This is a genomic window from Paramicrobacterium humi (genome assembly GCF_900105715.1).
Taxonomy (GTDB): domain Bacteria; phylum Actinomycetota; class Actinomycetes; order Actinomycetales; family Microbacteriaceae; genus Paramicrobacterium; species Paramicrobacterium humi.
The window spans coordinates 2746500-2803921 of sequence record NZ_FNRY01000001.1 but is presented as its reverse complement, the minus strand read 5'-3'; the positions used below and the strand labels follow the sequence as shown (position 1 = coordinate 2803921).

The 57422-nt window shown below is 67.8% G+C and carries 55 protein-coding genes and 2 tRNA genes (2 of these 57 cut by a window edge); 12 read left to right on the top strand and 45 right to left on the bottom strand.

Annotation, left to right across the window (positions count from 1 at the left end):
- Positions 1-93 carry the 5' portion of a DMT family transporter gene (locus BLV49_RS13900; protein WP_091185732.1) on the bottom strand. The gene continues 831 nt to the left of window position 1, outside the view, so 93 of the gene's 924 nt are visible here — the first part of the coding sequence; the start codon lies at positions 91-93; its stop codon lies beyond the left edge, outside the window.
- 45 nt (positions 94-138) lie between these two features.
- On the opposite strand from BLV49_RS13900, the gene def reads away from it, so the two are divergent.
- A complete protein-coding gene (def, locus tag BLV49_RS13895) occupies positions 139-705 on the top strand; it encodes a peptide deformylase (RefSeq protein WP_091185729.1) in 567 nt (188 codons plus the stop codon).
- Positions 706-752: 47 nt separating this feature from the next.
- Here def and BLV49_RS13890 read toward each other — a convergent pair.
- From BLV49_RS13890 to dusB, 5 genes are all read right to left on the bottom strand, one after another.
- Positions 753-825, bottom strand: a tRNA-Asn gene (locus tag BLV49_RS13890).
- A gap of 81 nt (positions 826-906) precedes the next feature.
- Positions 907-1737: an ATP-binding cassette domain-containing protein gene (locus BLV49_RS13885; protein WP_176980851.1), complete on the bottom strand. Its 831-nt coding sequence runs from the start codon at positions 1735-1737 to the stop codon at positions 907-909.
- A 35-nt stretch (positions 1738-1772) separates the two neighbouring features.
- Complete coding sequence (gene dnaG / locus BLV49_RS13880; RefSeq protein ID WP_091185722.1) at positions 1773-3617, bottom strand: DNA primase; 1845 nt, start codon at positions 3615-3617, stop codon at positions 1773-1775.
- A 72-nt stretch (positions 3618-3689) separates the two neighbouring features.
- The gene (locus tag BLV49_RS13875) at positions 3690-4940 is read right to left on the bottom strand and encodes a deoxyguanosinetriphosphate triphosphohydrolase (RefSeq protein ID WP_091185718.1); all 1251 of its coding nucleotides are present in this window, start codon (positions 4938-4940) and stop codon (positions 3690-3692) included.
- A complete protein-coding gene (gene dusB, locus BLV49_RS13870; protein ID WP_091185714.1) occupies positions 4930-6084 on the bottom strand; it encodes a tRNA dihydrouridine synthase DusB in 1155 nt (384 codons plus the stop codon). The genes BLV49_RS13875 and dusB overlap by 11 nt, the downstream gene beginning before the upstream one ends.
- 41 nt (positions 6085-6125) lie before the next feature.
- On the opposite strand from dusB, the gene BLV49_RS13865 reads away from it, so the two are divergent.
- Positions 6126-6593: an aminoacyl-tRNA deacylase gene (locus tag BLV49_RS13865; RefSeq protein ID WP_091185710.1), complete on the top strand. Its 468-nt coding sequence runs from the start codon at positions 6126-6128 to the stop codon at positions 6591-6593.
- Positions 6594-6679: 86 nt separating this feature from the next.
- On the opposite strand, the gene BLV49_RS13860 is transcribed toward BLV49_RS13865, so the two are convergent.
- The 14 genes from BLV49_RS13860 to hrcA all read right to left on the bottom strand — a co-directional run bounded on the left by BLV49_RS13860 (position 6680) and on the right by hrcA (position 19963).
- Positions 6680-7357 carry a DsbA family oxidoreductase gene (locus BLV49_RS13860; protein ID WP_091185707.1) on the bottom strand — a complete coding sequence of 226 codons (678 nt, stop codon included), beginning with the start codon at positions 7355-7357 and terminating at the stop codon, positions 6680-6682.
- Between the two features lie 37 nt (positions 7358-7394).
- A complete protein-coding gene (locus tag BLV49_RS13855; protein WP_091185704.1) occupies positions 7395-8201 on the bottom strand; it encodes an isoprenyl transferase in 807 nt (268 codons plus the stop codon).
- Complete coding sequence (gene recO, locus BLV49_RS13850; RefSeq protein WP_091185699.1) at positions 8198-8938, bottom strand: DNA repair protein RecO; 741 nt, start codon at positions 8936-8938, stop codon at positions 8198-8200. The genes BLV49_RS13855 and recO overlap by 4 nt, the downstream gene beginning before the upstream one ends.
- Before the next feature lie 89 nt (positions 8939-9027).
- A complete protein-coding gene (gene leuA / locus BLV49_RS13845) occupies positions 9028-10794 on the bottom strand; it encodes a 2-isopropylmalate synthase (protein WP_091185695.1) in 1767 nt (588 codons plus the stop codon).
- Positions 10795-10934: 140 nt separating this feature from the next.
- On the bottom strand, positions 10935-11603 hold the full coding sequence (locus BLV49_RS13840) for a response regulator (RefSeq protein ID WP_091185693.1): 669 nt from the start codon (positions 11601-11603) through the stop codon (positions 10935-10937).
- A 14-nt stretch (positions 11604-11617) separates the two neighbouring features.
- Positions 11618-12796, bottom strand: coding sequence for a sensor histidine kinase (locus BLV49_RS13835; RefSeq protein WP_091185688.1), 1179 nt, complete (start codon positions 12794-12796; stop codon positions 11618-11620).
- Between the two features lie 95 nt (positions 12797-12891).
- A complete protein-coding gene (era, locus tag BLV49_RS13830; RefSeq protein ID WP_091185682.1) occupies positions 12892-13791 on the bottom strand; it encodes a GTPase Era in 900 nt (299 codons plus the stop codon).
- On the bottom strand, positions 13788-15080 hold the full coding sequence (locus tag BLV49_RS13825; RefSeq protein ID WP_091185678.1) for a hemolysin family protein: 1293 nt from the start codon (positions 15078-15080) through the stop codon (positions 13788-13790). The genes era and BLV49_RS13825 overlap by 4 nt, the downstream gene beginning before the upstream one ends.
- The gene (ybeY, locus tag BLV49_RS13820) at positions 15081-15545 is read right to left on the bottom strand and encodes an rRNA maturation RNase YbeY (protein ID WP_091185674.1); all 465 of its coding nucleotides are present in this window, start codon (positions 15543-15545) and stop codon (positions 15081-15083) included.
- Complete coding sequence (locus tag BLV49_RS13815) at positions 15542-16561, bottom strand: PhoH family protein (RefSeq protein WP_091187376.1); 1020 nt, start codon at positions 16559-16561, stop codon at positions 15542-15544. The genes ybeY and BLV49_RS13815 overlap by 4 nt, the downstream gene beginning before the upstream one ends.
- A gap of 52 nt (positions 16562-16613) precedes the next feature.
- Positions 16614-16970, bottom strand: coding sequence for a histidine triad nucleotide-binding protein (locus tag BLV49_RS13810; RefSeq protein WP_091185671.1), 357 nt, complete (start codon positions 16968-16970; stop codon positions 16614-16616).
- A 40-nt stretch (positions 16971-17010) separates the two neighbouring features.
- The gene (locus BLV49_RS13805) at positions 17011-17739 is read right to left on the bottom strand and encodes a 16S rRNA (uracil(1498)-N(3))-methyltransferase (protein WP_091185668.1); all 729 of its coding nucleotides are present in this window, start codon (positions 17737-17739) and stop codon (positions 17011-17013) included.
- The gene (dnaJ, locus tag BLV49_RS13800) at positions 17739-18836 is read right to left on the bottom strand and encodes a molecular chaperone DnaJ (protein WP_091185665.1); all 1098 of its coding nucleotides are present in this window, start codon (positions 18834-18836) and stop codon (positions 17739-17741) included. The genes BLV49_RS13805 and dnaJ overlap by 1 nt, the downstream gene beginning before the upstream one ends.
- 92 nt (positions 18837-18928) lie before the next feature.
- Positions 18929-19963 (bottom strand): heat-inducible transcriptional repressor HrcA, encoded by a 1035-nt coding sequence (hrcA, locus tag BLV49_RS13795; protein WP_091185662.1) that lies wholly within the window; start codon positions 19961-19963, stop codon positions 18929-18931.
- A 179-nt stretch (positions 19964-20142) separates the two neighbouring features.
- On the opposite strand from hrcA, the gene BLV49_RS13790 reads away from it, so the two are divergent.
- Positions 20143-20769, top strand: coding sequence for a DUF4870 domain-containing protein (locus BLV49_RS13790; protein ID WP_091185660.1), 627 nt, complete (start codon positions 20143-20145; stop codon positions 20767-20769).
- A gap of 3 nt (positions 20770-20772) precedes the next feature.
- Here the strand turns inward: BLV49_RS13790 and hemW are convergent, their stop codons facing one another.
- The 4 genes from hemW to BLV49_RS13770 form a co-directional block, all read right to left on the bottom strand.
- Positions 20773-21999, bottom strand: coding sequence for a radical SAM family heme chaperone HemW (hemW, locus tag BLV49_RS13785; RefSeq protein ID WP_091185658.1), 1227 nt, complete (start codon positions 21997-21999; stop codon positions 20773-20775).
- A 2-nt stretch (positions 22000-22001) separates the two neighbouring features.
- Complete coding sequence (locus tag BLV49_RS13780; protein ID WP_091185655.1) at positions 22002-22658, bottom strand: DUF1990 domain-containing protein; 657 nt, start codon at positions 22656-22658, stop codon at positions 22002-22004.
- A 6-nt stretch (positions 22659-22664) separates the two neighbouring features.
- Complete coding sequence (gene lepA, locus BLV49_RS13775; protein ID WP_091185652.1) at positions 22665-24518, bottom strand: translation elongation factor 4; 1854 nt, start codon at positions 24516-24518, stop codon at positions 22665-22667.
- An 87-nt stretch (positions 24519-24605) separates the two neighbouring features.
- Entirely contained in the window at positions 24606-25829 is a 1224-nt protein-coding gene (locus tag BLV49_RS13770; RefSeq protein ID WP_218132633.1) for an amidohydrolase, read from the bottom strand.
- A gap of 164 nt (positions 25830-25993) precedes the next feature.
- Between BLV49_RS13770 and fdhA the strand changes: the two genes are divergently transcribed.
- Positions 25994-27208 (top strand): formaldehyde dehydrogenase, glutathione-independent, encoded by a 1215-nt coding sequence (gene fdhA, locus BLV49_RS13765; RefSeq protein WP_091185648.1) that lies wholly within the window; start codon positions 25994-25996, stop codon positions 27206-27208.
- Between the two features lie 215 nt (positions 27209-27423).
- The gene (gene rpsT, locus BLV49_RS13760; protein ID WP_091185643.1) at positions 27424-27684 is read left to right on the top strand and encodes a 30S ribosomal protein S20; all 261 of its coding nucleotides are present in this window, start codon (positions 27424-27426) and stop codon (positions 27682-27684) included.
- A 54-nt stretch (positions 27685-27738) separates the two neighbouring features.
- Here rpsT and holA read toward each other — a convergent pair whose 3' ends face one another.
- From holA to BLV49_RS13720, 8 genes are all read right to left on the bottom strand, one after another.
- On the bottom strand, positions 27739-28770 hold the full coding sequence (gene holA / locus BLV49_RS13755) for a DNA polymerase III subunit delta (protein WP_091185639.1): 1032 nt from the start codon (positions 28768-28770) through the stop codon (positions 27739-27741).
- Between the two features lie 29 nt (positions 28771-28799).
- Positions 28800-31097, bottom strand: coding sequence for a ComEC/Rec2 family competence protein (locus tag BLV49_RS13750; RefSeq protein WP_091185635.1), 2298 nt, complete (start codon positions 31095-31097; stop codon positions 28800-28802).
- 1 nt (position 31098) lies between these two features.
- A complete protein-coding gene (locus BLV49_RS13745) occupies positions 31099-31695 on the bottom strand; it encodes a helix-hairpin-helix domain-containing protein (protein ID WP_091185632.1) in 597 nt (198 codons plus the stop codon).
- Between the two features lie 94 nt (positions 31696-31789).
- Positions 31790-34309: a leucine--tRNA ligase gene (leuS, locus tag BLV49_RS13740; RefSeq protein ID WP_091185628.1), complete on the bottom strand. Its 2520-nt coding sequence runs from the start codon at positions 34307-34309 to the stop codon at positions 31790-31792.
- A 70-nt stretch (positions 34310-34379) separates the two neighbouring features.
- Entirely contained in the window at positions 34380-36071 is a 1692-nt protein-coding gene (cydC, locus tag BLV49_RS13735) for a thiol reductant ABC exporter subunit CydC (RefSeq protein WP_091187370.1), read from the bottom strand.
- The gene (gene cydD / locus BLV49_RS13730; protein ID WP_091185623.1) at positions 36068-37705 is read right to left on the bottom strand and encodes a thiol reductant ABC exporter subunit CydD; all 1638 of its coding nucleotides are present in this window, start codon (positions 37703-37705) and stop codon (positions 36068-36070) included. Before cydD ends, cydC begins: the two co-directional genes overlap by 4 nt.
- A gap of 1 nt (position 37706) precedes the next feature.
- Positions 37707-38711 (bottom strand): cytochrome d ubiquinol oxidase subunit II, encoded by a 1005-nt coding sequence (gene cydB, locus BLV49_RS13725; RefSeq protein WP_091185621.1) that lies wholly within the window; start codon positions 38709-38711, stop codon positions 37707-37709.
- 8 nt (positions 38712-38719) lie between these two features.
- Entirely contained in the window at positions 38720-40132 is a 1413-nt protein-coding gene (locus BLV49_RS13720; RefSeq protein ID WP_091185615.1) for a cytochrome ubiquinol oxidase subunit I, read from the bottom strand.
- 134 nt (positions 40133-40266) lie between these two features.
- Here BLV49_RS13720 and BLV49_RS13715 point away from each other — a divergent pair, with 134 nt between their 5' ends.
- Genes BLV49_RS13715 through BLV49_RS13685 form a run of 7 tightly spaced genes read left to right on the top strand, consistent with a single transcriptional unit; the run spans position 40267 to position 46423 of the window.
- Positions 40267-40653, top strand: a complete 387-nt coding sequence (locus BLV49_RS13715; protein WP_091185612.1) for a BlaI/MecI/CopY family transcriptional regulator — start codon at positions 40267-40269, stop codon at positions 40651-40653.
- A gap of 16 nt (positions 40654-40669) precedes the next feature.
- Positions 40670-41596 carry a M56 family metallopeptidase gene (locus BLV49_RS13710; protein ID WP_091185607.1) on the top strand — a complete coding sequence of 309 codons (927 nt, stop codon included), beginning with the start codon at positions 40670-40672 and terminating at the stop codon, positions 41594-41596.
- Between the two features lie 29 nt (positions 41597-41625).
- A complete protein-coding gene (locus BLV49_RS13705) occupies positions 41626-42288 on the top strand; it encodes a DedA family protein (protein WP_091185603.1) in 663 nt (220 codons plus the stop codon).
- 34 nt (positions 42289-42322) lie between these two features.
- A complete protein-coding gene (locus tag BLV49_RS13700; RefSeq protein WP_245723664.1) occupies positions 42323-43354 on the top strand; it encodes an App1 family protein phosphatidate phosphatase in 1032 nt (343 codons plus the stop codon).
- 28 nt (positions 43355-43382) lie between these two features.
- Positions 43383-44504 carry a winged helix DNA-binding domain-containing protein gene (locus BLV49_RS13695; RefSeq protein WP_091185601.1) on the top strand — a complete coding sequence of 374 codons (1122 nt, stop codon included), beginning with the start codon at positions 43383-43385 and terminating at the stop codon, positions 44502-44504.
- Positions 44501-45538 (top strand): FUSC family protein, encoded by a 1038-nt coding sequence (locus BLV49_RS13690; protein ID WP_091185598.1) that lies wholly within the window; start codon positions 44501-44503, stop codon positions 45536-45538. Before BLV49_RS13695 ends, BLV49_RS13690 begins: the two co-directional genes overlap by 4 nt.
- 57 nt (positions 45539-45595) lie before the next feature.
- Positions 45596-46423 carry an SDR family NAD(P)-dependent oxidoreductase gene (locus BLV49_RS13685; protein ID WP_091185595.1) on the top strand — a complete coding sequence of 276 codons (828 nt, stop codon included), beginning with the start codon at positions 45596-45598 and terminating at the stop codon, positions 46421-46423.
- Position 46424: 1 nt separating this feature from the next.
- Here BLV49_RS13685 and BLV49_RS13680 read toward each other — a convergent pair whose 3' ends face one another.
- From BLV49_RS13680 to rpmA, 13 genes are all read right to left on the bottom strand, one after another.
- A complete protein-coding gene (locus tag BLV49_RS13680) occupies positions 46425-46817 on the bottom strand; it encodes a YchJ family protein (RefSeq protein ID WP_091187366.1) in 393 nt (130 codons plus the stop codon).
- Between the two features lie 21 nt (positions 46818-46838).
- Complete coding sequence (locus tag BLV49_RS13675) at positions 46839-47249, bottom strand: VOC family protein (RefSeq protein ID WP_091185592.1); 411 nt, start codon at positions 47247-47249, stop codon at positions 46839-46841.
- Between the two features lie 46 nt (positions 47250-47295).
- A complete protein-coding gene (locus BLV49_RS13670; protein ID WP_091185590.1) occupies positions 47296-48630 on the bottom strand; it encodes an anthranilate synthase component I family protein in 1335 nt (444 codons plus the stop codon).
- A gap of 28 nt (positions 48631-48658) precedes the next feature.
- Positions 48659-50917, bottom strand: coding sequence for a choline BCCT transporter BetT (betT, locus tag BLV49_RS13665; protein ID WP_091185587.1), 2259 nt, complete (start codon positions 50915-50917; stop codon positions 48659-48661).
- A 246-nt stretch (positions 50918-51163) separates the two neighbouring features.
- Positions 51164-51239: transfer RNA gene (locus BLV49_RS13660), tRNA-Ala, on the bottom strand.
- Positions 51240-51317: 78 nt separating this feature from the next.
- On the bottom strand, positions 51318-51692 hold the full coding sequence (gene rsfS / locus BLV49_RS13655) for a ribosome silencing factor (protein ID WP_091185583.1): 375 nt from the start codon (positions 51690-51692) through the stop codon (positions 51318-51320).
- Between the two features lie 29 nt (positions 51693-51721).
- Positions 51722-52711, bottom strand: coding sequence for a hypothetical protein (locus tag BLV49_RS13650; protein ID WP_091185579.1), 990 nt, complete (start codon positions 52709-52711; stop codon positions 51722-51724).
- On the bottom strand, positions 52708-53310 hold the full coding sequence (nadD, locus tag BLV49_RS13645; protein ID WP_281245337.1) for a nicotinate-nucleotide adenylyltransferase: 603 nt from the start codon (positions 53308-53310) through the stop codon (positions 52708-52710). The genes BLV49_RS13650 and nadD overlap by 4 nt, the downstream gene beginning before the upstream one ends.
- 14 nt (positions 53311-53324) lie before the next feature.
- Positions 53325-53537, bottom strand: coding sequence for a hypothetical protein (locus BLV49_RS13640; RefSeq protein ID WP_143034063.1), 213 nt, complete (start codon positions 53535-53537; stop codon positions 53325-53327).
- A gap of 48 nt (positions 53538-53585) precedes the next feature.
- Complete coding sequence (locus tag BLV49_RS13635) at positions 53586-54851, bottom strand: glutamate-5-semialdehyde dehydrogenase (RefSeq protein WP_091185570.1); 1266 nt, start codon at positions 54849-54851, stop codon at positions 53586-53588.
- A complete protein-coding gene (gene proB, locus BLV49_RS13630) occupies positions 54848-55666 on the bottom strand; it encodes a glutamate 5-kinase (protein ID WP_091185566.1) in 819 nt (272 codons plus the stop codon). The genes BLV49_RS13635 and proB overlap by 4 nt, the downstream gene beginning before the upstream one ends.
- Positions 55663-57174: a GTPase ObgE gene (obgE, locus tag BLV49_RS13625; RefSeq protein WP_091185563.1), complete on the bottom strand. Its 1512-nt coding sequence runs from the start codon at positions 57172-57174 to the stop codon at positions 55663-55665. The genes proB and obgE overlap by 4 nt, the downstream gene beginning before the upstream one ends.
- Before the next feature lie 103 nt (positions 57175-57277).
- Positions 57278-57422, bottom strand: partial view of a 50S ribosomal protein L27 gene (gene rpmA / locus BLV49_RS13620; RefSeq protein WP_091185559.1) — the 3' portion only. Its footprint extends 113 nt past the window's final position; 145 of the gene's 258 nt are visible here — the last part of the coding sequence; its start codon lies off the right edge, out of view — the gene reads right to left on this strand; it ends in the stop codon at positions 57278-57280.

Sequence of the window (57422 nt, the reverse complement as noted above, 5' to 3'; positions counted from 1 at the left end):
GGCACCGACGAGCGCGAACGGAATGCCGATCAGCCGCGCCGGATCCTGCGTGAACTGATCGGTCAGGCCAGACAGGTCGTCGAGCGGGAACATCACGATCCGAGACTACAGGCGAGCACCCCTGGATAGGGTTAACGCATGGCCATACTTCCGATTCGCATTCAAGGCGACCCGGTCCTGCACGAACCCGCCCAGCCCGTCACAGAGTTCGATGACGCTCTTCGAACGCTTGTCGAGGACATGTTCGAGACGATGGATCACGCGCCCGGAGTGGGACTCGCCGCCCCGCAGGTCGGCGTGGGAAAGCGCGTCTTCGTCTACAGCTACAGAGACGATGATGGCTCGCCGTGGCGCGGAGTCATCATCAATCCCGAGCTGTTCATCACTCCCCCGCCCGCCGGGGTGCCGGACGAGAACGAGGAATCCGAAGGCTGCCTGTCCTTCCCGGGTGAGCGTTTCCCGCTGCGGCGTGGTGAGCGGGCGGTCGCGCGCGGCGTCGATCTCGACGGCAAGCCCGTCGAGATCCGCGCCGAAGGCTGGCGCGCGCGGATTCTTCAGCACGAGTTCGACCACCTGGACGGCACGCTCTACATCGACAGAGTCGATTCGGCTTACGACCGCGTGCTTCTGCGCATCATCCGGAAGCGCGGCTGGGGCGTGCCGGGCAACAGCTGGCTGCCCGGCGAGGAGCACCTCGAAGGCTGATCCCCGCACGGACGAAAAAGGCCCGGATCGGAATCCGGGCCTTCGCGCTCCTCGAGTTGGACTCGAACCAACAACCTGCCGGTTAACAGCCGGCTGCTCTGCCAATTGAGCTATCGAGGATCACTGTGGAACAGCGTAGTTACTTTATCAGACGAGGCCGCGGCTACTGCAAATCGGGGCGTTCGCTCGGGCGTTTCGCCGTCAGGCGGTGCCGCCGGGTTCGTTCTCACGGAGCGCGGCGAGGTAGGGATGATCCCGATTGCTCAACAGCGTGTCGATGTCATCGAAACCGACAAGCGCTCCACGGTGCAGCGCCGCCACGCGGGAGGTGACGTGGCGGAGCATCGCAAAGTCATGGCTGATGAGCACCGCGGCGAGTCCGCGCTCATCGCGGAGGTTGCGCAGCAGCTCGTGCAGCGCGACCCGGGTCGGCACGTCGATGCCCGTCGTTGGCTCGTCGGCGATGAGCACCGTCGGGCCGAGCACGAGGGCGCGCGCGATCGCGACGCGCTGCCGCTGTCCGCTCGAGAGTTCGAACGGGTACGCGCCCATGACGGTGAAAGGCAGGTGAACGGCATCGAGCAGCGACGCAACATGCTGTTCAAGCGTGCGGCGGTCGAACTTGGGGTCGCGTTCGAGGATCGGCATGGCCACGCTCTCGGCGACTGTCAGCTCGGCGGGCAGTTGCATGGCGGCATCCTGAGGCAGGTAGGCGATGCGGAACTGTAGCTCGGCGAGGCGGCGCTTTCCGACGCGCCCGCGCAGGCGCGTGCCGAGGGCGATGGCGTTTCCCCCGGTGATCTCCGGACGCAGCTGCAGGACGCGGCCGGACTTGAACTCGGTGGACAGCACGCGGGCGAGCGTGGACTTGCCGGACCCCGCTTCGCCAATGACGCCGATGATCTCACCGCGCCCGACAGTGAGCGTGACGCCGTCGAGCGCGCGATGTGCCGGGCTCGCGCCGTGAGCGGGGTAGGTCACGCTGAGGTCCAATGCCGACAGCACCGGCGCATCGTCAGGCTCAGACTTCATGGATTCCATCTTGCCCCATGACGGGGGCCAGGGCGTCAGCCCGCGCGAAGTCGACGTCGCTCGGACTCGAGCTGCACGAGCTGGCGCTGGATGCTGCGCGAGCCCTCGACGTCGGAGGGATCGTGCCGCTGAAGCGCGCCGAGGAGCTCCGCTTTGCGGCGCAGCATGTCCCGGCCGATGAGGGACACGGTGATGTCGGTGACATACAGTGCGAGCTCCGCCTCGCCGCGCTCCGGCAATGGCGCGACAGCGAGCTGGTGCAGCAGGTCGCGATAGGGCTCCGGAGTGTCCTCACCGAGTCGTGCGAACCACTCGGGCGAGCCGAGAGCGTCCATTTGCGAAGCGATCGCGTCGCGGACGACCGAGAGGGAGTGGTTGGTGAACGCGGCATGCACGGCGGCGCCGATGAGCTCCGCGCCGATCGTCCCCGGGTGCTGCAGTATCGCCATGAGCGCGTCCTTTTCGAGCCGCGTCGACGGGTCGCGCGGCAGGTCCGCGATGCCGACCGGACGTTCGGGGACCGGCGCTGCGGATGCCGCCTGATGCGGCTGCTCCGGACGACCGCCAACGGCGTGGCGAACAGCGCGCTGCACGTCGGCGAGGTCGACACCGAGCTGCCGCGCGAGAACGCGCGTGTAGCCGGGACGGAGCGACGCGTCCCTGATGTCGGCGACGATGGGAGCCGCAGCCCTGAGGGCGCCGACGCGCCCCTCGACGGTGTCGAGGTTGAAGTTCGAGAGCGTCTGCTTGATCACGAACTCGAACATCGGCTCCTTCGTCTCGAGCAGGCGCCGGACGGCGGCATCCCCTCGCTTGAGCCTCAGATCGCACGGGTCGAGCCCGGCGGGAGCGACGGCCACGTACGTCTGCGCGGCGAAGCGCTTCTCCTCGGTGAACGCCCGCAGCGCCGCCTTCTGGCCGGCCGCGTCGGGGTCGAACGTGAAGACGACCTCGCCGTTGCGTGAATCATCGCCCATGATGCGCCGGATGACCTTGATGTGGTCGACGCCGAAGGACGTTCCGCACGTGGCGACGGCCGTGGTGATGCCGGCGAGGTGACAGGCCATGACGTCGGTGTAGCCCTCGACGACGACGACCTGGTGGCCGCGCGAGATGTCCCGCTTCGCCAGATCGAGGCCGTACAGCACTTGCGCCTTGTGGTAGACGGGCGTCTCCGGGGTGTTGAGGTACTTGGGGCCCTTGTCGTCGTCGAGCAGGCGCCGCGCACCGAACCCGACGGTTTGCCCCGTGACGTCGCGGATGGGCCAGATCAGGCGTCCGCGAAAACGGTCGTACACGCCGCGATCGCCTTGCGAGAGCAGTCCGGCGGTCACGAGCTCATCGCGGCTGTAGCCGAGGCCACTGAGGTGCTTGAAGAGGCCGTCCCAGCTCTTCGGGGCGAAGCCGACGCCGAAGCGCTGCGCGGCCTGCGGGTCGAAACCGCGTTCGCCGAGGAACCGGCGACCGATGTCGGCGCCCGGGGACAGCAGCTGCTTCTGGAAGTACTCCTCCGCCGCCTTGTTGGCCGCGAGCAGCCGTGCTCGCCGACCGTGATCAACGCCGGGGCCCGAGCCGTCTTCGTAGTGCAGCTCGAAGCCGATGCGCTGCGCGAGCCGCTCGATCGCTTCGGCGAAGCTGACGTGATCCATCTTCTGCAGGAAGGAGATGACGTCTCCGGACTCGCCGCAGCCGAAGCAGTGGTAGAACCCCACCTGCGGCCGCACATGGAAGCTCGGGGTGCGCTCGTCGTGGAAAGGGCACAGCCCCTTCATCGAGCCGATCCCCGCGGACTTCAGAGTCACGTATTCGCCGACGATGTCGGCGATGTTCGTGCGCGACTTGACCTCTTCGATGTCTCCCTGTCGAATGCGGCCGGCCATGGCCCTATCCTAGTCGGGCGCGGCGCCGGGAGGCCTTTGCTGTGGATGATGCGAGGCTTGTGGATAACCTGCTCAGACGGCGACGGAGCGATTCTCGTAGAGCGCGACGGCTCCCTGGTCGGTCAGGCTCGCGATCTGGTCGACGACGACGCGTTGACGGGCCGCGTCGTCGGGAGCGCTGCGCCAGTCCGCCGCGAAGCCGACGTCGAGCAGCTCGCCGTCGGAGGCGTAGAGCCGGTCGGCGAGGGAAGTGAGGATCTCACGCTGCTGCCGGTAGATCGGCTGTCGGGCGTCGCTCGACATCACGAAGGCCGCGACGATTCCCTTGAGCACGGCGATCTCGGACGCGATCGCATGCGGGACCTCGACGTGAGCGCCGAATCGGATGAGGCTGCGCTGCGGGTACGCCTCTTGCGTCGCGGCCGTCGCGGTGCGCGCGAAATGGCCGATCATCGAGCTCGTGAAGTTCTTGAGCTGAGCGAGGTCGCGCCGGGACGCCGTCCAGACGCGCGGCCAGGCGCGGTGACGCGCGAGGCGCTCGAACGCTTGGCCGAGATCGTCGACGGTGAACTCGCCGCCCGCCCACACCTGAACGGCTCTGAGCAGCGAGTCGTGACCGGCGCGAGCGTTGAGGAACGCGGGGTCGATGTATTCGCTCACTATCGCGTCTTCGAAGTCGTGCACGGAGTACGCGATGTCGTCGGAGAGGTCCATGACTTCGGCTTCGATGCAGCGCTGTCCCTCCGGCGCCCCCGCACGGAGCCATCTGAACGCCGCCGTGTCATCGTCGAAGAAGCCGTACTTGGCGCGGCCACTCGGATCCGCGACCGCATGGCTTGCCGGCCACGGGTACTTGCAGCTCGCGTCGAGACTCGCGCGCGTGAGGTTCAGCCCGTACGGGGTGCCATCGTCGGCGAAAACTTTCGGCTCGAGCCGCGTGAGCACGCGAAGGGTCTGCGCGTTCCCTTCGAAGCCGCCGATCTCGAGCGCCCAGTCGTTGAGCGCCTTCTCCCCGTTGTGCCCGAACGGCGGGTGCCCGATGTCGTGCGCGAGGCAGGCGGTGTCGACGACGTCGGGGGCGAGGCCGAGGCTCGCCGCGAGCTCACGGCCGACCTGCGCGACCTCGAGCGAGTGCGTGAGCCGGTTGCGCGCGAAGTCCACGCCGGAGGTGGGGCTCAGAACCTGCGTCTTGGCGGCGAGCCGGCGAAGCGCGCTCGAGTGCAGGAGTCGCGCCCGGTCCCGCGCGAAGTCGCTGCGCCGTGAGGCGTGGGTCTCGGGAAGCCAGCGCTCCTGGTCGTGCGCGTTGTAGACGTCAACCGCCACTGGTGTTCAGCTCCGCCTCGTGCAAGTCCTTCGCGTGGCTGCCCGCAATCGTGTGGGAATCGAGCCAGCCGTCTGGCAGCACGGTGCGCTTCGGATGTCCGGCGCGGCCCCGCGGCCCCTCCGCGTCTGCGCCCGGGTACGGCTCCGAGGGGTCGAGGGTCGCCAGCAGCTCGTCGAGCTGCTCGAGGGATTCCACCGTCGCAAGACGCACGCGCAGATCGCTGCCGACGGGGTAGCCCTTGAAGTACCACGCGACGTGCTTGCGGATGTCGCGGCAGCCGCGCTCCTCGGACTCGAAGAACTCGGCCAGCAGCTCGGCGTGTCGGCGGAAGGTCTGCATGACCTGTCCGAGCGTCGGGCGGAAGCGCGTGGACTCTCCGCGGAATGCGGCGGCGAGATCGCCGAACAGCCAGGGCCGGCCGAGGCAGCCGCGCCCGACGACGACGCCGTCGCAGCCGGTCTGCCGCATCATCTCGAGACCGTCCTCGGCCGACCAGATGTCGCCGTTGCCCAGCACGGGCACGTCGGAGACAGCATCCTTCAACGTTGCGATCGCGTCCCAGTCGGAGTGGCCGGAGTAGTACTCCGAAGCGGTTCGGGCGTGCAGCGCGATGCTTGCGACGCCCGCGCCCTGTGCGGCCCTCGCGGACTCGAGGTAGGTGAGATGGCTCGGATCGATGCCCTTGCGCATCTTGACGGTGACCGGAATCGGGCCGGCCGCGCCGACAGCCGATTCGACGATGTCGCGGAACAGGTCGCGCTTCCAGGGCAGAGCCGCGCCCCCGCCCTTGCGCGTGACCTTGGGCACGGGGCAGCCGAAGTTGAGGTCGATGTGATCGGCGAGGTTCTCTGCCGCGATCATCGTCACAGCCTCCCTCACTGTCGCGGGATCGACGCCGTACAGCTGCACGCTGCGCGGCGTCTCCGTCTCGTGGTGCGAGATGAGCCGCATCGTCTCGGGGGTGCGCTCGACGAGCGCGCGCGAGGTGATCATCTCGCACACGTAAAGGCCGGCGCCGAACTCGCGGCACAGTCGGCGGAACGCGGTGTTGGTGATTCCGGCCATGGGCGCGAGAACGACGGGCACGTCAAGCACCATGGGACCGATCGTGAGCGGCCGGGATATCGTTGAGGTTGAGTTCATTTCACCTTCGATTCTCCCAGATTGCGGAAGGTTCAGCAGACATGTCCACAGGCATCGAGAGATTCCGCGCGGATGCCGCCGACCGCGGCATCCGGGTTGAGATTGTCTCGCGCGGGCGGGCTCGCAGTCTCGAGGAAGCCGCCGAGCTGCTCGGCATCACGCCCGCGCGGATCGTGAAGACGCTCGTCGTGAAGCGGCACGACGGCTCGTTCGTGTTCGCGCTCATCCCCGGCGGCCGCAAGATCTCCTGGGCGAAGCTGCGCAGGCTGCTCGCCGTGAACAAGCTCTCCCTCCCTGACGCCGACACGGCGAAGGCGGTGACGGGGTACGAACGCGGCACGATCACCGTGCTCGGCAGCGAAACCGCCCTGCCGGTCGTCGCCGACGCGACGATCTCCGGCAGCGTGGCCATCGGCGCGGGCGACCACGAGCACAGCGCACGCGTCGACGCCGCGCCCTACCTGTCGGCGGTCGATGCGACGATCGCGGACATCAGCGATCCGGAGTAGCGGGCGGCGGCATCTCGCACGAGTCGCCGTCGCAGACGATCGCGTCGCTGCTGCCGAGCATCGTGAACGGCGCGGGTGCGCCGGACTCAGGCGTCGACACTGCTGGCCTCCCTGTTCTCGGCGACCTGGCGCAGCACGTCGGCGAACGTCGCGGCCTCTTGCGCTCCGGAGACGCCATAGGCGCCGTCGATGACGAAGAAGGGCACGCCGTTGATGCCGTAGGCCGCAGCCTGCTGCTGGTCGGCACGCACCGCGTCGAGGTAGCGCTCCTCGCGCAGCGCCTGAGCAGCCTCGTCACGGTCGAGGCCCGCCTCCGCGGCGAGTTCGGCGAGGTCGTCGATCCGGCCGACGTGCCGCCCTTCCGTGAAGTAGGCGCTCATGAGCCTCTCGAGCATCTCGAGCTGACGGCCCTTGTCGGCGGCGAAGTGCAGCAGCTCGTGCGCCTTCACCGTGTTCGTGTGCTGAAGCCGGTCGTAGTCGTACGTCAGGCCGACGGTCGCGGCGATGTCTGTCACCTGCGCGAGCATCTGTTTCACACGGTCGGCCGGAAGCTGCTTGTGAGCGACGAGGAAGTCCTCCTCGCTGCCGTCGAAGTCCACGGGAGTGTCGGGAGCGAGCTCGAAGCTGTGGTAGCGGACAGTGACCTCGGGTGCGCTCGGGTCCTCCGCGAAGGCGGCACGACCGGCTTCGAAGCGGCGCTTGCCGATGTAGCACCAAGGGCACGCGATGTCCGACCAGATGTCGACGGTGATGGGTTCAGTCATATTTGCGACAACGACATCGGATGCCGCGACATTCCCGTCAGCGGGCAGACGGCTTGTCGATCGCCCCGCCGAAACGGCGGTCCCGCGACGCGTAGCTCTGCACGGCCTGCCACAGCTGCTCCCTCGTGAAGTCGGGCCACAGCGTGTCGAGGAAGACCATCTCGGCGTAGGCCGCCTGCCAGAGCATGAAGTTGCTCGTGCGCTGCTCACCGGAGCTGCGTACGAAGAGGTCGACGGCCGGCACCTCGGGCACGTACAGCCGGGAGGCTATCGTGCGCTCGGTGATGCCGCTCGGCTTGAGCCTGCCCGCGGCGACGTCGGCGGCGATCGAACGCACGGCGTCGGCGATCTCGGTGCGGCCGCCGTAGTTCACGCACATCGTGAGGGTCAGCGCGGAGTTGCCGGCGGTGAGCCGCTCCGCGAACTGGAGCTCTTTGATGACCGACGACCAGAGGCGAGGGCGGCGGCCGGCCCAGCGGATGCGCACTCCCCACTCGTTGAGCTGGTCCCGGCGGCGATGCAGCACGTCGCGGTTGAAGCCCATGAGGAAGCGGACCTCCTCGGGCGAGCGTGCCCAGTTCTCGGTCGAGAACGCGTACACGCTCAAGTGCCGGATGCCCATCTGCAGGGCTCCCGCGACGACGTCGAGAAGCGCGGCCTCGCCGGCCTTGTGGCCTTCGATGCGCGGGAGTCCGCGCTGGTTCGCCCAGCGCCCGTTGCCGTCCATGACGAGGGCGACGTGCTGGGGAACGGCCTTCGCGGGAATCCGCGGCGGGTAGATCCCCGTCCAATCCACGGGACGGAAGGGCTCGGCATCCTTGTGCGTGAACGGCTTCGGACTCACGAAATCCTCTCGGTCGTCGAACTGACGTGCATGAGCGAGCGCAGCCCGCGCTCCAAATGCCATTGCGCGTACGCGGAGACGACGCCGCTCGCGCGGTGACGCACGGCGGCCGGCGCAGCATCCACCACGTCCCATTCCCCCGCGAGCAGGGAGCCGAGCAGGCCGATCGTCTCGGCATCCAGCTTCGCGCTGCCCGGCGGCGCGCACTCGGCGCACACGACGCCGCCGAGCTGCACGACGAGCGAGCCGTGCGGCCCCGGCGCCTGACAGCGGGCGCAGTCGTGGAAGCTCGGCGCCCAGCCCGCGAGCGACAGAGCGCGCAGCAGGTACGAGTCGAGGGTCGCGGCGGGACTATGCTCTCCCCGTGACAGGGAACGGAGCGCCCCGAGCAGCAGCAAGTACTGCTGCAGGCTCGCCTCGGCGTCGGTGAGCTTGTCGGCGGTCTCGACCATCACATTCGCGGCGGTGTAGCTGTCGTAGTCGGCGACAATGCGCGACCCATACGCGCCGAGCGTCTCGGCCTGGGTGATCGTGTCGAGGCTGCGGCCCTCGTACAGCTGAAGATCGGCGACCATGAACGGCTCAAGCCGGGAGCCGAAGCGCGAGCTCGTGCGCCGGATTCCCTTCGCAACCGCGCGGACCTTGCCGTGCCTGCGTGTGAGCAGCGTCACGATGCGGTCCGCCTCCCCCAACTTATGGGTTCGGAGGACGACGCCCTCATCTCGATAAACCGGCACACCTGATTATCGCGCGTGAGGCTGAATGCTCGGCGCGCGACACTGCGCGAGCGCCGCCCGGCTTCCCGGACGGCGCTCGCGCAGAAGGCTCAGGCGGATGCCGCGGCGAGCGTCGGCTGCGCGGCCCGCGAGCGCAGCCCGCGGTTCACGGCCGAGACGATGGCCTTGAGGGATGCCGCCGAGATGTCGCTGTCGACTCCGACGCCCCAGAGGCGGGTGCCCTGAACCTGCAGCTCGACATACGCGGCCGCAGCGGCGTCTCCGCCGGCGCTGAGCGCGTGCTCGACGTAGTCGAACAGCGTCACGTCGACGCCGTGCTCGTTCATGATGCCCAGGAACGCCGCGATCGGACCGTTGCCCGTCGCGTTCTCGGTCGCGATCTCGTCGCCGTCACGCAAGGTCACTTCGAGGGCGAGTCCGCCGTCGAAATCGCTCGTCGTGCGCATGCTGCGCAGCTCGAACCGGCCCCACTTGTCCGTCGCATCGTCGGCGGGCAGGTACTCGTCGCGGAAGATCGACCAGATCTGGTCGCTCGTGACCTCGCCGCCTTCGCTGTCGGTCTTGTTCTGCACGACACCGGAGAACTCGATCTGCAGCCGACGCGGCAGGTCCATGCCGTGGTCGGCCTTGAGCAGGTACGAGACCCCGCCCTTGCCCGACTGGGAGTTGACGCGGATGACGGCCTCGTAGCTGCGGCCGAGGTCCTTCGGGTCGATGGGCAGGTACGGCACCGCCCACTCCATCTGCTCCGTGGACATGCCCTTGTCGGCGGCTTCGGCGGCCATGGCCTCGAAGCCCTTCTTGATCGCGTCCTGGTGGGAGCCGCTGAACGCCGTGAAGACCAGGTCTCCCGACCATGGGCTGCGCTCGTGGACCTTGAGCTGCGTGCAGTACTCGGCCGTGCGCTTGATCTCATCGATGTCGCTGAAGTCGATCTGCGGGTCGACGCCTTGCGTGAGCAGGTTGATGCCGAGCGCGACGAGGTCGACGTTCCCGGTCCGCTCGCCGTTTCCGAACAGGCACCCCTCGATGCGGTCGGCGCCCGCCATGTAGCCGAGCTCCGCGGCCGCGACGCCGGTTCCCCTGTCGTTGTGCGGGTGCAGCGACAGGATGACGTTCTCGCGGTGGTTGAGGTGCCGGCTCATCCACTCGATCGAGTCGGCGTACACGTTCGGCGTGGCCATCTCGACGGTGGACGGCAGGTTGATGATGACGTTCCGCTCGGGCGTCGGCTCGAATACCTCGAGCACCTGGTTGCAGATCTCCGCGGCGAACTCGAGCTCGGTGCCCGTGTAGCTCTCGGGAGAGTACTCGTAGTACACGGTCGTGCCGGGCACGAGCGACTCCATCTGCTTGCACAGCCGGGCGCCGGTCAGTGCGATGTCGATGATGCCCTGCTTGTCGGTGCGGAACACGACGTCGCGCTGCAGCACGCTCGTCGAGTTGTAGAGGTGCACGATCGCCTGCTTCGCGCCCTTGATCGACTCGTACGTGCGGCGGATCAGGTGCTCGCGGGACTGCGTCAGCACCTGGATGGTGACGTCGTCCGGGATGGCGTCCTCGTCGATGAGGGAGCGGACGAAGTCGAAGTCGGTCTGGCTCGCGCTCGGGAAGCCGACCTCGATCTCCTTGTAGCCCATGCGCACGAGCATGTCGAACATGACGCGCTTGCGCTCGGGGCTCATGGGGTCGATGAGCGCCTGGTTTCCGTCACGCAGGTCGACGGCGCACCAGCGCGGCGCGGCGGTGATGCGGGCTTCCGGCCAGGTGCGGTCGGGCAGCGAGACCGTGAACTGGTCGTGGTAGGAACGGTACTTGTGCGTCGGCATCCCCGACGGCTTCTGCAGATTCTTCATTGCTTCTATTCTCCTCGCGTTTCAGAAAAGCCAGCGGCAAACTCCGCGACGAGAAAGGCTGAGACTAAGCCTCGTCGCGGCAGCTAAGGAGAAGCGCACCGAATAGCACGAATCCAGATTAGCACGCGGTGAGGGAAGGGTCAGCGGACGATGCCGTGCTCGTAGGCGTAGATCACGAGCTGCACGCGGTCGCGCACGCCGAGTTTCGACAGCACCCGGCTGACGTGCGTCTTGACCGTCGCTTCGCTGAGGTACTCCTTGCCCGCGATCTCGGAATTGCTCAGGCCGGATGCCGCAAGGGCGAAGATCTGCTTCTCGCGATCCGTGAGCGAGCCGAACTCCTCGGGCACGCGCGGAGCCGGCGCGGGCGCCGTCATGTGGGCGATGAGGGACTTCGTCGCGCCGGGCGCGATGACGGCGCTGCCCGCGTGCACGCTGCGGATGGCCGCGAGCAGGAACTCGGGCTGCGAGTCCTTGAGCAGGAAGCCGCTCGCACCGATGCGCAGGGCGCGCGCGGCTCCCTCGTCGAGCTCGAAGGTCGTGAGCACGATGATGCGCGGCGGCGTCCGCCCCGCGGCATCCGATTCCCCCAGGATCCGGGCCGTCGCCTCGATCCCGTCGAGCTCGGGCATGCGCACGTCCATGAGGATTACGTCGGGGCGCGCGCGGCGGGCGAGCTCGATCGCCGCATGGCCGTTCTCGGCCTCACCCGCGAAGCTCAAGTCGGCTTGCGAGTCGATGAGCATGCGGATGCCGGCGCGGAACAGCGACTGATCGTCGACGAGCGCGACGGCGATGGGCTCGGCCATGCGGTGTTCTCCTCTCACCCGGCGACGGGCACGGTCGCGTGGATGCGGAACCGGCCGGGACGCGGGGCGTCGATCGCGAGTGTACCGCCGGCCAGGGTGGCTCGTTCGCGCATGCCGGGGAGGCCGTGTCCTCTCGAGACGCCGACGGCGGGCGGCCCCTCGACCTGCTCGGGCACGGCGTTCTCGACGACGAGCTCGACCGACGGGTCGCTCCAGCGCAGCACGACATCGACGGGAGCGCTGCGGTCGCCGTGGTGGAGGGCGTTCGTGAGCGCCTCCTGCAGAATCCGGTACACGGCGATCTGCCGTCCGGCCGGAACCGGGCGGGCCGTGCCGATCTCGGTGTAGGCGACAGTGAGTCCCGCCGAGCGCATGCGGGAGACGAGGTCGGGAACGTCGCCGAGTGTCGGCTGGGGGCCGCTGTCCTGCTCGTGGCGAAGCTCGCTCAGCAGCAGGCGCACGTCGCCGAGGGCCTGCCGGGCGGTCTCCGAGACCGTCTCGAGGGTGCCGCCGAGGGCGTCCGCGTCGCCCTTGTGCACGTAGCGCGCCCCGTCGGCCTGCGCGATCACAACGGCGAGGGAGTGCGCGACGACGTCGTGCATGTCGCGCGCGATGCGATTGCGTTCCTGCTCGACGATTGTCGCGCTCTCCGCACGACGCTGCTGCAGTTGCGCCTGATAGCGCTCGTACCCGGCGATGCGGGCGGCAGCGGCGGTGCGCATGAGCTGTCCGAGCGTCCAGGACAGACCGAGAACGACGATGCCCGCGACGGAACCCGCGACCGTGGAGAACGTCAGGATCGTGATGTCCGCGACGCTCACGGGCGGTCCGGCCAGCATCACGAACACCATGTACGCCGACGCGACGATTCCGCCGGCGATCGCAGAGCCGAGCCCGTACCAGCGCACCCAGCGTTCGCCGTACCGGGCGGTCGTGTAGACCACGGCGAGAATGGCCACGTTGTACAGGTTCGGCGGCAGGCCGAATCCCATCTGCACGAGCGAGAACACCCACGCCATCGTGAGCGCGAGCGCCGGGGACACGCGGCGGAGCACGATTATCGACCCCATGCCGGCGAGAATCCACGGCTGGATCCACGCGCCGTTCGCGGTGAACGGCAGGCACAGCACCACGAGCAGAGTGCCGAGCACGCCGTCGACGGCGTGCTGCCGAGGCGTGAGGTTGCGGATCATGGCATCCACGCTAGCGCCGGCGCGCCGCCGAACCGCCGTGAGCGGCGCAGGATCATCCTCGCGCGGCCCGGAATCATCCTCGGGTCGCACGCGGCTCAGAAGCCGAGGCGGCCGAGCTGCTTGGGGTCGCGCTGCCAGTCCTTCGCCACCTTCACGCGCAGCGAGAGGAAGACCTTCGAGCCGACGAGCGGTTCGATCTGCTCGCGCGCCCGCGCTCCGACGTCGCGCAGCCTCGACCCCTGCTTGCCGATGATGATGGCCTTCTGGCTGTCCCGCTCGACGAAGAGGTTGGCGTAGATGTCGACGATGTCCTTGTCTTCACGCGTGCTCATATCGTCGATCGTCACGGCGAGCGAGTGCGGCAGCTCGTCTCGAACGCCCTCGAGCGCAGCCTCCCGGATGTATTCCGCGACGCGGTCCTCGATGCTCTCGTCCGTGACCGTCTCGTCGGGATACAGCTGCGGTGACTCGGGCATGAGGGCGATGAGCTCGCGCGTGAGAACATCGAGCTGGATCGATTCGACGGACGAGATCGGGATCACGGCATCCCACTCCCGCAGCGTCGAGATCGCGAACAGCTGGTCGCCGACGGCGGCCTTCGGCACCGTGTCGATCTTCGTCACGATCGCCACCTTCTTCGCCCGCGGGTAGTCATCGAGCTGGTCGTTGATGAAGCGGTCGCCGGGGCCGATCTTCTCGTTTGCGGGAATGCACAGTCCGATCACGTCGACGTCGCTGAGAACGGACTGGACGAGATCGTTGAGGCGCTCCCCAAGCAGTGTGCGCGGCCGGTGGATGCCCGGCGTGTCGACGACGATGAGCTGGCCGTCCTCCGTCGTCACGATCCCCCGAATCGCGCGCCGCGTGGTCTGCGGCTTCGCGCTCGTTATCGCCACCTTCTCGCCGACCAGGGCGTTCATGAGGGTCGACTTGCCCACGTTGGGTCGGCCGACGAACGAGACGAATCCGGCGTGGAACTGCGCTGGCGTGGTCATGAGTGCTCCTCTGTGCCGGGCTCGTCCGTGTCGTGCTCGGGGTCGCGTTCGACGATGATTGTGCTGATCTCGCCCCGGCGGCCGCGAGTGCGCTCGGCCGTCATGACGAGACCGTGCGTTGCGATCCGGTCCCCCAGGACGGGAAGCCGGTCGAGAGCCTTCGACAGCAGGCCGCCCGCGGAATCGACGTCGTCGTCCTCGATCTCGAGGTCGAACAGCTCGCCGAGCTCGTCGATCGGCATCCGCGCGCTCACGCGGAAGCGATCCTCGTCGAGACGCTCGTGGTCGAGCAGGTCCTGGTCGTACTCGTCGGAGATGTCGCCGATCAGCTCTTCGATGAGGTCCTCGAGCGTCACGAGGCCCGCGATCCCGCCGTATTCGTCGACGACCATCGCCAAGTGGTTGGACTCGAGCTGCATCTGCTGCAGCAGGTCGTCCGCCTTCTTCGACTCGGGAACGAACATCGCCGGCTTCACGAGCTGCTCCGCCGGCATCCGCTGCGCCTGGGCGTCGCCCTCGTACACGACGCGCGCGAGATCCTTGAGGTACAGGATGCCGATCACCTCGTCGACGTCGTCGGCGATCACGGGCGCGCGGGAGATGCCGGTGCCGAGGAAGACGCCGAGGGCCGCGACGGCGCTCGTGTCCTGCTCGATGCTCACCATGTCGGTGCGCGGGATCATGACCTCGCGCACGTAGGTCTCGTTGAACTCGAAGATCGAGTGGATGAGTTCCCGGTCGTCCTCCTCGAGGACGCTCAGCTCTGTCGCCTCGTCGACCATGCTGAGCAGCTGCTCCTCCGACGAGAACGACGCCTCACGCGGAACTCCGGGGGTCACGCGGCTGCCGAGAGCCATGAGCGCGCTCGCGAGCGGGCCGAGAAGCACGCGCACGAAGTGGATGAACGGCGCCGTCGCCCGCAGAATCGAGAGCGCGTGGGTACGGCCGAAGCTGCGCGGGCTCGCCCCGACGAGCACGAACGAGACGGCGGTCATGACGATGGCCGAGACGAGCAGGGCGAGCCACAGCTGCTCGAAGAGCCGCGCGAACACGAGCGTGACGAGAACCGCGGCTGTCGTCTCCGCGAAGATGCGCATGAAGTTGATGGCGTTGAGGTGGGCGCCGGGGCCCGTCGCGATGGCCGAGAGCGACGCCTCAGCGCGGCTCGTGCGCGCGAGCTCGTGCAGGTCGGCGCGGGACTTGACGCCGATCGCCGCGTCGGCGGCGGCCATGAGCCCGGCGAGACCGACGAGCGCGACGGCGATGCAGACGAAGACGACTTCGAGCATTTAGGCGCCGTGTCGTTCGGCGGACGCGAACGACAGCAGGATGTCCCGCTGGATGCCGAACATCTCGCGCTCCTCGTCCGGCTCGGCGTGGTCGAAGCCGAGCAAGTGGAGAATGCCGTGCGTCGTGAGCAGGAGCAGCTCGTCGAGCATCGAGTGTCCCGCCGACTCGGCCTGAACCTCAGCGACCTGCGGGCACAGCACGATGTCGCCGAGCAGGCCGGGAGGAGTCGGCGCGTCTTCCGTTCCCGGGCGCAGCTCATCCATCGGGAAGCTCAGCACGTCGGTGGGGCCGGGCTCGTCCATCCACTGCACGTGCAGCTGCTCCATGGCGCCCTCGTCGACGAGCACGATGTTGAGCTCGGCCTCAGGACTCACGTGCATGGCGCCGAGAGCGTGGTTCGCGAGCCGCAGGATGGCCGCTTCGTCGACCGAGATTGCCGATTCGTTGTTGATCTCGATGCTCACGAGCTGTGGCCTCCCTGTTTGCGTTGATGATCGCGCGGAGCTCGTCCTCGGCGTTCGGCGCGGTTCGCGAACTCGTGCGCCTGCTCGCGTTCGAAGCGCAGCGCCTGCTGCTTCTGGTCGTACTCGCTGTACGCGTCGACGATCTGCCCCACGAGCGAATGCCGTACGACGTCCTCGCTTGTGAGCCGACTGAAGTGGATGTCGTCGACGTTCGAGAGCACTTTCGTCACCAGGCGAAGACCGGATGCCGCCGTCGGAAGGTCGATCTGGGTGATGTCGCCCGTCACCACCATCTTCGAGCCGAAGCCGAGTCGCGTGAGGAACATCTTCATCTGCTCGGGTGTCGTGTTCTGAGCCTCGTCGAGGACGACGAACGAGTCGTTGAGCGTGCGGCCGCGCATGTACGCGAGCGGCGCGACCTCGATCGTGCCGGCAGCGAGCAGCTTGGGCACGAGCTCGGGGTCCATCATCTCGTTGAGCGCGTCATACAGCGGCCGCAGGTATGGGTCGATCTTGTCGGTGAGCGTGCCGGGAAGGAATCCCAGCCGCTCCCCCGCCTCTATCGCCGGGCGGGAGAGGATGATGCGGCTCACTTCCTTGCGCTGCAGCGCCTGCACGGCCTTCGCCATGGCGAGGTACGTCTTGCCCGTGCCGGCGGGGCCGATGCCGAACACGATCGTGAAGTCGTCGATCGCGTCGACGTACTCCTTCTGCCCCGCCGTCTTCGGTCGGATGCTCTTGCCGCGCGAGCTGAGGATCACCTGGCCGAACACGGCGGAGGGGCTCAACCGTCCCTCGTCGACGATGCGGGACGAGGAGCGCACCTCGACGGCGTCGAGATCGTGGCCCTCGCGGATGAGACGCAGCAGCTCTTCGATGAGCGTCCGGGTGCTCTCGACGCTCTTCGCGGGTCCGGAGAGCGAGATCTCGTTGCCGCGCACGTGCACCTCGACGTCGGGGTGCTCGCGTTCGATGGTTGTCAGCAGGCGGTCCTGGGGGCCAAGGAGCCGCACCATGGCGACCCCGTCGACGTGAAGCTTCGCGGTCGTCGCAGGTTCGGGAGCGTGGTCAGCGTCCGACAAGTGTCGCCTCTCCGAGGTCTCCCGCGAGGACGTGGGCGTGCACGTGGAAGACGGTCTGCCCGGCGGATGCGCCGGAGTTGAATATCAAGCGGTACTGCCCGCCAGCCCGGTCGTCGGCGATGCTCTGCGCGAGAGCGACGAGCCGCGACAGCAGGGCGGGATCGCCGGCGGCGAGCTCAGAGACGTTCGCGTACGTCTCGGTCTTCGGGATGACGAGCACGTGCACGTCGGCCTGCGGGTTGATGTCCTCGATCGCGATCAGGTCGTCGGTCTCGGCGACGATCGTCGCCGGGATCTCGCGAGCGACGATGCGGCTGAAGATGCTCGGACCGGATTCTGTCATGTCTCCATCCTAGGTAAGAGAACGCAGTGTCGTCCGTGTTTCACCATCGCCCGGTGACGACGTTAAGCACCGCGAGGGCGGCGGGTCCCGCGGTGGAGGTGCGGAGCACGGTGTCGCCGAGCACGACGCGTTCGGCGCCCGCGGCCTCGAACGCAGCGAGCTCGTCGTCGCTCAGCCCGCCTTCGGGACCGATCACGAGCACGATGGGACGATCGTCAACGCGGATGCCGGACAGCGGCGTCGCCGCTCGCGGGTCGAGCACGAGAACCCGCTCGACGCCGGCGCGGGCGCAGAGCCCGGCGGCATCCGTCACCGGCTCGACCTCGGGCACGAACGGGCGGATCGACTGCTTCGCCGCCTCGCGTGCGATCGTCTGCCAGCGCGCGATCCCCTTCGCCTGCTTCGCGGCGTCCCAGCGTGAGACGCTGCGCGCCGCCTGCCACGGGATGACGCTCGAGATGCCCATCTCCGTCGCCATCTGCACGGCGCGCTCGTCGCGGTCGCCTTTCGCAAGCGCCTGGGCGAGTCGGATGCCGGGAGCCGCAGCCGCGTGCCGCTCGCTGCGCTCCACCCGCAGCTCGAGCTCGCGCGGCTGCGCAGCGGTGACCGTGCACTCGGCGACGAGACCGCGTCCGTTCCCGACGAGGACGAGATCCCCGACGCGCACGCGGTTGACGGCGACGGCGTGCTTCGCCTCGTCGCCGCGCAGCGTGACGACGGCGCCGATCGCTGCGTCGCCGAGGTCCTCGCGCAGGAACAGACTGCTCATCAGCTCACGAAGCGGTCGCGGAGCTTCGCGAACAGGCCCTGCTGGAAGTGCGCGAGTGCCGGGCCGCCGTCTTTGCGCCGAGCGGCGAAGCTGCGGATGAGCTCGCGCTCCTTGTGGTCGAGACGCGTCGGCGTCACCACTTGCACGCCCACGCGCAGGTCGCCGCGCAGGTTGCTGCGCAGAGCGGTGATGCCGCGGCCCTTGATCACGAGCACGTCGCCGCTCTGCACACCCGGGCGGATCTCGAGCTCGACGTCGCCGTCGAGAGCGTCGATCGTCGTCGTGGTGCCGAGGATCGCGTCGGCCATGGGCACCTCGAGAGTGCAGAGAACGTCATCGCCGTTGCGGCTGAAGTCGTCGTTGTGTCGCACCTTGATCTCGAGATACAGGTCGCCCGCCGGGCCACCGCCCGGGCCGACCTCACCGCTGCCCGGCATCTGCAGGCGCAGCCCGGTGTCGACGCCGGAGGGGATGTCGACGTGGATTGTGCGGCGGGCGCGCACACGGCCCTGCCCCTGACAGGTGACGCACGGGTTGGTGATGATCGTGCCGTAGCCGCGGCAGGAGCCGCACGGGCTCGCCGTGACGACGTTGCCGAGAAGGGAGCGCACGGTGCGCTGCACCTGGCCGGTGCCATGGCAGATGTCACACGTGACGGGCGAGGTTCCCGGCTGGCAGCACGTGCCGTGGCACGTCTCGCACTCGATCGCCGTGTCGACGTCGATCTCCTTCGTCGTGCCGAACATGACGTCGAGAAGGTCGACCTCCACCCGCAGAAGCGCGTCTTCTCCGCGCTCCCGGCGTGACCGGGGACCTCGGGTCTGGGCGCCGCCGAAGAAGGTGTCGAAGATGTCGCCGAAGCCGCCGAAACCGCCTCCGCCGCCGAAGGCGCCTCGTCCTCCGGCGTCGTACTCGGCGCGTTGGCGCTCGTCGCTCAGCACGTCGTAGGCGTGCGTGACGTCTTTGAAGCGCTCGGACGCCTCCGCGCTCGGGTTCACATCGGGGTGGAGTTCGCGCGCGAGCCTGCGATACGCCTTCTTGATCTCGTCGGCCGAGGCGTCGCGTGAGACTCCAAGTGTTTCGTAATGGTCAGCCACTCGTGGTCTTTCGTCGTGCTGTCACACCGGTCGGGCTCGTCCGGTGCGGCTGTTCAGGAGGTGCGCCGAGCCGCGCAGTCGTAGGGGGCAGGTCAGTCCTCGCCGAGGAGTCGCGTCAAGTACCGGGCGACGGCACGGACTGCGGCCATGTTGCCCGCATAGTCCATTCTCGTCGGGCCGAGCACGGCGAGGCGCGCGATTTCGCCAGCAGAGGAACGGTATCCGCTCGCGACGACGCTCGTCTCGCCGAGGCCGAAGGCGGCATTCTCGCTGCCGATGCTCGCGGCGACGCCGAACTGATCCGCTTGCATCTCCCCGAAGAGCCGGAGCAGTACGACCTGCTGCTCGAGCGCCTCGAGCACGGGAAAGATGCTTCCGGTGAAGTCGTCTTCCGTGCGGGCCAGGTTCGCGGCGCCCGCCATCACCAGCTTGTCCTGCCGGTAGGTGCCGAGCACCTCGATGACGACGGCGGCGAGCCGGGCGAACATGCCGTCGTGCCGTTCGTCGCGCCCTTCGGCATCCGATTCCAGCTCGGCGATGAGGCGCGCGGCGGCGCCTTCGACGGTCTGTGCGGCGACGACGCTGTTGAGACGGTGCTTGAGCCGGTCGATGTCGGCCTCGTCGAAGCGCTGCTCGACGTCGACGAGGCGCTGATCGACGCGACCGTTGTCGGTGATCACGACGACGAGAAGCACGCCGTCGGAGATGTGCACGAGTTCGACGTGCCGCACGGCAGCGTGCGCGAACGAGGGGTACTGCACGAGCGCGACCTGGTTGGTCAGCTGCGACAGAAGCCTCACCGTTCGCTTGAGGACGTCATCGAGATCGGCAGACGGCTCGAGGAACATCTCGATCGCGCGCTTCTGTGCGGACGAGAGCGGACGACGGTCGGCGAGCTGGTCGACGAAGAGCCGGTAGCCCTTGTCGGTCGGCACACGGCCCGACGAGGTATGCGGTGCGGTGATCAGCTCTTCTTCTTCGAGCTGCGCCATGTCGTTGCGGATCGTGGCCGCGGACACGCCGAACTGGTGACGCTCGACGATGCGTTTGGAGCCGACGGGTTCGCGCGACTCGACGTAGTCCGTGACGATCGCCCGAAGCACTTCAAGGCTGCGATCCGAGACCATCTCGCCCTCCTTGACTGGCACTCACTTCCCTCGAGTGCCAATAGTAGTCGTGAATACCTGTGCTGAGGTAATTGCAGGCGAGGCTCGAACCCCGCTAAGTTTGCTGCAGGTCCGCCAAGGGCATGCGCCGTTCCGCGCTGGGGAACGGCATCCGACGGCACCGAGCGAAAGGCGCAACCATGAGCGATCCGAACACGACCCCTCCGGCTGATCCGAACCAGCCCCAGCAGCCTCCGCAGGGCCAGCCGCTGCATGGGCAGCAGCCACCTCAGCCGCCCTACGGTCAGCAGCCGCCCCAACAGCCCTACGGTCAGCAGCCGCCGCCATACGGCCAGCAGCAGTACGGCCAGCAGCAGTACGGCCAGCAGCCGCCCCAGTACGGGCAGCCGCCCCAGTACGGGCAGCAGCCTCAGTACGGGCAGCACCCGGGCGCGCAGCCGCTGAGCCCGCAGGAAGACAAGATGTGGGCGATGTGGTCCCATTTCGGCGGAGTGCTGAGCTTCATCCCCTCCCTCATCATCTTCCTCATCTTCAAGGACCGCGGCCCGTTCGTGCGTCAGGAGTCGAAGGAAGCGCTGAACTGGCAGATCACCTGGATCATCATCAGCATCATCTGGTCGATCGTGCTGAGCGTGCTCACGGCTGTCGTGGTGTTCGGCGCCGGCGGATTCGGCGTCGCCTCCCTTCTGTCGTTCCTCGGCTGGCTGCCGTACCTCGCGAACCTCGTGTTCTCGATCATCGGCGGCGTCAAGGTGAACAGCGGACAGCCCTACCGGTACCCGGTCAACTTCCGCTTCATCAAGTAGCGCTCAGTCGGTCAGTCGCCGCACGACGGCGTCGGCCAGAAGCCGCCCCCGCACGGTCAGCACCAGCCGCCGGCCGCGGAGGGCGGCTTCGGCGTCGACGAGTCCCTCGGCGATGAGTTCGGCGACGCGCGTGCGCGCCTGAGCGGGCAGGATCTCCAGCGGCATTCGGTCGGCCAGCCGGGACTCGAGCAGGATCCGTTCCGTGAGGCGCACGTCGTGGTCGAGCGTCTCGCGTCCCGCCGCCGGCGAGACGCGTTGAGCGAGCTTTCCCGCGTACGCCGCCGGATGCTTGACGTTCCACCAGCGCACACCGCCGATGTGGCTGTGGGCGCCGGGGCCGAACCCCCACCAGTCCTGCCCTGTCCAATACGAGAGGTTGTGCCGGGAACGGTGCTCCGAGTCGCGTGCCCAGTTGCTCAGTTCGTACCACGAGTAGCCGGCGCCGGCGAGGGCGGCATCCGCCCACTCGTACATCTCGGCCTCGAGATCGTCATCGGGCTCCGGCACCTGGCCCTTGCGGATCTGGCGGGCGAGTTTCGTGCCGTCTTCGACGATGAGCGCGTAGGCGGAGAGATGGTCGGGATGCTGCGCGAGAGCGTGCTCGACAGATCGCTTCCAATCGTCGAGGCTCTCCCCCGGCGTGCCGTAAATGAGGTCGAGGCTCACTTGCAGTCCCGCATCGCGTGCCGCATCGACAACGAGCGGGATCCGCTCCGGATCGTGCGTGCGCTCGAGCACCGCGAGCACGTGCGGCACCGCCGACTGCATGCCGAAGGACACCCGCGTGAACCCGCCGTCGGCGAGGCGCTGCAGGTACTCCGCATCGACGCTGTCCGGATTCGCCTCCGTTGTGACTTCCGCGCCGTCGACGAGGCCGAAGGAGTCGCGCAGAACGTCGAGCATGCGGACCAGATCGTCGGCAGGAAGCAAGGTCGGTGTTCCGCCCCCGAAGAACACGGTCGAGAGCTCGCGAGCGGGAAGCCCGGAGCGCTCGAGCACGGTGCGCGCGGCACGCATCTCCTCGGCAGCCTCATCCGCGTAGTCGACCTGCCGCACACCGCGCAGTTCGGTCGCCGTATAGGTGTTGAAGTCGCAGTATCCGCAGCGCACCCGGCAGAACGGAACGTGAACGTACGCTCCGAAGTCGCGCTCGGTCGCCCCCTCGGCGGCGCTCTCGGGGAGCAGGCCGTCGGCGGGTGCAGGATCTGCGAGGGGAAGGGCGGAGGGCACGGTCAGTCGCGCACGTCTCGCGCCCACGCCGGTGACAGGGCGCGCAAATACTGGGTGGAGAGGCGCCGGCGTCGGCGCAGCAGCAGGAAAGGCAGCAGCTTGTAGAACCAGCCGGTGGGACGCACGAACGCCCGCACGGTGAACCAGACGCTGTCGTCGCTGCGGTGCTCGATCGCGAACGACTCCTCCCCGCTGATGACGTGGCCGCTCACCGTGCCGAACGCGAAGGCGACGCGGCGCGGGTCTTCGTCCACGTAGACGACGCGCACGCGGCCGCGCACACGGTACGGGCCGACGCGCCCCGACAAGTGCGCCGACGTGCCCGACGTCACGAACGGCGTGCCGTCGGCGGCGAAGCGCTCTTCGGCGTGGTCGGCGGCTCGGGCGATCGGCGTCCCGTCCTCCGCGAACTTGACGCCCTTGTACTGGTCGCCGGAGCCGCGTTCGATCGCCGTGACTTCGAAGCCGGCGAGTCGCTGGACCTGCCACGACAGCAGCGAGGCGGATGCCGCGTGGAACCGCTCCTCGCCGCTGCCGATCTTTATCGAGTCCTCGTACGGCTTGAAGCCGTGCGGCGGGTACTGCAGCAGGTCGGGCGCCTGCGTGGCGCCGACGGCCGCGTAGTCAGTGGGCTGGTCTTCGAAATTGGACCGGCGCATGGGCCTCTACTTCTTGTCCTTCTTCGTCTCGGTATCACCGCTCAGGGCGGCGATGAACGCCTCCTGGGGCACTTCGACGCGTCCGACCATCTTCATGCGCTTCTTGCCCTCCTTCTGCTTCTCGAGGAGCTTGCGCTTGCGGCTGATGTCACCGCCGTAGCACTTGGCGAGAACGTCCTTGCGCATGGCGCGAATCGACTCACGAGCGATGATACGTGACCCGATGGCCGCCTGCACAGGCACTTCGAACTGCTGTCGCGGGATGAGAGCCTTCAGCCGTTCGGTCATCATGACGCCGTACGCGTAGGCCTTGTCGCGGTGCACGATCGCGCTGAACGCGTCGACCTGCTCGCCCTGGAGGAGGATGTCCACCTTCACCAGATCGGCGTCCTGCTCACCACTCGGTTCATAGTCGAGCGAGGCGTAGCCTTGCGTGCGGCTCTTCAAGTGGTCGAAGAAGTCGAAGACGATCTCACCGAGGGGCATGGTGTAACGCAGCTCCACGCGCTCTTCGCCGAGGTACTCCATCCCGAGCAGGCTTCCTCGGCGACTCTGGCACAGCTCCATGATCGTGCCGACGTAGTCCTTCGGGGCGAGGATGCCGACCTTCACCATGGGCTCCGAGACCGACTGGATCTTTCCGCTCGGGAACTCGCTCGGGTTCGTCACCGTCGTGACCTTCTTGTCCTCCGTCGTCACGTGGTACGTCACGCTGGGCGCCGTCGCGATCAGGTCGAGACCGAACTCGCGCTGCAAGCGCTCCGTGACGATCTCCAGGTGCAGCAGGCCGAGGAAGCCGCAGCGGAAACCGAAACCGAGGGCGACGGAGGTCTCCGGCTCGTAGTTGAGAGCGGCATCCGACAGTTTGAGCTTGTCGAGGGCGTCGCGCAGATCCGGATAGTCGGCGCCGTCGATCGGATAGAGACCCGAGAACACCATGGGCTTGGGGTCCGTGTAGCCCGGAAGTGGCTCCTCGGCCGCCTTGCGCGCCGTCGTGACCGTGTCGCCGACCTTCGACTGCCTGACGTCCTTCACACCGGTGATGAGGTAGCCGACCTCACCGACTCCGAGGCCCTTGCTCGGCACCGGCTCCGGCGACGACACGCCGATCTCGAGCAGCTCGTGGACGGCGCCCGTCGACATCATCTGGATACGCTCACGGGGCGCGAGTGCGCCGTCGACCATGCGGACGTACGTGACGACGCCGCGATAGCTGTCATACACGGAGTCGAAGATCATGCCGCGCGCGGGAGCCTCCGGATCACCGACAGGATTCGGCACGCGCTCCACGACCCGGTCGAGGAGGTCCTCGACACCCATGCCGGTCTTGCCGGAGACCCGCAGAACGTCGTCGGGCGATCCCCCGATGAGATTCGCGAGCTCGGTGGCATACTTCTGCGGATCAGCGGCGGGAAGGTCGATCTTGTTGAGCACGGGGATGATCTCAAGGTCGTTCTCAAGCGCGAGGTACAGGTTCGCGAGCGTCTGCGCCTCGATGCCCTGTGCCGCATCCACGAGCAGGATCGCTCCTTCGCACGCGGCAAGGGAGCGCGACACCTCGTAGGTGAAGTCGACGTGGCCCGGAGTGTCGATCATGTTGAGCGCGAAGGTGTTGCCGTCCTTCTGCCACGGCATCCGCACCGCCTGGCTCTTGATCGTGATGCCGCGCTCGCGCTCGATGTCCATGCGGTCGAGATACTGAGCGCGCATGTCGCGGTCGGCGACGACGCCCGTCACCTGCAGCATGCGGTCGGCGAGCGTCGACTTGCCGTGGTCGATGTGGGCGATGATGCAGAAGTTGCGGATGAACGCCGGGTCGGTGGAGGCGGGCTCAAGGGCCGTGACTGCTCGGGGGCTCAACGCTGTCCTCACTGTGCTCGACAAAGGGGAAGAGTCCATTCTCCCATGGGACGCGGCGCCTTCAGCACCCGGCATCCGGGCCTGTCGCTAGTCGGCGAATCGCTCCGAGCGTTCGACGACGATGCCGTGCCCGTCCTCGAATCGGTAGACCTCGCGACCGTCGATGAACACGCGCTCGGCGCGGCTGTTCACGTCGAGCGGGTCGCCCGACCACACGACGAGGTCCGCGTCGAGTCCCGGTGCGAGCGAGCCCACTCGATCGTCAAGACCGAGGAAAGAGGCCGGGTTCACCGTGAGCGCTTCGAGGGCGGCAGTCGGGTCGAGTCCTTCCTTGACGGCGAGTGAGGCCTGGTGCACGAGGAAGTTGATCGGAACGACGGGGTGGTCGGTGGTGATCGCCACGCGGACGCCTGCGGCGACCAGGCGGGCGAGGTTGCCGATGGCTCGGTCCCGCAGCTCGACCTTCGAGCGGGACGTGAACATCGGCCCGAAGATGACCGGGATGTCGCGTTCGGCGAGGACGTCGGCGATCTTGTGCGCTTCCGTGCCGTGGTTCACGACGAGGCGGTAGCCGAATTCGTCGGCGAGCCGGAGTGCCGTTGCGATGTCGTCGTGCCGGTGCGTGTGCTGATCCCACGCGAGCTCGCCGGACAGCACGCGGGCGAGAGTCTCCTTGGTCAGGTCGCGAGCGAACGGCGTGCCGGCCTCGGCGGCGGCATCGCGCGCGGCGACGTAGTTCTGCGCTTCGACGAACGCCTCGCGGATTACCTTCGCCACGCCGAGCCGCGTGCTCGGGGTCTGCTTCTTGTCGCCGTAGATGCGCTTGGGGTTCTCACCGAGCGCGGACTTGACGCTCACCGCGTCGGTGATGACCTGCTCGTCAATGGTCCGTCCGCCCCAGGCCTTGATGGCGACGGTCTGTCCGCCGATCGGATTTCCGGAACCCGGCTTGACGACGATGGACGTGACACCGCCCGCGAGAGCGTCACGGAACCCCTCATCGTCGATGTTGATCGCGTCTATCGCCCGCACGGCGGCCATGTTGGGATTGGTCATCTCGTTCGTGTCGTCGCCCGCCCAGCCTCCGGCCTCCTCGTGGATGCCGACATGGCCGTGTGATTCGACGAAACCGGGAAGCACCCACTTCCCCGAGACGTCGATGACGTGCGCGTCGGCAGGGATATCGACGGTGTCGCCGACGGCCTGGATGCGGCCGTCCACGATCAGAACTGTGCCGTCTTCGATCGGAGCGGCGGCGATGGGAAGCACGCGGGCTCCCGTGAGCGCGAAGGTTTTGCGGGTGTCAGTCACGATTCCACTGTAGGCGCTCGAACTCGAGGTCACGCAGCGGGGATTCAGTCGACGCCTATACCACGAATCGTAAGGATCATTCCCTTTAAGACGTGAGCACCGTATGGTGCGTTATACAGACGTTACTTGTCTGGGAAGAATCATTGCCAAGGGAAGGTATGAGAATGCCAGGGAACAGAGCAGTTGCCTACAAGGGTCCGCGGCACGTGGAAGTCATCGACATCGATTACCCCACTTTCGAGTTGAAGGACGGACCCGGTGTGGATCCGGCCAACGTCGGCCGGAAAGTGCCGCACGGTGCGATAGTCAAGACCGTCGCGACGAATATCTGCGGGTCGGACCAGCACATGGTGCGAGGACGCACCACCGCCCCAGTCGATCTCGTTCTCGGTCACGAGATCACCGGCGAGGTCGTCGAAGTCGGACCGGGTGTCGAGTTCATCAAGGTGGGCGACATGGTCTCCGTGCCGTTCAACATCGCGTGCGGGCGATGCCGGAACTGCAAGGAAGGCAAGACGGGTGTGTGCCTCAACGTCAACCCGTCGGGCTACGGAAGCGCCTACGGCTACGTCGACATGGGCGGCTGGGTCGGCGGCCAGGCCAACTATGTGCTCGTGCCGTATGCGGACTGGAACCTGCTGAAGTTCCCAGACCGCGATCAGGCGCTTGAGAAGATCATGGACCTCACGATGCTCTCGGACATCTTCCCGACCGGGTTCCACGGGTGCGTCTCGGCGGGAGTGAAGCCGGGATCGACCGTGTATATCGCCGGCGCGGGACCCGTCGGCCTCGCCGCGGCGACAGGCGCGCAGCTCCTCGGCGCCTCGGTCGTCATCGTCGGCGACATGAACGAGCAGCGTCTCGCGCAAGCCCGGAGCTTCGGCTGTGAGACCGTCGACCTGACAAAGGGCGGGCCGGCAGAGCAGATCGAGCAGATCGTCGGCGAGCCGTTCGTGGACTGCGCGGTCGATGCCGTCGGATTCGAGGCGCGCGGCCATGGCGCGGACGCTGGGGAAGCGCCGGCGACTGTGCTGAACTCGCTCATGGAGATCGAGCGCTCGGGCGGGCAGCTCGGCATCATCGGGCTGTACGTGACTGGTGACCCCGGTGCTGTCGATGACGCCGCTAAGAAGGGGTCCCTGTCACTGAGTCTCGGGACGGGCTGGGCGAAGTCGCTCTCGTTCACGACCGGGCAGTGTCCGGTCATGCGCTATCACCGGGGACTGATGAACGCGATACTGCACGACAAGGTGTCGATCGCGAAGAACGTGAACGCGAAGGCGATTTCCCTCGAGGATGCGCCGCAGGGCTACGCGGACTTCGACTCAGGCACGTCGGTGAAGTACGTTCTCAACCCGAACGGTTACATCGACGCCTGACGAGACGCCAGAATACCGGCCCGATGCCGCGGCGGCACGTCTCGTGCTGCCGCGGCATCGTTCTGCCGGACGCGCCGTTCGGATTACGCGAAGCGATGAGCTGCTGATAGCATGTGGTGTTGGCTTGCGTGTGGCGGAAACCGCACGAATCGCCGGGAGCGCCCTCTCTCGCCCCACCGGCACCACCGAACACACCAAACGAAAGCATATAAAACGTGGCAAACATCAAGTCGCAGATCAAGCGAATCGGCACCAACCTCAAGGCTCAGGAGCGCAACCGCGCGGTGAAGAGCGAGCTCAAGACGCTCGTGCGCTCCACGCGCGAGGCCGTCGCCGCGGGCGACAAGGACAAGGCGACAAAGGCGCTTGCTGTCGCTTCGAAGAAGCTCGACAAGGCCGTGAGCAAGGGTGTCATCCACAAGAACCAGGCCGCGAACCGCAAGTCGGGTCTCGCGAAGCAGGTCAACGCTCTCTAAGCAGAACGTGCGCTGAAACCCCGCTTCGGCGGGGTTTTTCGCGTTTGAGGAGGTCTAGCTGCGGCCCCGCCGTGCGATGACGCCGATGAGCTTCTCGACCGCGAACACGGGGTCGCGGCCTGCTCCCTTGACGGCGGCATCCGTCTCCGCGAGGGCGAGAATGGCGCGCCCGAGACCCTCGTCGGTCCAGCCCTGGAGGTCTCGTTTGGCGCGGTCGACTTGCCACGGCGCCATGCCGAGCTGTCCTGCGATCTGGCCCGACGGTCCGTGGGCGCCGCTCACTTTCGCCATTGTGCGCACCTTCATCGCGAATGCCGCGACGATCGGCACCGGGTCGGCGCCGGAGGCGAGCGCATGTCGCAGTCCCATGAGCGCTTCTCCGTGACGCCCGGCGATCGCCGAGTCCGCGACGGCGAAGGCGGTCGTCTCTACGCGACCGCCATAGTAGCGGTCGATCGTCTCCTCGGTGATCTGGGCGGCGGAATCCGAGATCAGCTGTTGGCAGGCCGCCGCAAGCTCGGCGACATCGTCCGTGAAGGCGGACACGAGCTGCCGGAGCGCCCCCGGGGTGATCCGCTTGTCGGAGCGCTGGAACTCCGCCTTGGCGAAGTCGTACTTCTCGGAATCCTTCTTGAGATCGGCGCAAACGACCTCGATCGCGCTGCCGCTCGCGGAGCGGATCGCCTCGAGCAGCTTCTTGCCGCGGACGCCGCCGGAATGGCGGAGCACAAGGTACGCCGCTTCCGCGGGCTCCGCGAGATACTCGAGCGCTTCGGCCAGGAAGGCGTCCGTGCACTTCTCGACGTTCGACACGCGGATGAGCCGAGGCTCCGCGAACAGGGAGGGACTCGCGACCGTGAGCAGCTCCCCCGGCTGGTAGGCGCCGGCGTCGATGTCGCTGACCTCGAGGCTCGGATCCTCGGCGCGCAGGTAATCGCGCAGTCCCTTGATGGCGCGCTCCGCGAAGAGCTCCTGAGGCCCCGAGACGAGCACGACGGGCGAAGGCCTGACCTCGTGCCACTCAAGCTGCGGAATCGCAGAGGCGGCCTTCGCCGTGCGTGGTGTGCCGCGCCGACCTGCCGCCATGAGGCTCCTTCCGATCCGTTGCCTCAAGCCTAGCCGGAGGGGCTGACGGCCGGCTCCGGCTGTGCGCTCTTCGCCGTCCACGCGCCGATGCCGGTCGGCTCGCTCCAGAGCATGATCATTCCCTGCTCATCAGTTCTGAAGACGCGCGATCCGGCCCGCTTGAGCATCTCGAGAGCCGCGCCGGTGGGATGCCCGTAGTCGTTGTCCGCGCCAACGGAGACGAGAGCGATCGAAGCCGCCACCGTCTCGTAGAGGGCGGGCTCCTGATCAGCGCTGCCGTGATGGGAGACCTTCACGATGTCATATCTGCCGTCGAGTGTGTGGCGCCGCAGCAGTCGGCCTTGTGCGTCCTGCCCGAGGTCGCCGAGCAGGAGCACGCTCAAGCCGTCCACGTGCACGCTCAGGGTCACGCTCCCCGCGTTGCCGTCGAGGTGAGGGTCGGCGGGCCAGAGCACGTCGTATCGGATGCCGCCGACGGCGCCGCTCATCCCGGCACGGGCGATCGTCACGCGGGCGCCCGCCTGCTCCAGATCGCTGACGATCTCGGCGCCCGCGTCGTCGTGCGGGGTCTGCACGAAAGCCTCGGCCGTGCGGCCGTACACGGCGGCGACTCCTCCCCGGTGGTCGAGGTCATAGTGAGTGAGCACGAGCAGGTCGATGCGCTGGATGCCAAGCTCCGCAAGGCAGTCTCCGAGAGGCTTCGGGTCGGGGCCTGTGTCGACGAGAAGCACCGCCCCTCCTCCCCGCACGAGCACAGCGTCCCCCTGGCCGACATCGCATGCGGCGACCGTCCACGTCGCCGGACGACGCAGCGCATCGGCGATCGCGGCGCCGCCGAGGATTCCGCCGTATCCGCCGGTGCCGAGCAAGAGCGCGACCGCGAGCAGGGCGCCCACTCGATGACGGCGGAGCCGATTCGACATCGTAAGCGCCGCGAGGGCGGCGGCCGCCGCTCCGATGAGCAGCGCGCCGGGCACGCCCGGAAGCCACGGGAGATTCGCGGCGGGCAGTCCCGACGTGACGTTCGCGACGCCCGCGATCCACGCGGCGGGCACGAAGCCGATCCAGGCGAGAACGAAAGCAGCACCGGGATGCGCCGTGCCGACGATGCAGGCGATGAGCCCAGCCACCGTGCCGAGCGGGGCTGCCGGTGCCGCGAGGATGTTCGCGGCGACCCCGTAGACCGGGAGGGTGCTGCTCAACAGGATCAGCACCGGCTGACACGCGAGCTGCGCCGCGAGCGGCAGAGACACGAGGTTCGCGACGAGGCGAGGAAGCACGCGTGCGATCGCGTTCGCGAGCGGACGTGCGAGCACGAGCAGCCCGGCTGTCGCGAGCACCGAGAGGGCGAAGCCGGCATCGAGCGCGAGCCAGGGGTCGGCGATGAGCAGCCCGATCACGGTGACGGACAGCACGGACAGTCCGCCGGCGGGGCGCCCTCGCGCGTGCACGATGAGCGCTATCGACGCCATCACCGCCGCGCGAACCACGCTCGCCTGGGGCGTCACGAGAACGACGAACGCACCGAGGAGCGCGAGAGCGCCGACCGTGCGCATCCAACGTGCGACGCCGAGCCGAGCGAGCACGGCCATCGCCGCCGCCACGACGATTGCGCAATTCGCGCCGGAGACCGCTGTGAGATGGCTCAGCGACGATTGCTTCATAGCACCGTCCAGGTCGCTCGACACGGCTGTCGTGTCGCCGACCGCGAGTCCCGGCAGCAGCCGGCCGCCGTCGCCCGGCAGCTGAGCGCACAGGGCGACGAAGCGCTCGCGCATCGTTCCCGCCCACGCGAGATACGCGGGCGGATCCTCCGTCTGGACGAGCTCCTCGTCGCTGAACAGCAAGGCGGATGCCGAATCGCCGGGGTCCGTGAGCAGCACCCGCGCTCGCATCGTCACCGTCGAGCCGAGGTGAGGCGCCGCCGTCGTCTCCGGCGACGTGAACACGGCGACCGGCACGTTCACCGCTCGCGCGTCGAGTTCTCGCAGCGTGGCGGTGGCGCGCAGTTTGCCGCCCGAGCTTGGCGCGAGCGCGGAGTCGAGAACGACGACGGCGTCGACGAGGTGACCCTGCTCGGCGGCCTCCACGAGCACGGGAGGCCGGCGAACCGGTTCGGCCAGCGCCGCAGTGACGCAGACACCGACGCCGCACGCGGCCGCGACAGCGACCAGCGCCAGAACGCCGCCCCGGCGGCGAGCGACGACGACTCCGCAGCACACCGTCGCACACAGGAGGCAGAGCGCCGCGCCGAGCACGTGTGCTCCGCTGAGCAGCGCGCTGAGCGCGACGATCCAGGCGATGGCGGCGGGCAGCGCGAGTCGCATGTCACACCGTCACGAGTTCCTGCAGCATCGCGAACGTCTTCTCGCCGATGCCCGACACGCTGCGCAAATCGTCGACGGACCGGAAACCCCCGTTGTCGTCTCGCCACGCGATGATGCGCTGCGCGAGCGCGGGACCGATGCGCGGGAGCGTCGCGAGCTGCTCGGCGCTCGCTGTATTGAGATTGACGAGCCCGCCGGCATCCGTGCCTTCTTGCGCCTGTTCTGTCGTCTCGCCTGTTGTCGGCACGCGCACCTGCTCCCCGTCGGTGACGAAGCGAGCGAGGTTCACGCCGGCCTGATCCGCGTCCGCGGTGAAGCCTCCCGCGGCAGCGACGGCGTCCATGACCCGCGCACCGTCGGTCAGCCGGTACAGTCCCGGATCCGACACGGCGCCGAGAACATGCACGTAGATCGTCGCCGGTGCCGCCGATGCGGAGGGATGCGGGACCACCGCGGAGCTCGACGAGCCAGGCTGCAGCAGGGTGACGAGGACCGTGACGGCGAGACCGGCGAGCACGACCAGGACGGCGGCACCGGCACCGAGTCGCAGGCGTCGCGGTCGTCGGGCTCGTCTTGCCACTTCGGCCCGCTCACCCATCCCACGAGCGTAGGACCGGTGGAGCCGGAGAACCGGCGGGCGACGCGTCCTGTGGAGGGCGCGCCGCCCGCGAGCGCTGTGGAGGGGCGAGCCGCTACTTGGCCGTGGCGATGCTCACGATCTTCGGGGCGCGCACGATGACGTTTCGGATCTCCGCGTCGCCGATGGCGCGCTGCACGTTGGCATCCGCGCGTGCGAGACGCTCGAGCTCCTCGGGTGCGATCGACGGCGGCACCTGCAGACGACCGCGAACCTTGCCGTTGACCTGGACGACGGCCGTCACCTCTTCCTCGACGAGCAGGGTCGGGTCGGCTTCCCGCCACGTGACATTGGCGACGGCGGGCTCATAGCCGAGATGGCTCCACATGTCTTCCGCGGTGTACGGCGCGAAGACGTTGAGCGCGATGGCGATCGTCTCGGCCGCCTCACGGACGGCCGGGTCGCCGGCGCCGGGACCTGCGTCGATCGCCTTGCGGGTCACGTTGACGAGCTCCATGAGCCGCGCGATGGCGACGTTGAACTTGTACGACTCGATGAGCGCGGGTGCATCGTCGAGGAAGCGGTGCACCTGCCGGCGCAGCTGCACGTCACCGTCGCTGAACTCGAGATCGGGCTCGCTCGACACGTCGTGCGCGATGCGCCAGGCGCGAGCGAGGAACTTCGAGGAGCCGGCGGGAGACACGTCGGCCCAGTCGATGTCGTCCTCGGGCGGTCCGGCGAAGGCGAGAGTGACGCGGAGCGCATCGGCTCCATAGGCGGCGAGCTCACCGGCGAACTCGACGAGGTTGCCGACGCTCTTGCTCATCTTCTGGCCGTCCATGAGCACCATGCCCTGGTTGAGCAGGGCCGTGAAGGGCTCGACGAAGTCGACGTAGCCGAGGTCGTGCAGCACCTTCGTCATGAAGCGCGCGTACAGCAAGTGCAGGATGGCATGCTCGACGCCGCCGACGTACTGGTCGACGGGCGCCCAGCGCTTCGCCTCCTCGACGTCGAAGGCGACGTCGTCTGAGGTCGCCGAGAGGTAGCGCAGGAAGTACCACGAGCTGTCGACGAACGTGTCCATCGTGTCGGAGTCGCGACGCGCTGGACCGCCGCACGTCGGACACGCGACATTCACCCAGTCGTCCGCGGCGCCGAGCGGACTCGCGCCCTTCGGACGCAGGTCGAGCCCCTCGGCGGGCGGAAGAGTGACGGGCAGCTGGTCCTCGGGAACCGGAACCTCGCCGCACTGCTCGCAGTGGATGATCGGGATCGGGGTGCCCCAGTAGCGCTGCCGCGAGATGAGCCAGTCGCGAAGGCGGTAGTTCTTGGCCGGAGCGCCAAGGCCGCTCTCGCGCAGCGACGCGGTAATCTTCTCGATCGCCTCCGCCTTGCGCAGGCCGTCGTACGGTCCCGAGTTCACGAGCACGCCGTCGCCCGCGAGAGCCTCGGTCATCGTCTCGGCACGCAGCGGAGCGGCATCCGTCTCCTCGACCGTGGTGTCGACGACGATCCGGATCGGCAGTTCGAACGCCTTGGCGAAGTCGAAGTCGCGCTGGTCGTGCGCGGGCACGGCCATGACGGCGCCGTGCCCGTAGTCGGCGAGCACGTAGTCGGCGGCCCAGATCGGCAGGCGCTCCCCCGTCAGCGGGTGAACGGCGTAGCGACCGAGGAAGACGCCGCTCTTCTCGCGCTCGGTCGAGAGGCGGTCGATGTCGGTCTCGCCTCGGGTCTTCTCGAGGTACGCGTCGAAGGCTTCGCGAAGCTCCGGCTCCGCGCCCTCGACGAGTTCGCTCGCGAGTTCCGAGTCGGGAGCGACGACCATGAACGTCACGCCGTAGAGCGTGTCGGGGCGCGTCGTGTACACCGTCACGGGGTCGTCCCGGCCCTCGATGTGGAACTCGACGTCGGCACCGGTGGATCGGCCGACCCAGTTGCGCTGCATCGACAGCACCTTGTGCGGCCAGGTGTCGGCGAGCTGCTCGAGGTCGTCGACGAGCCGGTCGGCGTAGTCGGTGATGCGGAAATACCACTGGGTGAGCTTGCGCTTGGTGACGAGCGCGCCGCAGCGCTCGCAGTGACCGTCGACGACCTGCTCGTTCGCGAGCACCGTCTGGTCGTTCGGGCACCAGTTGACGGGGCTCGCCTTGCGGTACGCGAGGCCCTTCTCGTACAGCTTGAGGAACAGCCACTGGTTCCAGCGGTAGTACTCGGGGTCGGACGTGTGCAGTTCACGCGACCAGTCGAACGACGGGGCGTAGATGCGGAAGCTCGACTTCTGCTGCTCGATGTTGCCGTAGGTCCACGCGCGCGGATCCACGCCGCGCTTGATCGCCGCGTTCTCGGCGGGCAGCCCGAACGAGTCCCAGCCGATCGGGTGCAGCACGTTGTATCCGCGCTGCCGCCAGTACCGCGCGACGATGTCGCCGAGGGCGAAAGCCTCGGCGTGGCCCATGTGCAGGTCCCCGGACGGGTACGGGAACATGTCGAGCACGTACTTCCGCGGCCGCTCGTCAGTCGCGTCGTCCGTGGAGAATGGGTTCAGCTCGTCCCAGACGGGAAGCCACGCCTCTTGGATGGCAGCGAAATCGTACTTCTCCGCCTGATCGGCGGCCGGGGTGTGCTCGTGGGACACGTTCTCTCAATCTCAGTCTGCGGGGAAGCTGGCGCCGCGTGCGCGGGCGATCCAACTCTCTACGATACCGCTACGCGAGCCGCCCTTCCCGCATCGTGAACCTCCGGTCGATCAGGCCTTCCGGCGCCGTGTCGTGCGAGATGAGGATCACGGTGCGGCCTTCGGCGCGAGCCGCTTCGAGCAGGTCGCGCATGAGCCCTTCGCCCAGTGCCCGTTCGACGTTCGCCGTCGGCTCGTCGAGCACGAGGATGGGGAAGCCGCGCAGCAGCGCTCGAGCGAACGCGAGGCGTTGCGCCTGCCCTCCCGACACGAGCGAGCCGCGCTCCCCCACGCGCGCGTCGAGGCCGCCGCGGGCGCGCACCCAGTCGGCGAGCCCGACGCGTTCGAGGACGCCCATGAGCTCGGAGTCGTCCGCGGTGTCCCGCGCGAACAGCAGGTTCTGCCGGATGGTGTCATCGAACAGGTATGGATGCTGCTCGCAGAGGCCGACGAGCGATCGAACCGCCGCACCGGACTCCGCCTTGGCGCCACCGATCGTGTAGACGCCGTCGTGCTCGAGGAAGCGCACGAGCACGTGCGCGAGAGTCGACTTGCCGGAGCCGGATTCGCCGTCCACCAGCACGCACTCCCCCGCGGCCGCCTCGAACGTCACCCCGCGCAGCGTATCGACAGCGGCGCCGGGCCAGCGCGCGGACACGTTCTCGAGGCGAAGGTCAAGGCCCTCGCGACCGGCCAGATCCACGTCGGGCCGAACCGCCTCCGCCGGAACTTCGGCGGGAACTTCGGCGGGAACGACCGCGGGTGCGGTCTCGGCGATGCGCTCGGCGCTCGCGCGCACCTGCCGCCACGTGCCGAGGGCGACGGGAACCGTGCCGATCGCCTCGAACACGGCGAGCGGAACGAGCACGACCACCGCGAAGCCGGGGCCGCCCGCTCCGTTGGCTCCCACGAGCGGAAGAGCGGATGCCGCCGCTCCCGCGACCGCGAGCCCGGCGCACAGCGTCAGCACGCCCGCGCCGATTCCGGCGCCGCTCGCGCGGCGCACGAGCGCCCGCGTGAGCGCGCGGTCGGCGTCGCGAACGCGCTGCCTCGCCTGATCCGCCGCGCCGAAGTGGCTGAGCACGGCGAACCCCGACACGTAGTCGAGCACGGCGTCGTTCAGTCGTGCGCGCAACGGCGCGATGCCCCGCTCCGCCGCGGCGGCGATCCTCGTGCCCGCGAGCGTGGAGAGGACCCCGCCGACGATGAGAGCCACGAGAAGCACAAGCGCGGCGGGCGCGGAAAGGAGCGCGACGCCGCCGACGGCGACCGCCGCGACGACACCGGCGATGACGAGCGGCTGCACGACGCGAAGCCAGAGGTTCTGCAGTTCGTCGACGTCGCCGACGAGAGCGCTCAACAGGGAGCCGCGGCGGGTGCCGCCGAGGCCCGCCGGTGCGAGCGGGATCAGCCGCTCCAGCAGACCGACGCGGAGGCCGGAGAGCTGGCGGAACACGGCGTCATGGCTGTAGAGGCGGTCGAGGTAGCGGAACACCGCGCGGGCGAGAGCGAACGCGCGCACGCCCACGGTCGCCATGGTCAGGTACAGCACGGGAGGCTGTTCCGCGGCCCGCGTGATGAGCCACGCGCTCGTCGCGAGCAGCGCGACGGCCGCGAGTCCCGAACCGGCACCCGCGAGCAGTCCCGGAAGCGCGTTTCGCGCCGGCGGAAGCGCCGTGCGCAGAACGCGCGCGGTGTCGAGGTCGAGCGTGCGCGCGTTCATGCGGGGACCGCCGTTCCCGCGTCGAGCCGGATCGTCTCGTCCGCCCACTCGACGAGCGCCTCCCGGTGGCTCACGAGAACGACGGCGATGCCGTGACCGGCGAGCTCGCGGATGCCGCGCGCGAGCGAGTGCTCGGTGCGCGCATCGAGGGCGGAGCTCGGCTCGTCGAGCGCGACGACGCTGCAGCCGCGGGTGAGCGCCCGGTAGTAGGCGCGCGCGACGCCGACGCGCTGCGCCTGCCCGCCGGACAGGCCGGCACCGCCGACTCCGACGCCGGTGTCGAGGCGAATGTCACCGGCGGCGGCCAGGCGAAGGCACTGCTCGGCGACGGCGCTGTTCGGCGCGGGATCTCCGAGTGACACGTTGGAGCGCACCGTCCCGGCCTGCAGGGACGGGTCTTGCGGAGCCCAGGCCAGCCAGTCGCGGGCGGCGACGGGGGCTCCGCTCACGTCGACGCCGTCGACCCGCATGGCGCCCTCGTGCGGAAGCACCCCGGCGATCGCGGCGAGCAGGCTCGACTTCCCGACTCCGCTCGGGCCCGTGATCGCTGTCACGTGGCCGCGCCGCAGCACAGCGGAAAGACCGTCGACGACGACGGTGCCCTCGCGGCGGATCGTGACCTCGTCGAGGGTCAGATCACCGCGCAGCTCACGCGCGTGCGCGGGCCTTATCGGGGCCGCCGCCGCCTCGTCGAGGATCGCGAACGCATCCTCGGCCGCTTCGACGCCCTCGGCGGCCGCATGGAAGTTCGCCCCGACCTGGCGCAGCGGCTGGAACACTTCCGGCGCCAGCAGGAGCACGAACAGGCCTGTCGCGAGCGGCAGGCTGCCGTCGACGAGGCGAAAGCCGATCGAGACGGCAACGAGCGCGACGGACAGGCTCGAGAACAGCTCGAGGACGAAGCCGGAGAGGAACGAGACGCGCAGCACCGCCATCGTCGTGCCCCGGTAGTCGTCGGTGATGTCCCGCATGCGCGTCAGCTGGCGGCGTTCGCGGCCGAAGATCTTCAGCGTCGCGAGCCCGCCGATCACGTCGAGGAACTGGGCTGACAGCCGGCTGAGCGTGTTCCACTGTTTGCGCTGCACCGATCGGGTCGCGAGTCCCACGAGCACCATGAAGACCGGGATTATCGGGAGCGTGACGGCGAGGATGACGGCGGACAGCCAGTCCTGGCTGAGCACCGTGATGAGCAGGACCGGAACGGCGAGTGCCGTCAGCAGTAGCTGTGGGATGTAGCGCGCGAAGTAGTCGTCCAGCGCATCGAGGCCGTGGCCGAGCAGCGTCGTGAGACGGGCAGAGTTGTGCCGCGCGAGCCAGCCGGCCCCGAGCGTGTCGAGAGCGCTGAGCACGCCCTCGCGCAGCTCGCTCTTCGCACGAGCGGCCGCGCGCATCCCGACGACTTCGGTCAGCCACGACAGGATGCTGCGGAGCACGACGATGACGGCGACGCCGCCGAGGGCGCGCGCGATGCCGGCGGCATCCGCACCATCGATCACGCCGGTGATCACTGAGGTGACGAGCCAGGAGAACGCGATGATGCACAGTGTCGTGCCGAGGCCGACGAGCGCAGCCGTCGCGAGCGCGCCGCGGCTGGAGCGCGCGTACCGCAGGAGGCGAGGGTCGAGTGGCTTCACGTCAGTGCGCCGCCTCGGGAATGTGCTCGCGGGTCACGCGCTTGCGGAAGATCCAGTACGTCCAGCCCTGATAGACGAGCACGAGCGGGAGGGCGCACAGCGCGATCCAGCTCATCATCTGGAGCGTGTACGGCGAGGAGGAGGCGTTCGCGATCGTGAGACTGTTCGCCGGGTCGTTGATCGCGGGCATGACGGCGGGGAACAGCGCGGCGAACAGGCTGAGAACGGCCGTGGCGATAGTTCCCGCCATGAGGGTGAACGCGACGCCCTCGCGACCTGCCGCGTTGGCGACGAGTGCGCCGATGAGCAGCACGGCCGCGGAGACGGCGAGGATGACGACGGCCGTCGCGCTGTGCGAGCTGATGGTCCAGGTCAGGAACGCGGCGGCCGCGATGACGGTCACGACGCCCGCGCGCGCCGCGAGCTTGCGCGCGCGATGCCGGATGCCGCCGTCGGTCTTGAGCGCGACGAAGACGACGCCGTGCGTGAAGAAGAGCAGGAGGGTCGTGACGCCGCCGAGGAGCGCGTACGGGTTGAGCAGGTCGAGGAGGCTGCCGGCGAAGTCGTGGTTCGCGTCGAGCGGCACACCGCGCACGATATTGGCGAACGCGACGCCCCAGAGAAGCGCCGGCAGGGCGGAGCCGACGACGATCATCGCGTCGAAGCGTCGCTTCCACGACGCTTCCGGGCGCTGATGCCGGTACTCGAACGATACGCCGCGCAGGATGAGCGCGATGAGGATCACCAGCAGCGGCAGGTAGAAGCCGCTGAACAGCGTCGCGTACCACTCCGGGAAGGCGGCGAACAGGGACGCTCCCGCGACGATGACCCAGGTCTCGTTCAGATCCCACACGGGGCCGATCGTGTTGATGAGCACGCGGCGGTCTGTGTCGTCGCGGCCGAGGAACGGAAGCGACATGCCGACGCCGAAGTCGAAACCGTCGAGCACGAAGTAGCCGACGAACAGGACGGCGATGATCCAGAACCAGAGAATTGTGAGATCCATGAGCGCTCCTAGTACACGGTTGCTCGAACGACGGATGCCGGCTCGCCCTCCGCGGCCGGTTCGAGCGGCTCGGGGCCCTTGCGCACGGCTCTCAGAATGAGCCGGAACTCGACGACAGCGAGCGAGCCGTAGACGAGAGTGAAGGCCAGCAGGGAGATGAGCACGCTCAGGCCGCTCACACCGGGCGAGACGCCGGCCTCGGTCTTCAGCAGACCGAAGACGAGCCACGGCTGCCGCCCCATCTCCGTGAAGATCCAGCCGACGCTCATCGCGAGCAGCGAGGCGGGGAACGACCAGATCGCGGCCTTCCACACCCACCGGTTCTGCGGCATCCGACCCTTGCGCGTGAGCCACAGGCCCACGACGGCGACGAGAATGTGGAGCATGCCGAGACCGATCATCCAGCGGAAGGACCAGTAGGTCACCCAGATCATCGGCGCGTAGTCGCCGGGACCGTAGAGTGCGGCGTAGTGGGCCTGCAGATCGTTGATGCCCTCGACGGTGCCGTCGAACGAGTGCGTCGACAGCAGCGACAGCAGATAGGGCACGCGGATGGAGAACAGCTCGTGCACGCCGTCGGGAGTGCCGAGTGTGAAGATCGAGAACGACGCGTCAGCGCCCGTCGCGGTCGTGTAGAGGGCCTCAGCGGCGGCCATCTTCATCGGCTGCGCGTCGACCATCGCGAGGCTCAGCTGGTCGCCGACGATCGTGGTTCCGGCGCCGGCGATGAGCATGAGCCACATTCCGAACTTGAGCGCAGGGCGCATCGTCTCGAGGTTGCGGCCGCGTGCGAGGTGCCAGGCGGCGACGGAGATGACGAGGCCGGCGGAGACCATGAAGCACGCGAAGATCGTGTGCGGGAACGCGGCAAGCGCGACGGGATTCGCGAGCAGCTCGCCGAGGCTCGTGAGCTCGGCTCGCCCCTTCTCCTCGTTGATCGTGTAGGCCACGGGGTTCTGCATGAAGGCGTTCGCGGCGATGATGAAGTACGCGGACAGAACGGTGCCGACAGCGGTGATCCAGATGCACGCGAGGTGCAGCTTCTGCGGCAGTCGGTCCCAGCCGAAGATCCACAGTCCGATGAACGTCGCCTCGAGGAAGAACGCGAGGAGCGCCTCGAGCGCGAGCGGGGCGCCGAAGACGTCGCCGACGAAGCGCGAATAGTCCGACCAGTTCATTCCGAACTGGAACTCCTGCACGATGCCGGTCACGACGCCCATGGCGAAGTTGATGAGGAAGATCTTCCCGTAGAAGTGCGTGAGCTGCAGGTAGTGCGTCTTCCCTGTGCGGACCCATGCCGTCTGGAAGATCGCGACGATCGTTGCCATGCCGATCGTGAGCGGCACGAACAGGAAGTGGTAAAGAGTCGTCAGTCCGAACTGCCACCTGGCGAGGATCAGCGGATCGAGAAAACTCTCCATGCGGGCACCCTTCCACAGTTTCTACAGAACGTAGAACAACAACTTCTACCGATTGTAGAACACATTTCTACACGTCGTAGAGACGCGTTCTACACAATGTAGAGTCATGGTCGAAAACCGCGTATCCTAGACACATGGCAACACTCGGTGAACTTGAGCGCACGGTGATGGACGTTCTCTGGTCCGCGCCCGATCCGCTGAGCGCTAGCGATCTGCGCGACAAGCTCCTCGCGAAGGCAAGTGAGACCGCTGGTCGTCGGCAGCTCGCCGCCACCACGATCCTCACGGTGCTCTCCCGCCTCGAGGCGAAAGGCTTCGTCTCCCGCGACCGCTCACAGCGCCCCCACCTCTACGTCGCCGTGACCACACGAGCCGATCACACGGCGGAGCTCATGCACGAAGTGCTCGGCAGCTCTCCCGATCGGGAGGCAGCGCTCGCCCGATTCATCGGCCAGGTCTCCCCCGCCGAGGCGGACACGCTTCGCTCGCTCCTCGGCGTTCGTCCGCCCGCACTGAAGTGACCGTACGCTGACCTCCATGGTCATCGCGTCCGCTCTGCTCGCCGCGCTCGCCCTCGCTCTCGCCTGGCCGATTCCGATCGCCTTGTCGCGCGCAGCGTGGCCGTCACGCGCGCCCGCCGTGGCGCTTTTCGCGTGGCAGGCGATCGCGCTCTCCGGCGCTCTCTCGATGATCGGCGCGCTGGTCACGTTCGGAGTCTCAGGGATCGCCGCGTCGGTGCCGTCCGGAATCCGGATGCTGCTCGCGAGCGCCGGCAGCGGCAGCGTCCCTGAGGGACTCGGTCTCGTGCACTTCTTCGCCCTCAGTTGCGCCGTGCTGTTTGCCGGGCACCTGTTCCTCAGCATGATCACGACGTTCGTCAAGACCGAACGAGAGCGCCGTCGACAGCACGACCTCGTCGCGCTGCTGAGCGCCCCCGAACCGCGCGTTCCCGGCGCTCGGGTGATGGAGTACCCGGCACCCGTCGCGTATTGCCTCCCCGGCGCCTTCCGGACCGCGACCGTGCTCACGGACGGTCTCGTGAAGGTGCTGTCACCGGAGGAGCTTGGCGCCGTCGTCGCGCATGAACGCGCTCATCTCACTCAGCAGCATCACCTCCTGCTGCTGTCCTTCACAGCGTGGCGAAAGGCCATCCCGTGGTTTCCCATCGCCACACGGACGCGCGCCGCGGTCGGTCTCCTCGTCGAGATGCTCGCCGACGACACGGCTCGCGTCGAGGTGGCGGCCGAGCCGCTCGTCTCGGCGATAGTGACCGTCGCGACGGCCGGTGGCGAGGCGAGCGCTCCGGACATCGGGGTGGCAGACTCGACGCCCGAATCCGCTGCTCCCCGGGTGTCGCGGCTTCTTGCCCCGCCTCATCCTCTTCCCGGTGCCGTGACGGCTGCGATCCTCGTCCTGTCCGCGATTGTCGTGTGCGTGCCGCCGGTTCTGCTGTTCGCAGCCTGAGCGGAGCACCGGTGGTCTAGGCTCGCACCGTGAACGACATCCTCACGTGGCTGCTCGACGCTGTGCAGAGCGTCGACCCGGCGCTGAGGACGGCACTTGCCGGCATTGCGATCCTGCTTGAGACGAGCATTCTCATCGGCTTGATCGTCCCGGGCGACACGATAGTTATCGTCGCCGGGACCGGCGTCGATGGTGTCGGACAGTACATCGCGCTGTACCTCGTCGTCGTCGTCGGAGCGCTCACCGGCGAGAGCATCGGCTTCGCCCTCGGCAAGTACTTCGGCCACTACGTCCGACGATCCCGTCTCGGGCGCCGCATCGGGGAGCACAACTGGCGGCGCGCCGAGAACTACCTCGAACGACGAGGCGGCATCGCCGTGTTCCTTTCCCGCTTTCTCCCTGTGCTGCACTCCCTCATCCCCGTGACGGTCGGCATGAGCCCGATGACGTACAAGCGGTTCCTCGCGTGGACGGCGCCGGCGTGCCTCATCTGGACCGCCGGCTACGTCTCCGTCGGCTCCGCCGCCGCCGAGACGTATCGCGACCTCGCGAACCAGCTTCACTTCGCCGGCTACATCTTCGTCGGCATCATCGCCGTGTTCCTCGTCGTCGCGTGGGCTGTCAAGACCGCCCTGCAGCGCCTTGAGAAGCGGCATATGGCACACGAAGAGCGCGGCGGCGACCCGGACTGACGCCCTCCACCGTGGAACATGACAGTATTGTCTGGTGCCCGGCGAACCGACGAACTCCCCCAAGCCGGCGCCCGCGCGGCTTCACCGCGCCGCCCGGCTCGACGACGCCGTGCTCGCGTGGCGCGCCCGCCGTGCCGTGCGCCGCGGCATGGTTCCCACCGTCGCTTCGTACACGGGATACGGCTCGACCGAGTGGGTTCGCGTACTCGGTCGGGTGCTGTATTCGCACCCCGACCGGAAGCGGGAAGCGGAGGAACGCACCCGGGGGTGGCGCAGCTTCACGAGCATTCCGGTCGTCTCGTGCCCCGTCATCGTGGAGATCGACGGTGTCGCCCATGAGGTGATCGCCGACCGCGGCGGCGTGATCGACGAGGTCGTTCCCGCGCAGCTGGAGCCGGGCTGGCAGACCATACGAATGAGTTCGCCGGGTTCCGAGCCGGTTGTCACCGACGTCTACATCGTCCATCCGGACACCACTGTGGGCGTCATCTCCGACGTTGACGACACCGTGATGGTCACCGCTCTGCCGCGTCCGCTCGTCGCGGCGTGGAACACCTTCGTTCTCGACGAACACGCCCGCACTCCCGTGCCCGGCATGGCCGTGCTTCTCGACCGTCTCTCCCGACAGCAGGGCGGATGCCCTGTCATCTACCTCTCCACGGGCGCGTGGAATGTTGCGCCGACATTGACGCGGTTCCTCTCCCGCCACTTGTACCCGTCGGGTCCGCTGCTCCTGACGGATTGGGGCCCGACACACGACCGCTTCTTCCGCAGCGGACGTGCGCACAAGGAGCAGAGCCTCCGGCGGCTCAGCGACGAGTTCCCGCAGATCTCGTGGCTGCTTGTGGGCGACGACGGGCAGCACGACGAGGGCATCTACTCGGATTTCGCCACGGAACGACCGGCCAGCGTGAAGGCCGTCCTGATCCGGCAGCTCTCCCCCGGTGAGGCGGTGCTCGCGGGCGGCCGCGCCAAGCGGGAACAGCACGGCTCGGGCCTCACCTGGGTCTATGCCCCGGACGGCGCTGGTCTTCTGACCGAACTCGACGACCTGCTCGAGCTCTGACGTCGGCCGTCGCCCCTACAGTGGCTGCATGGTTCTGCTCACCGCTGCAAGGCTCCGACGCGCACGCTTCGCCTCCCTCGGCCTGAGCCAGCCGACGGCGCCGACGGCGGAAGCAGTGGTCGGTCGCCTCGGCGCCGTGCAAGGACAAGATCTCCCCGGCGTGCTCTGGTCGCTCGCGTCGCGAACGCGATCGTGCACCGTCGCGGACGTTCGCGCCGAGTTCACGGCGGGCCGTCTCGTGCGAGGCTGGCCCATGCGCGGCACGCTGCACGTCGTTCGACCCGTAGATCTCGCTGCGTTCACAAATCTCACGTCGCCACGAGTGATTCGCTCGATGGCCGCGACAGACCGTCGGCTGGGTCTTACGCCCGCGGTCATCGAGGGCGCCTGCGAGAGCGTGCTCGGCGGGCTTGCTGAGCGCGGGTCGCTCGACCGGCAGGCGCTGCGTGGGCTCATCGCCGAATCGGGAGTGAGCACGACGCCAGCGCAACGCGTCAGCCATGTCGTGTACCACCTCGCCGCGCGGGGCCTCATCTGCCTCGGGCCCTTCGCGGGCACCACGCAGCTGTTCGTCGACGCGCGACGCTGGTGTGGGTCCGCGCCGTCCGACTCCGATCGGGAACAAGAGGCGGATCTCTCGAGACTTCTGCTGGCCTATATTTCCGGCCATGGTCCGGTCAGCGCCGCTGACGCAGCGCGCTGGTTCGGGCTCCCGATCACGCTCATCAGGAGTGCCCTCGCGTCACTCGACGACCGCCTAATGACGGTGGAAACACCGAGCGGGCCCCAGTGGATGGCGGCATCCGCGTTGAGCGAGGAGATTCTCATCGCCTCGGAGAAGCCGGTCCCCGTGCGTCTGCTCGCCGGCTTCGACGAGTACATGCTCGGCTACGTCGACCGCGGTTTCGCCGTCCCCGCGGGTCGTCTTGATGAGATCGTGCCCGGCGGCAACGGCATGTTCCGAGCGACGATCACGGTCAGCGGAACCGTCGCCGGCATCTGGACAAAGCAGAACTCCGGCAGAGTTATCGGACTGGAACCGTTTCGCGAGCTCTCCGCGGCCGCCATGCACGGCATCGTGCGCGAGGCGCGCAGGTACGCCGCGGCGTGGGAGCTCCCGGCCGACCCCCGCATTAGTCTGAGGGGATGAAGCTCACCCGCCGAATCCAGGCGTCGCAGCGATCACCGCTGCTTCAGGTGCTCAAGACCTCCGTCGCGACCGCTGTCGCGTGGATCGTCTCTGGGCTCCTTCTCCCGGGCGAGCTTCCGGTGTTCGCCGCCATCGCCTCGCTCCTCGTCGTTCAGCCGAGCATCAACCAGTCCTTCGCAAAGGCGATCGAGCGCAGCGTCGGAGTCATCGCCGGGGTGATCCTCGCGACGCTCATCAGTCTCGCTCTCGGACAGAACAGCTGGATCGTGATCCTCGCGATCCTCGTCGCCGTTCTGCTCTCGTGGGTGTTCAAGATGACGCCGGGCACCGGAAACCAGGTCGCGATCAGCGCCATGCTGGTGCTCGCGCTCGGCTCGAGCTCCCCCGAGTACGCCCTCGACCGCATCATCGAGACGCTCATCGGGGCGGCGGTCGGTTTCGCGGTCAACCTGCTGATCGTGCCGCCCGTGCTTGTCACCCCGGTTCGTGACAGCATCGCCCGACTCGGCAATGAGCTCGCGGCATCCCTCGAGCGGCTTGCCTCGGCCATGCGCGCCCCACAGCGGGAGGCGGACCTCGAGGCGCTGATGATCGAGGTTCGACTGCTCCGCCCTATGAGAGAGGCCGCCGACGCGGCGATCACAGACGGCGAGGAGTCGCTGACCCTCAATCCGCGCAAGTCCTCGCATCGCGGGGATCTGAAGGAACTGAGCGAAGTGCTCGACCGGCTCACTCCCGTCGTCACTCAGGTCATCGGCATGACCCGTGCGTTCCGCGATCACTACGACGATGATCTGCACGCTGAGCCGACCGTCACAGCCATCGCCGGTGAGCTCACGCGCGCCGCGCATGACCTGCGGCTCGTGATGCGCCCTGCGTTCATCGAACCGGAGCCGATGACCTCGGAGTTCCCCGCGCTGACAGCCCCGCTGCAGATCTCTCCGCCGCAATCGACGCACTGGGTGCTCATCGGCTCGCTCATGGAGGACTTGCGCCGCATCCGCGAGGAATTGCTCATCGACGACCCGGACTGAGCGATAGGCTCGCGATGCGCCGCATCGGTGCAGTGTCTGTGAGAAAGGCGAGCCTCCATGTCCGCATCCTCCCCGCTTCCGGCAGCGCCGACGATCGCGCCGCGCTCTCGATTCCAGGGCCGCTCCGCGCTGGTCACGGGCGCGGCGAACGGGATCGGCGCAGCGATCGCGGAACAGCTGGTCGCCGAGGGCGCGCGTGTCACCGGTGTCGACATCGACGCCGACGGATTGCGCGAGCGCGAACGCACTCTCGGCGCCGAGAACTTCGTCGGCATCGTCGCCGATCTCGCCGCGCCCGAGACATTCGCCGACCTCGTCGCCGCAGCGAGCCGTGAGGGAAGCCTCGACGTGCTCGTCAACAATGCCGGCGTCTTCCTCATGGGCGGCGTCCATGCGACGGCTGAGCAGTGGCAGCGCACGCTCGACGTCAACGTCGTCGGCCCCGCCAAGCTGGTTCAAGCAGCGATTCCCGCCCTCACCGCCGCGAGTCGAGCCGCGATCGTCAACATCGCGAGCATCTCGGGGCACGTCGGGCAGCCGGAGCGGTGGACCTACAATGCGGGCAAGGGCGCGACGCTCGCGATGACACGATGCCAAGCGCTTGATCTCGCCCCGCACGGCATTCGAGTGAACAGCGTCAGCCCGGGATACGTGTGGACCGACGTGCTCGAGGCCAGCTCCGGCGGCGATCGCGAAACCTGGGACCCGATCTGGGGTAGCAGCTGCCCGATGCTGCGCTGTGGTGAGCCGCGGGAAGTCGCGATGGCCGTTGCGTTCCTCGCCTCCGACGACGCGAGCTACATCACCGGGACCGACCTGCTCGTTGACGGCGGCTCCCTGTCGATGGCGCCTGACGCTCTGGCCGGTCACCAGTTCGCCAAGTGAATCAGGATGCCGCTGGCACGCCGTCGAGGTAGAACCAGGTCTTCCGCTCCCGCACGAAGCGGCTGACCTCCTCTTGCCGCCCGCGGCCGTCAGGAGTGCGGTAGTGAGCGATGAAGTGGACGGTCCCCTCGTCGTCGAACGGACCGCCTGCCCGGGTCGACAGCACGTCGAGTCGAACCCAGCGCAACTCCGCGTCGAGCGTCAGCTCGGCAGGACGCGTCGACGGATGCCACGAGCGGAGAAGATGTTCGCGGTCGCCGACGGCGAACGCGGTGTACCGGGAGCGCATGAGCCGCTCGGCGGTCGGGGCGGGCGATCCTGCGAGAAGCGGCGCGCAACAGTCTCCGAACTGGTCCCCGCTGCGGCACGGGCACGGGTCGTCAGCGGTGATCACGCCGTGCACGTCGTCCCCGCACTAACGGCCGCCGGCCGAGATGCTGACCATCCAGGACACACCGAACTTGTCGATGAACATGCCGAAGGTGTCACCCCATGGGGCGCGCGTGAGCGGTTCCTGAACGGTTCCGCCGGCGGACAGCTGATCGAAGTAGCCCGTCAGCTCGATGTCGTCGTCACCGCTCAGCGCGAGCGAGACGCCCACCGGAGCGTCCTCCTCCCTTCCGCTGTCGGCGCCCATGAGCACGAGCCCACCCGGAGTCGTGAGCATCCCGTGCAGCACCAGGTCGTCGATCGCGGGATCGTGCGGGACTCCGCTGTCCCGATACGGGTTGAGAGTGAGATCACCGCCGAGGGCGCTCTGGTAGAAGCTCATCGCCTCGCGGGCGGAAGTTCCGAACCGCAGATAGGCGTTCAAGATCGTCGGCATCGCAACTCGCCTTCGTCGTCGACCTGATTCGGTCGTTCCGCCATTGTCACATCATCCCGGCGCGGACGGAAGGCGCTTCGACGAAAGAGCGCCACTCATCGGGGATCCGGGCGCCGAGGGCCCGCAACGGCGCCGCCGCCTTCAGCGCGACCTCCGACACCTCGAACGCGGTTTCAGAGTCGATGGTGAGCCCACCGCCGGCGCCGACATAGGCCTCCGTCGGCGTGATCACGGCACAGCGGATCGTCATCGCCAGAAGGGCTGCGCCGTCGTCTCCGATCCAGCCGAAGCACCCGGCGTAGACGCCGCGCGGCCCCGCCTCGAGGCGTGCGAGGATCGTCATCGCGCTGCGTTTCGGTGCCCCGGTCATTGAGCCAGCGGGAAAGCACGAGCTGATGAGCTCGCTCACACCGTTCCCGCTCGCGAGCTGTCCGCTGATCTCACTCACGAGTTGATGCACGTGCGTGTGCGTCTCGAGGTGGAACAAGCGATCAACCCGGACGCTGTCGATTTCGCACACGCGGGACAGATCGTTCCTCATCAGGTCCACGATCATCAGATTCTCCGCGCGCTCCTTCGGGTGAGCCAGCAGTTCCGCGCCGAGTCGGGCGTCCTCCGCCTCGTCGGCAGCGCGAGGACGCGTGCCTTTGATCGGGCTCGTGCGGACACGGCCTGTGGCGTCGACGTCGAGAAACGTCTCGGGAGAGGCGGCGACGAGACTTGTGGCTCCTGCGCGGATCAGTGCCGAGTTCCGGGCTCTGCTGCTGCGCATGCGCTCGTGCACGACGCGGGGGTCGTGTGTGCCGCGAACGGTGAACCGAGTGGTCAGGCACAGCTGGTAGGCCTCGCCGCGCCGGATGTACTCGCGCGCGCGTTCGACAAGCGCCGCGTACTCTGCCGGGGTGTTGCGTGCGATAGCGGCGGAGATCGCGGGCGCGCGCTCGGCTCGGGTGTCGCGGGTGTCCGCTGTGAGGGCGCTTTCGACCTGCGCCGCCCATCCGTCGAGCGCGGCTCGGGGAGCCACCGCCCAGATCCGGCGCTCCGCCACGTCAAGCGCGACGAAGTTGTCGACGCGCAGCCAAGTACCGCCGGGCCGCCGCGCCGTGACACTCGATGCACCGCTCTCGTAGTCGGCCCAGCCGATCCAGCCGCCCCCGAAACGGCCGGGACCGCGCCACGCAGGAGCCTGCCCGGGCGGCGGTGCAGGAGGAAGCGAGCGACTCACGTGCCGCCCCGACCCGAGATAGCTCAGTCGCCGCGTGCCGTCGACCGCGTCCCACCAGAAGCCCAGCGGGTCGTCTCCGACGAGGGCGTCGTAGAGGGCAGAAGGATTTCGCCAGCCCTTGAGGAGACGCGCGTCGCTGGGCCACGCGGCATCCATGTCACGTATCTCTGTCCCGTCGCTCCGGTCAGTCGTCGATGCGCTCGACGTCATTCGGATCTTCGGGCACGTGCGGGATCGAGTCCGTCGTCGGCGGCGTCGGGGGCGTGAGCACCGAGTCGTATGCGTGCTCGTTCGAGTACTGCAGGAACGAAAGGTGCGCCTCATAACGATCGAGAACATCGTCGATGACCTGCTGCCGGGTCAGGCCGACAAGGTCGTAGCCCTCCGACCCCGTCTGTGTGAACACCTCGAGCCGTTCGTAGATGTCGGTTCCTCGGGACATGCTGCGGGCGCCGAACGTCGGAACGGGGGCCTCGATCGCCGAGACCCGGTACTGGAAGTCACGCTGGCCCTCCGCCATGGTTACGGTCAGCGTGTGATCAGGGATACCGGTGTCCAGGTTCGGCGTCGTGACCAGTGCGGCCGTATAACCGAGCTTCGTGAACTCTGCCGAGACGTCTTGGAGGGCCGGCTGAACGACCTGGTCCGCGAACTGGGCGACGGCCTTCTTCGACGGGTAGGAGCGGAGCCGCGCGAGACGCTGCCGCCAGGTCTTCTCCGGCGTCTGGCCGCCGTGCACCGCCACGCTTCGACGGCGACGGATCTGTCCCTCGCGTTCGGCGCGCTCCATGCGGAGCACCTTCGAGAACGAGGCCATCACGAGGTACGCGATGATCGTCACGGGCAGTGCGAAGATGAGCGTCGCGTATTCCATCGTCGTCACGCCGCCGGCGACGAGCATGGCTATCGTGAGCACCGCGGTGAGCAGCGCCCAGTAGATGCGCAGCCACTTCGCACCGTCTTGAGACGGGTCCGGGATCGACGATGAGAAGTTCGACATGACCATGGCGCCGGAGTTGGCGCTCGTCAGGTAGAACAGAAGTCCCGAAAGCGTAGCGAGACCGATGAGGAACGCCGCCCCCGGAAAGGACTCGAGGAGCGCATACCAGCCGTGTTCTGGGCTCTTCATGGCGAGGTCGGCGAACGCCGTGTCGCCGTCGAGCACCTTGCGCAGTGCCGAGTTCCCAAAGATCGTCACGATGAAGAAGTCACACAGGACGGGCGCCGTGATCGCGGCGATGACGAACTCGCGCAGGGTGCGTCCGCGAGAGATGCGCGCGAGGAAGAGCCCGACGAACGGCCCCCAGGCGAGCCAGAACGCCCAGAAGAACAGCGTCCAGCCGGCCATCCACTCTGAGCCGCCTTCGACATAGCCGAATGTCTGTAGTGTGCGTTCGGGAAGGGTGAAGACGAAACGGCCGATGTTCTCCACCATCGCGTTGAGCAGAAACGCCGTCTTGCCGGTGAAGAGGATGTAGAGCATCATGGCCCCGGCCGACCACAGGTTCAGCTCCGAGACGATGCGAATGCCCTTGTCCACTCCGGACGTGCAGGCCGCGATCGTCATCACGACGGCGACGATCACGAGAGCGATCTGGAGCGCGAGTCCTTCTTGCAGACCGAAGATCCACGCGAATCCTACGTTCAGGAGGACAACGCCGATTCCCATCGAGGTCGCCACTCCGAAGACGGTGCCGACGAGCGCGAAGACGTCGATCGTGTCGCCGACCGCCCCACGGACGCGCTTGCCGAGAAGCGGGTAGAGGGCAGCCCGAATCGAGAGCGGCATCCCCCAGCGGTAGGCGAAGTAGCCCATCGCCATGCCGAGAAGCGCGTACACCGACCAGCCCGCGACGCCGTAGTGGAACATCGTCCACACCACGGCGTCCTGTGCCGCCTCGGCGGAGCCCGGTTCGGCCGAAGGCGGGGCGAGATACTGCGTGACCGGTCCGGTCACGGAGTAGAACAGCATGTCGATGCCGACACCGGCGGCGAAGAGCATCGCTACCCAGGTGAACAGGTTGTACTGCGGGCGCGAATGATCGGGACCGAGCCGGACGCTTCCTTCTTTGGAGAAGGCCACCCAGAGCACGAAGAGGATCACAAGCGTGATGGTGAGAACGTAGAACCAACCCAGGTTGGTCGAGATCCAGTCGACGACTGTGTGCATCGACGACGCCGCGTTGGTCGGCATGACCATGGCCCAGACGGAGAAGGCGAGAATGACGATCGACGAGATGATGAAGACGCGCCAATTGACCCGGGGTTTGCGCGTCTCGGCGAATTCGGCCGGGCCCTTGTCGCGGAGTTCCGTGCTGGAGACGGGAGGCCGGAACTCGTCGGTTACCGGAGGGCGTCGCTCGGTCGCTCCGAACTGGCCGCGCTCAACCTTCGCGTTGCGCAGTTGTTCGTCAGATTTGCGAGCGTCTTCGGCCTCCGGCACTCAGTACTCCTTCTCGTGGGGACAGGGTCTCGGCATCGCGCACGGGCGCGCCGAGACATGCTCTGACCCTCAGAAGGTGAGAGAGAAGAATCGCAGTGAGCGGGCGCCTGGTCGTGCTGCCACGAACCATATTCTAGTCGATAGGGTGCGTTTGCATCGGGTCGGATCGGCTGTGACCCCCGAGGTCGGCCGGACGTAAGCAGCGACGCGGAAAAGCCCCGACAAACTGTCGTTCGTCAGGGCTTTTGGTGGATCTGAGGGGACTCGAACCCCTGACCCCCTGCATGCCATGCAGGTGCGCTACCAGCTGCGCCACAGACCCGTAGGTGCGTTGCCGAAGCAACTCATCTAATGTACATCACCGGGGCGTTGATCAAAAATCCGCGCGTCCGGGCGTGTCTCACCGTCCGCCGGCGATCGCCTCTTCGACCGAGATGACCGGGCAGTCCTTCCACAGCCGTTCGAGCGCGTAGTAGGCGCGCTCTTCGGGGTGGAACACGTGAACGACGAGGTCGCCGAAGTCAAGGAGCGCCCAGCGTCCCTCAGCGCGGCCTTCGCGTCGCACGGCGCGGGCCCCGGCATCCCGGAGGCGGTCTTCGACCTCATCGGCGATGGCGACGACGTTGCGTTCGCTCCGACCGGTGACCAGGAGGAACGCGTCGACGAACGGCAGCGGCTGTGACACGTCGAGGGCCACAAGGTCCTCTCCCCCGGTATCGGCGGCTGCCGCTGCGGCGATGCGTACCAGTTCTCGGGAGTCGGCTGTTGCTGTCACGAAGTGGTTGCAGTCCTTTGCTATTCCGGTTAGAAGGCGCCGGTCATGAGGCCGACGATGACGACGCCGATGACCGCCACGCACAGCACCCCGGCCGTGATCGCGAGAATCATCAGGAGGCGCGAGTTGGCCGACTTGGTCGGCGGGGTGATGACATCGCGTGTGGCGGTGTGGGTGCTCACGGCTTTCGTCGCCGAGACCGGTGTCCCCGCTGTTGCCGGGGCGTTCCCGTGCTTGTCGAGTCCCGAGTCGATGTCGGTGCGGTCGATTCCGTTGCTGGTCTCCGCTGCACCGCCGCTTGTGGGCAAATCGACGGAGCCCGTGACCAAGATCTCTCCCGTTGTGGACACCGTGTGGTGGCTGTTGGGGTGCGGAATGTTCGGCAGGATCAGCACGCTTGACGTCGTGAGCGCTTCCGAGGTGCGAGCTTCCGGCGCGATCAGCGCGTCAAAACCGGGAGGCGCTGACTCGTGGGGCCTGTCGCGCTTGAGACCGGCGCCGAATGCCGGCGAGAGCTGTGGGGAATCAGCTGAATCGCGCTGAGTCGCGCGGCCGGGTGCGATGAGCGCCTCTGTAGCGGCATCCTGTGACGGGGGCGACGGGGGCGTGAACGCCGTGGTCGGAGCCGGGGCGATCGCTTCGCGCGCTTCTGCGGGCTCGGTCGACTTCTCGGGAGCGATCTCGGCCGGAGTGAGCGCCGGCGCTTCCGAAGAAGTCTGGTCGGCCGGAGCGGCGGGCTCGGCCTCTTCGGCCACGACCGGTTCGTCAGGAACGAGCGGCAGTGAGCCGGTGTCCTGGCGCCGTGCACGCATCTCGCGACGCGTCAGCGGCCGGTCGGGCGCGGGAGCGGAGTCGTCGACGGCCGCCTCGTCAGCGGGCACAGCGGGCGTCGAGGTGTCAGCCGGTTCGGGGTCCGGGTCACGCTCGGTGCGCGGAGCATCGTCTTGCGGGTGCTCTGCGCGCAGCTTCTCTCGTCGTGCTCGCCGTGAGAGTGGCTGCTCGTCGGGAAACGAGGTCATTCACTACTCCGATACAGATGATACTTCGTAATGTATTGAACGACACCATCAGGGACCAGATACCACACCGGGTAACCCCGGCTCACCCGGCTGCGACAGTCCGTCGATGAGATCGCCAGTGCCGGAACTTCCAACAAGCTTACGTGCTCGCGCGGCAATCCAGAAATGTTCAAGGTATGTCCCGGTCGGCTCACAGCTACGAAGTGAGCGAGCGAGAACAGTTCAGCGTGATCCTTCCAGCTGAAGATCTGGGCGATCGCATCGGCACCGGTGATGAAGAAGAGGTCGGCGTCGGGTCGCTGCGCTTTGAGATCACGGAGAGTGTCGATCGTGTACGTCATGCCGCCCCGGTCGATGTCCACGCGGCTGACCGTGAATTGCGGGTTGGATGCCGTTGCAACGACGGTCATCAGGTATCGGTGCTCGCTCTGCGAGACGTCTGACTTCTGCCACGGGTTGCCCGTGGGGACGAAGATGACTTCGTCGAGGTCGAAGGATTGGGCGACTTCGCTCGCCGCGACGAGGTGGCCGTGATGAATGGGGTCAAACGTTCCGCCCATCACCCCGACGCGTGCTCGGGTGCCGGCTTCCCTCGTCACCGTTGTCGGCTCGCCTAGTGCTCGGGCCCCACGTGGTCGTAGGTGTGCGCGGTCGGCTGGTGGCCGGTCTTGTGGCTGTGGCGGTTGGCGACATCGCGATACGTGAACGTGGCGACCCCGATGAACAGGAAGAAGATCAGAGCGAGCACGCCGTACATGAACGTCGGCATCGGAGTGGGGTTGACCACGTGCTCTGACTCGGCCAGCAGGATCATCGCAAACGACATGTTCTCTCCGTTTCTCGCGGCGCCGGGCGCCGTATTTCAGTCTACAGCTCAGCCGCGCACATGGCCGCTGCCACGCACGATCCACTTCGTGCTCGTCAGCTCGGGCAGCCCCATGGGGCCTCGCGCGTGCAGCTTCTGGGTCGAGATCCCGACCTCGGCGCCGAACCCGAACTCTCCACCGTCCGTGAAGCGGGTGGAGGCGTTGACCATGACGACGGCGGAGTCGACCTCGGCGAGGAAGCGCTCCGCGTTGCGGACATCGTTCGTGAGGATCGATTCGGTGTGGTGGGTCGAGTATCTGTCGATGTGCTCGATCGCCTCGTCCATCGACTCCACGATTCGCAGCCCGAGGTCGAGGCTCAAGTGCTCGGTCGCCCATTCGTCGGCACCAGCGGGAACGATTCCCTCGCCAAAGCTGAGCGCAGCCGCGTCGCCGTGCACCGTGACGCCGGCCTCGGCGAGTGAGGCGAGAACCGCGGGCAGCACGCGGGCGGCGGCGTCCTTGTGGACGAGAACCGTTTCGACGGCGTTGCACACGCTCGGTCGCTGCGCCTTGGCGTTGGTGATGATGGATGCCGCGTCCGCCGTGTCCGCGGTGGCGTCGACGTAGATGTGGACGATGCCCGCGCCCGTTTCGATGACGGGCACGAGTGACTCCGTGACGACGGTGTTGATGAGAGCGGCGCTGCCGCGCGGAACGAGCACGTCGACGAGGCCGCGGGCGCGCATCAGCTCCGCGGCACCGTCCCGGCCGAACTCGTCGATCGTCTGGATGATTTCCGGCGACAGCCCTGCTGCGGCGACCGCATCGCGCAGGATGCTCACGAGCGCCATGTTCGTGTGCAGGGCGGCCGATCCGCCGCGCAGCACGACGGCGTTGCCGCTCTTGAGCGCGAGAGCGGCGATGTCGACGGTGACATTGGGGCGGGCTTCGTAGATGGTTCCGACGACGCCGAAGGGAACCCGAACCTGCTCGATCTTGAGGCCGTTCTCCAGAGTGCTGCCGCGCACGACCTGGTCGATGGGGTCGGTGAGAGCCGCGATCTCGCGCACCGCTGAGGCAAGGCCGTCGATGCGCGCCGCGTCGAGGCGCAGTCGGTCGAGAAGTCCGGCGGCGAGCTGATTCTCACGTCCGTTCGCCAGATCGAGCTCGTTCGCAGCAAGGATCCGGGCGCTGTTGCTTGTCAGAGCGAGGGCGATGTGCTCGAGGGCGGCATTGCGATCTGCACCCGAGGCGACGCCGAGTCGCCTCGCCGCACCGCGCGCGGCCTCGAGCCGCTCCCTCAGGCCGGTGCCAACCGCAGTTTCGCTCATGATCCGATTCTATCTGCGACGGCGGGAACGGCCTCATCGGCCGGCTCGAACCACGTTCCGACATCGGTGCCGTGCAGCGCCGCGCCGACTTGCGCGGCCGACGTGACGAGAACGCCGGTGCCGCGAGCGGCCGCCAGAAGCGCCGCTGACACCTTTGTGGAGGCACCGCCCGTGCCCACACCCGTGCGCTTCGCTTCGCCGAATTCGACGCCGGCGAGCGGCTCACCCGCGTGAACGAGGTCGATGCGCTCCGCGCCGGGCTCCTCCGGCGGCCGAGTGTAGATCGCGTCCACGTCGCTCAGCAGCACGAGCGCATCCGCGTGCGTCATGATCGCGACGAGCGCGGCGAGCCTGTCGTTGTCGCCGAAGCGGATCTCGTGGGTGGCGACGGTGTCGTTCTCGTTCACGATCGGCAGGATGCCGAGACTCAGCAGCCGCTCCATCGCGCGCTTGGCATTGCTGCGCGAGGTCAGATCCTCCAGGTCGCCGGCGGTGAGCAGCACCTGACCTGCCACGATCCCGTACCGGTCGAGACTGTCTTGATACCGGTAGATCAGCACGTTCTGGCCGACGGCCGCAGCGGCCTGCTGAGTTGCGAGGTCGGTGGGCCGCGAGTCAAGGTTCAGATACGGCATCCCCGTTGCGATCGCACCCGACGAGACGAGGATGATCTCGGTGCCGTTCGAGTGCGCCTCGGCGAGAGCGGTGACGAGCGGCTCGATCTGGCCCGCGTTGACACCGCTGATCGATGAGGATCCAACCTTGACGACCACGCGGTTCGCCGTAGCGATTCCCGCACGAGCCCTGACGCTCACTCCTGCTCATCCTCCATCCACAGACCCGCCTCGCGCTCACGCTCGAGCTCGGCGCGCGCTTCGGCTTTCGCGTCCATTCGCTCGTAGTACGCGTCCCGCCGTTGGCCGCGTGTGGGTCGCGCGGAACCGTCGAGGCGCGGATCGCTGCCACGAGGAGACGTCATCAGCTCCGCCGTCGAGGTGAGAGTCGGCTCCCAATCGAAGACGACGCCCTGCCCGGGCCCGATCACGACGGTGGAACCGGCGATGGCTCCGGACTTGAACAGCGCATCCTCGATGCCGATCTTAGCGAGTCGGTCGGCGAGGTAGCCAACGGCCTCGTCATTTGTGAAGTCCGTCTGCTGCACCCATTTCTCCGGCTTCGCGCCGAGAATCCGATAGACGTTGCCATACGTTCCGCCTTCGACGACGATGCGGAACGGTGCATCGTTCACGGCACGAGGCTTCATGACGATCCGCGGCGCGTTCGCCTCCGCCTCCCGGCGTGCCGCGCGGTCGGCCTCGACGAGCTCCCCGAGCGCGAAGCTCAGCGGACGCAGACCCTCATGGCTGACCGTGGAGATCTCGAAGACCCGATAGCCGCGCTCCTCGAGTTCGGGACGGATGAACTCGGCCAGTTCCCTGGCCTCGGGAACATCGATCTTGTTGAGCGCGACGAGCTGCGGTCGCTCGAGCAGCGGCAGCTGCCCGTCGGGCACGGGGTACGCCTCGAGCTCGGCGCGAATGACGTCGAGGTCGCTGAGCGGGTCACGTCCCGGCTCGAGCGTCGCACAGTCGATGACATGCAGCAGCGCCGAACAGCGCTCGACGTGGCGGAGGAACTCGAGACCGAGTCCCTTGCCCTCGCTTGCGCCTTCGATGAGACCGGGAACGTCCGCGACCGTGTAGCGGTGCTCCCCCGCCTGCACGACGCCCAGGTTCGGGTGCAGCGTGGTGAACGGGTAGTCGGCGATCTTCGGCTTCGCGGCGGACATCGCTGCGATGAGGCTCGACTTGCCCGCGGACGGGTACCCGACGAGGGCGACATCGGCGACGGTCTTGAGCTCGAGGGTGATGTCTCCCGACCAGCCGGGCGTACCGAGCAAGGCGAATCCGGGCGCCTTGCGCTTCGTCGTGGCGAGAGCGGCGTTGCCGAGGCCCCCTTGACCGCCCGTCGCGACGACGAAGCGCATCCCCGGCTCCGTGAGGTCGATGAGCGTTTCGCCGTCGGAGTTCTTCACGACGGTGCCGACGGGCACGGGCAGCTCGAGGTCCTCCCCGGCGTATCCGTGCCGGTGGTCGCCCATGCCGAATCCGCCGTTGTCGGAGCTGCGGTGCGGTGAACGGTGGTACGGCAGAAGGGTTGTCACCTGTCCGTCCGCAACGATGACGATGTCGCCGCCGTTTCCGCCGTTTCCGCCGTCGGGGCCGGCGAGCGGCTTGAACTTCTCACGCCGCACGGAGACGCAGCCGTTTCCACCGTTGCCCGCGGTCAGGTGAAGGGTCACACGATCGACGAATGTGGCCACAGCGTCCTCCTTGGTTGCCTCTGGTGACTTTCGGCCGGGGATCTAGCCGAGAGCACACAGGGGCGGGCCGAAGCCCGCCCCTGTGTGCTGTGGATGCTGACGACTACGCGTCGGCCGCCACGATGTTGACGACCTTGCGGCCGCCCTTGTTGCCGAACTCGACGGCGCCGTTCGCTAGTGCGAAGAGCGTGTCGTCACCGCCACGGCCGACGTTCACGCCGGGGTGGAAGTGGGTGCCACGCTGGCGG

Bases quoted from the DNA above. Each gene is read 5' to 3' on its own strand.
- def (WP_091185729.1), top strand. From the start codon at position 139: ATGGCCATACTTCCGATTCGCATTCAAGGCGACCCGGTCCTGCACGAA.
- BLV49_RS13885 (WP_176980851.1), bottom strand. From the start codon at position 1,737: ATGAAGTCTGAGCCTGACGATGCGCCGGTGCTGTCGGCATTGGACCTC.
- dnaG (WP_091185722.1), bottom strand. From the start codon at position 3,617: ATGGCCGGCCGCATTCGACAGGGAGACATCGAAGAGGTCAAGTCGCGC.
- dusB (WP_091185714.1), bottom strand. From the start codon at position 6,084: ATGAACTCAACCTCAACGATATCCCGGCCGCTCACGATCGGTCCCATG.
- BLV49_RS13865 (WP_091185710.1), top strand. From the start codon at position 6,126: ATGTCCACAGGCATCGAGAGATTCCGCGCGGATGCCGCCGACCGCGGC.
- BLV49_RS13860 (WP_091185707.1), bottom strand. From the start codon at position 7,357: ATGACTGAACCCATCACCGTCGACATCTGGTCGGACATCGCGTGCCCT.
- leuA (WP_091185695.1), bottom strand. From the start codon at position 10,794: ATGAAGAATCTGCAGAAGCCGTCGGGGATGCCGACGCACAAGTACCGT.
- BLV49_RS13840 (WP_091185693.1), bottom strand. From the start codon at position 11,603: ATGGCCGAGCCCATCGCCGTCGCGCTCGTCGACGATCAGTCGCTGTTC.
- BLV49_RS13835 (WP_091185688.1), bottom strand. From the start codon at position 12,796: ATGATCCGCAACCTCACGCCTCGGCAGCACGCCGTCGACGGCGTGCTC.
- era (WP_091185682.1), bottom strand. From the start codon at position 13,791: ATGACCACGCCAGCGCAGTTCCACGCCGGATTCGTCTCGTTCGTCGGC.
- BLV49_RS13825 (WP_091185678.1), bottom strand. From the start codon at position 15,080: ATGCTCGAAGTCGTCTTCGTCTGCATCGCCGTCGCGCTCGTCGGTCTC.
- BLV49_RS13815 (WP_091187376.1), bottom strand. From the start codon at position 16,561: ATGGTGCGGCTCCTTGGCCCCCAGGACCGCCTGCTGACAACCATCGAA.
- BLV49_RS13810 (WP_091185671.1), bottom strand. From the start codon at position 16,970: ATGACAGAATCCGGTCCGAGCATCTTCAGCCGCATCGTCGCTCGCGAG.
- BLV49_RS13805 (WP_091185668.1), bottom strand. From the start codon at position 17,739: ATGAGCAGTCTGTTCCTGCGCGAGGACCTCGGCGACGCAGCGATCGGC.
- hrcA (WP_091185662.1), bottom strand. From the start codon at position 19,963: ATGGTCTCGGATCGCAGCCTTGAAGTGCTTCGGGCGATCGTCACGGAC.
- BLV49_RS13790 (WP_091185660.1), top strand. From the start codon at position 20,143: ATGAGCGATCCGAACACGACCCCTCCGGCTGATCCGAACCAGCCCCAG.
- BLV49_RS13780 (WP_091185655.1), bottom strand. From the start codon at position 22,658: ATGCGCCGGTCCAATTTCGAAGACCAGCCCACTGACTACGCGGCCGTC.
- fdhA (WP_091185648.1), top strand. From the start codon at position 25,994: ATGCCAGGGAACAGAGCAGTTGCCTACAAGGGTCCGCGGCACGTGGAA.
- holA (WP_091185639.1), bottom strand. From the start codon at position 28,770: ATGGCGGCAGGTCGGCGCGGCACACCACGCACGGCGAAGGCCGCCTCT.
- BLV49_RS13750 (WP_091185635.1), bottom strand. From the start codon at position 31,097: ATGCGACTCGCGCTGCCCGCCGCCATCGCCTGGATCGTCGCGCTCAGC.
- BLV49_RS13745 (WP_091185632.1), bottom strand. From the start codon at position 31,695: ATGGGTGAGCGGGCCGAAGTGGCAAGACGAGCCCGACGACCGCGACGC.
- cydC (WP_091187370.1), bottom strand. From the start codon at position 36,071: ATGAACGCGCGCACGCTCGACCTCGACACCGCGCGCGTTCTGCGCACG.
- cydB (WP_091185621.1), bottom strand. From the start codon at position 38,711: ATGGATCTCACAATTCTCTGGTTCTGGATCATCGCCGTCCTGTTCGTC.
- BLV49_RS13720 (WP_091185615.1), bottom strand. From the start codon at position 40,132: ATGGAGAGTTTTCTCGATCCGCTGATCCTCGCCAGGTGGCAGTTCGGA.
- BLV49_RS13715 (WP_091185612.1), top strand. From the start codon at position 40,267: ATGGCAACACTCGGTGAACTTGAGCGCACGGTGATGGACGTTCTCTGG.
- BLV49_RS13710 (WP_091185607.1), top strand. From the start codon at position 40,670: ATGGTCATCGCGTCCGCTCTGCTCGCCGCGCTCGCCCTCGCTCTCGCC.
- BLV49_RS13695 (WP_091185601.1), top strand. From the start codon at position 43,383: ATGGTTCTGCTCACCGCTGCAAGGCTCCGACGCGCACGCTTCGCCTCC.
- BLV49_RS13690 (WP_091185598.1), top strand. From the start codon at position 44,501: ATGAAGCTCACCCGCCGAATCCAGGCGTCGCAGCGATCACCGCTGCTT.
- BLV49_RS13685 (WP_091185595.1), top strand. From the start codon at position 45,596: ATGTCCGCATCCTCCCCGCTTCCGGCAGCGCCGACGATCGCGCCGCGC.
- BLV49_RS13675 (WP_091185592.1), bottom strand. From the start codon at position 47,249: ATGCCGACGATCTTGAACGCCTATCTGCGGTTCGGAACTTCCGCCCGC.
- BLV49_RS13670 (WP_091185590.1), bottom strand. From the start codon at position 48,630: ATGGATGCCGCGTGGCCCAGCGACGCGCGTCTCCTCAAGGGCTGGCGA.
- BLV49_RS13650 (WP_091185579.1), bottom strand. From the start codon at position 52,711: ATGACCTCGTTTCCCGACGAGCAGCCACTCTCACGGCGAGCACGACGA.
- BLV49_RS13640 (WP_143034063.1), bottom strand. From the start codon at position 53,537: ATGTCGTTTGCGATGATCCTGCTGGCCGAGTCAGAGCACGTGGTCAAC.
- BLV49_RS13635 (WP_091185570.1), bottom strand. From the start codon at position 54,851: ATGAGCGAAACTGCGGTTGGCACCGGCCTGAGGGAGCGGCTCGAGGCC.